At 72.1% G+C, this 57671-nt stretch carries 41 protein-coding genes, 2 tRNA genes and 2 pseudogenes (2 of these 45 only partly in view); 11 read left to right on the plus strand and 34 right to left on the minus strand.

The annotated features are described in order from the left end of the window. The 5 genes from ABZS42_RS00775 to ABZS42_RS00795 all read right to left on the minus strand — a co-directional run. Positions 1–8188 carry the 5' portion of a hypothetical protein gene (locus tag ABZS42_RS00775; protein WP_355141104.1) on the minus strand. Its footprint begins 3230 nt before the window's first position, so 8188 of the gene's 11418 nt are visible here — the first part of the coding sequence; the start codon lies at positions 8186–8188; the stop codon falls past the left edge of the window. A 45-nt stretch (positions 8189–8233) separates the two neighbouring features. Beyond that, entirely contained in the window at positions 8234–8608 is a 375-nt protein-coding gene (locus ABZS42_RS00780; protein ID WP_355141106.1) for a hypothetical protein, read from the minus strand. Beyond that, positions 8601–9002, minus strand: a complete 402-nt coding sequence (locus ABZS42_RS00785; RefSeq protein WP_355141108.1) for a YbaB/EbfC family nucleoid-associated protein — start codon at positions 9000–9002, stop codon at positions 8601–8603. Before ABZS42_RS00785 ends, ABZS42_RS00780 begins: the two co-directional genes overlap by 8 nt. Positions 9003–9135: 133 nt before the next feature. Then, on the minus strand, positions 9136–9426 hold the full coding sequence (locus ABZS42_RS00790) for a WXG100 family type VII secretion target (protein WP_355141110.1): 291 nt from the start codon (positions 9424–9426) through the stop codon (positions 9136–9138). A 33-nt stretch (positions 9427–9459) separates the two neighbouring features. Next, positions 9460–9819, minus strand: a complete 360-nt coding sequence (locus ABZS42_RS00795) for a WXG100 family type VII secretion target (RefSeq protein WP_245828329.1) — start codon at positions 9817–9819, stop codon at positions 9460–9462. Between the two features lie 248 nt (positions 9820–10067). Between ABZS42_RS00795 and ABZS42_RS00800 the strand changes: the two genes are divergently transcribed. After that, positions 10068–11111: a hypothetical protein gene (locus ABZS42_RS00800; protein WP_355141112.1), complete on the plus strand. Its 1044-nt coding sequence runs from the start codon at positions 10068–10070 to the stop codon at positions 11109–11111. Positions 11112–11130: 19 nt separating this feature from the next. Beyond that, the gene (locus ABZS42_RS00805; protein ID WP_355141114.1) at positions 11131–13116 is read left to right on the plus strand and encodes a hypothetical protein; all 1986 of its coding nucleotides are present in this window, start codon (positions 11131–11133) and stop codon (positions 13114–13116) included. A gap of 37 nt (positions 13117–13153) precedes the next feature. On the opposite strand, the gene ABZS42_RS00810 is transcribed toward ABZS42_RS00805, so the two are convergent. Beyond that, positions 13154–13987: a phosphoribosylaminoimidazolesuccinocarboxamide synthase gene (locus tag ABZS42_RS00810; protein ID WP_355141116.1), complete on the minus strand. Its 834-nt coding sequence runs from the start codon at positions 13985–13987 to the stop codon at positions 13154–13156. A gap of 168 nt (positions 13988–14155) precedes the next feature. On the opposite strand from ABZS42_RS00810, the gene ABZS42_RS00815 reads away from it, so the two are divergent. Next, complete coding sequence (locus tag ABZS42_RS00815) at positions 14156–15484, plus strand: ABC transporter substrate-binding protein (protein ID WP_355141118.1); 1329 nt, start codon at positions 14156–14158, stop codon at positions 15482–15484. Positions 15485–15525: 41 nt separating this feature from the next. Here ABZS42_RS00815 and ABZS42_RS00820 read toward each other — a convergent pair whose 3' ends face one another. From ABZS42_RS00820 to ABZS42_RS00875, 12 genes are all read right to left on the minus strand, one after another. Next, entirely contained in the window at positions 15526–15774 is a 249-nt protein-coding gene (locus tag ABZS42_RS00820) for a hypothetical protein (RefSeq protein ID WP_355141120.1), read from the minus strand. A gap of 92 nt (positions 15775–15866) precedes the next feature. After that, positions 15867–16430, minus strand: a complete 564-nt coding sequence (locus tag ABZS42_RS00825) for a hypothetical protein (RefSeq protein WP_355141122.1) — start codon at positions 16428–16430, stop codon at positions 15867–15869. A 120-nt stretch (positions 16431–16550) separates the two neighbouring features. Further along, positions 16551–16624, minus strand: a tRNA-Met gene (locus ABZS42_RS00830). Between the two features lie 191 nt (positions 16625–16815). Beyond that, a complete protein-coding gene (locus ABZS42_RS00835) occupies positions 16816–18120 on the minus strand; it encodes an SGNH/GDSL hydrolase family protein (protein ID WP_355141124.1) in 1305 nt (434 codons plus the stop codon). Further along, a complete protein-coding gene (locus ABZS42_RS00840) occupies positions 18117–20528 on the minus strand; it encodes a glycoside hydrolase N-terminal domain-containing protein (protein ID WP_355141126.1) in 2412 nt (803 codons plus the stop codon). The genes ABZS42_RS00835 and ABZS42_RS00840 overlap by 4 nt, the downstream gene beginning before the upstream one ends. 117 nt (positions 20529–20645) lie before the next feature. Next, positions 20646–22481, minus strand: coding sequence for a carbohydrate-binding protein (locus ABZS42_RS00845; protein ID WP_355141128.1), 1836 nt, complete (start codon positions 22479–22481; stop codon positions 20646–20648). 71 nt (positions 22482–22552) lie between these two features. Then, entirely contained in the window at positions 22553–23719 is a 1167-nt protein-coding gene (locus ABZS42_RS00850; RefSeq protein ID WP_355141130.1) for an ROK family protein, read from the minus strand. Positions 23720–23971: 252 nt separating this feature from the next. Next, positions 23972–24045, minus strand: a tRNA-Met gene (locus tag ABZS42_RS00855). 95 nt (positions 24046–24140) lie between these two features. Then, complete coding sequence (locus ABZS42_RS00860; RefSeq protein ID WP_355141132.1) at positions 24141–25058, minus strand: hypothetical protein; 918 nt, start codon at positions 25056–25058, stop codon at positions 24141–24143. A 1-nt stretch (position 25059) separates the two neighbouring features. Next, complete coding sequence (locus ABZS42_RS00865) at positions 25060–25566, minus strand: SigE family RNA polymerase sigma factor (RefSeq protein ID WP_355141134.1); 507 nt, start codon at positions 25564–25566, stop codon at positions 25060–25062. Between the two features lie 164 nt (positions 25567–25730). After that, a complete protein-coding gene (locus ABZS42_RS00870; protein WP_355141355.1) occupies positions 25731–28748 on the minus strand; it encodes a UPF0182 family protein in 3018 nt (1005 codons plus the stop codon). 175 nt (positions 28749–28923) lie between these two features. Further along, the gene (locus ABZS42_RS00875; RefSeq protein ID WP_355141136.1) at positions 28924–29937 is read right to left on the minus strand and encodes a PDZ domain-containing protein; all 1014 of its coding nucleotides are present in this window, start codon (positions 29935–29937) and stop codon (positions 28924–28926) included. Positions 29938–30050: 113 nt separating this feature from the next. On the opposite strand from ABZS42_RS00875, the gene ABZS42_RS00880 reads away from it, so the two are divergent. Continuing rightward, positions 30051–31349 (plus strand): zinc-dependent metalloprotease, encoded by a 1299-nt coding sequence (locus ABZS42_RS00880; protein ID WP_355141138.1) that lies wholly within the window; start codon positions 30051–30053, stop codon positions 31347–31349. Positions 31350–31433: 84 nt separating this feature from the next. On the opposite strand, the gene ABZS42_RS00885 is transcribed toward ABZS42_RS00880, so the two are convergent. Together ABZS42_RS00885 and ABZS42_RS00890 are read right to left on the minus strand one after the other, a co-directional pair. Continuing rightward, the gene (locus ABZS42_RS00885) at positions 31434–32042 is read right to left on the minus strand and encodes a hypothetical protein (protein ID WP_355141140.1); all 609 of its coding nucleotides are present in this window, start codon (positions 32040–32042) and stop codon (positions 31434–31436) included. Between the two features lie 221 nt (positions 32043–32263). Next, positions 32264–32791 (minus strand): M48 family metallopeptidase, encoded by a 528-nt coding sequence (locus ABZS42_RS00890; protein WP_355141142.1) that lies wholly within the window; start codon positions 32789–32791, stop codon positions 32264–32266. A 525-nt stretch (positions 32792–33316) separates the two neighbouring features. Between ABZS42_RS00890 and ABZS42_RS00895 the strand changes: the two genes are divergently transcribed. The 3 genes from ABZS42_RS00895 (at position 33317) to ABZS42_RS00905 (ending at position 36345) form a co-directional block, all read left to right on the plus strand. Beyond that, positions 33317–33484 (plus strand): DUF5679 domain-containing protein, encoded by a 168-nt coding sequence (locus ABZS42_RS00895; protein ID WP_007072829.1) that lies wholly within the window; start codon positions 33317–33319, stop codon positions 33482–33484. 238 nt (positions 33485–33722) lie between these two features. After that, complete coding sequence (locus ABZS42_RS00900; protein WP_355141144.1) at positions 33723–34775, plus strand: hypothetical protein; 1053 nt, start codon at positions 33723–33725, stop codon at positions 34773–34775. Between the two features lie 223 nt (positions 34776–34998). Then, the gene (locus tag ABZS42_RS00905) at positions 34999–36345 is read left to right on the plus strand and encodes an AarF/ABC1/UbiB kinase family protein (protein WP_355141146.1); all 1347 of its coding nucleotides are present in this window, start codon (positions 34999–35001) and stop codon (positions 36343–36345) included. 363 nt (positions 36346–36708) lie between these two features. Here ABZS42_RS00905 and ABZS42_RS00910 read toward each other — a convergent pair whose 3' ends face one another. The 3 genes from ABZS42_RS00910 to ABZS42_RS00920 form a co-directional block, all read right to left on the minus strand. Next, positions 36709–37074 (minus strand): WhiB family transcriptional regulator, encoded by a 366-nt coding sequence (locus ABZS42_RS00910; RefSeq protein WP_355141148.1) that lies wholly within the window; start codon positions 37072–37074, stop codon positions 36709–36711. A 132-nt stretch (positions 37075–37206) separates the two neighbouring features. Then, positions 37207–37461, minus strand: coding sequence for a hypothetical protein (locus ABZS42_RS00915; RefSeq protein WP_355141150.1), 255 nt, complete (start codon positions 37459–37461; stop codon positions 37207–37209). A 123-nt stretch (positions 37462–37584) separates the two neighbouring features. Further along, on the minus strand, positions 37585–39750 hold the full coding sequence (locus ABZS42_RS00920) for an ATP-dependent DNA helicase UvrD2 (RefSeq protein WP_355141152.1): 2166 nt from the start codon (positions 39748–39750) through the stop codon (positions 37585–37587). Between the two features lie 92 nt (positions 39751–39842). On the opposite strand from ABZS42_RS00920, the gene ABZS42_RS00925 reads away from it, so the two are divergent. Continuing rightward, a complete protein-coding gene (locus tag ABZS42_RS00925) occupies positions 39843–40088 on the plus strand; it encodes a mycoredoxin (RefSeq protein WP_355141357.1) in 246 nt (81 codons plus the stop codon). 55 nt (positions 40089–40143) lie between these two features. Here the strand turns inward: ABZS42_RS00925 and ABZS42_RS00930 are convergent, their stop codons facing one another. After that, positions 40144–41817 carry an MFS transporter gene (locus ABZS42_RS00930; protein WP_355141154.1) on the minus strand — a complete coding sequence of 558 codons (1674 nt, stop codon included), beginning with the start codon at positions 41815–41817 and terminating at the stop codon, positions 40144–40146. On the opposite strand from ABZS42_RS00930, the gene ABZS42_RS00935 reads away from it, so the two are divergent. From ABZS42_RS00935 to ABZS42_RS00945, 3 genes are all read left to right on the plus strand, one after another. Beyond that, positions 41717–42697: a helix-turn-helix transcriptional regulator gene (locus ABZS42_RS00935; RefSeq protein WP_355141156.1), complete on the plus strand. Its 981-nt coding sequence runs from the start codon at positions 41717–41719 to the stop codon at positions 42695–42697. The two genes, ABZS42_RS00930 and ABZS42_RS00935, sit on opposite strands and share 101 nt — an antisense overlap. A 72-nt stretch (positions 42698–42769) precedes the next feature. Beyond that, positions 42770–43009 carry a DUF397 domain-containing protein gene (locus ABZS42_RS00940; protein ID WP_355141158.1) on the plus strand — a complete coding sequence of 80 codons (240 nt, stop codon included), beginning with the start codon at positions 42770–42772 and terminating at the stop codon, positions 43007–43009. Positions 43010–43221: 212 nt separating this feature from the next. After that, positions 43222–43485, plus strand: coding sequence for a hypothetical protein (locus ABZS42_RS00945; protein ID WP_355141160.1), 264 nt, complete (start codon positions 43222–43224; stop codon positions 43483–43485). 147 nt (positions 43486–43632) lie between these two features. Here ABZS42_RS00945 and nudC read toward each other — a convergent pair whose 3' ends face one another. The 10 genes and pseudogenes from nudC to ABZS42_RS00995 form a co-directional block, all read right to left on the minus strand. Beyond that, on the minus strand, positions 43633–44595 hold the full coding sequence (gene nudC, locus ABZS42_RS00950) for an NAD(+) diphosphatase (RefSeq protein ID WP_355141162.1): 963 nt from the start codon (positions 44593–44595) through the stop codon (positions 43633–43635). A gap of 55 nt (positions 44596–44650) precedes the next feature. Next, positions 44651–45982: a pitrilysin family protein gene (locus tag ABZS42_RS00955; RefSeq protein ID WP_355141359.1), complete on the minus strand. Its 1332-nt coding sequence runs from the start codon at positions 45980–45982 to the stop codon at positions 44651–44653. Between the two features lie 142 nt (positions 45983–46124). Then, complete coding sequence (locus ABZS42_RS00960; protein ID WP_355141164.1) at positions 46125–47435, minus strand: pitrilysin family protein; 1311 nt, start codon at positions 47433–47435, stop codon at positions 46125–46127. Positions 47436–47610: 175 nt separating this feature from the next. Next, positions 47611–48939: a DEAD/DEAH box helicase gene (locus ABZS42_RS00965; RefSeq protein WP_355141166.1), complete on the minus strand. Its 1329-nt coding sequence runs from the start codon at positions 48937–48939 to the stop codon at positions 47611–47613. Between the two features lie 194 nt (positions 48940–49133). Then, positions 49134–49337 carry a cold-shock protein gene (locus ABZS42_RS00970; RefSeq protein ID WP_076466503.1) on the minus strand — a complete coding sequence of 68 codons (204 nt, stop codon included), beginning with the start codon at positions 49335–49337 and terminating at the stop codon, positions 49134–49136. 197 nt (positions 49338–49534) lie between these two features. Continuing rightward, positions 49535–50260 (minus strand): annotated as a pseudogene (locus tag ABZS42_RS00975) (PD-(D/E)XK nuclease family protein); the annotation flags it as partial. Between the two features lie 222 nt (positions 50261–50482). Next, positions 50483–53095, minus strand: a pseudogene (locus ABZS42_RS00980) (ATP-dependent helicase); the annotation flags it as partial. Between the two features lie 38 nt (positions 53096–53133). Next, complete coding sequence (locus ABZS42_RS00985; protein ID WP_355141361.1) at positions 53134–56730, minus strand: ATP-dependent DNA helicase; 3597 nt, start codon at positions 56728–56730, stop codon at positions 53134–53136. A gap of 163 nt (positions 56731–56893) precedes the next feature. Then, positions 56894–57439: a TIGR00730 family Rossman fold protein gene (locus tag ABZS42_RS00990; RefSeq protein WP_355141168.1), complete on the minus strand. Its 546-nt coding sequence runs from the start codon at positions 57437–57439 to the stop codon at positions 56894–56896. Between the two features lie 3 nt (positions 57440–57442). Continuing rightward, on the minus strand, positions 57443–57671 hold the end of the coding sequence (locus tag ABZS42_RS00995; RefSeq protein WP_355141170.1) for a TIGR00730 family Rossman fold protein. It continues 704 nt past the right edge of the window; only the last 229 of its 933 coding nucleotides appear in the window; the start codon falls outside the window, past its right edge; it ends in the stop codon at positions 57443–57445.

Genomic DNA, 57671 nt, shown 5'->3' on the forward strand with positions numbered 1-57671 from the left:
TGATCTCCTTGACGCCCTTCCAGTCCGCACCGAGCAGCGCGCGCTTGCCGACCCACGACGCTTCCCGGCCGTGGTGGTGATCGCCCCAGCCGGCCTGACTGATCTCGAACGGCGTCGGGTAGCGGGCGCTGCCGAACGAGCTGGTGCGGGCCCGTTCGAGGATCTGCTCGGCCGCCTCCCGCTGCCGTTGCACCTCCTGGGCCACCCGCTCCGGATCGGTGGTGCCGTAACGCTTGCGCAGCCCGTCGGCGTCAACGTCGGGGTCGTCCGCGGCCAGCCGCCGGGCCATGTCGACGTCGGCGTCGAGTCCACGCAGCTCGACCCGAAGCCGGTCGAGTACCGCGTCGGCCCGGTGCTCCGTGTTGGGCGCCCAGTCGTAGCCGTCGCGTGCCCACGCGTACCCGCCGACGGTCGACGCGGCGTGCACCTCGATCCGCTCGACACCGGAGTAGCGGTACCAGTCGATGAGGCTGTCGTTGAACTCCCGGGCGAAGCCGTTGCCCTGGACGCGATCGTCGAGCTTCAGCGAGACGTGCTCCACGAAGAGGCTGCCGTTGTGGTCGCGCTGGAAGGAGCGCACCACCCGACCGGCGTTCACACCGTTCGCGTCCTGCACATCCGCCCGGACCACGACCTCGTTGCGGTACACGCTGACGCTGTAGGGGTCCTCCAGGTCCACCCGGATCCGCAGCCCCGCGAACTCGCGCCCATCGAGCTGGTCGGCGAATTCCCGCCGTACCGAGTCGCCCCAGGCGGTCGCCTCCTCCTGAGAGCTGGGGATCAGCTCGTCGAGCGAGGGCCGCCGGTCCTCCTGCCGCCACGGCGGGTCGGACCAGATCTCGTCGTGCCGGGAGTGGTCCCGGCCGTCCGCTGCCGGAGCATCGGCGGCGGTGGGGACGTCCGCCTCCGGCACCCGTTCCAACTGGTGCACCGGGTAACCCCGCTGGGCCAGATCGGCGTCGATCCGCTGGATGTCCGCGCGAACCTGGGCCTGGTGCACCGGGTCCGTCGACGCGCGCAGCTCCTCCAGGGCGGCCTGGCGTTCGGAGAGCGCCAGGTTCGTCCGGCCGTCGGTGGAGATCGGCTCGCTGGACGTACGCTCCGGCCCGTGCGTCCATCCCGGACGGTCGGCGGCGGTCTCCGGCGCCGACCAGGCCGGCGTCGCCGGTTCCGGCGCCCGCTCGGGGGCACCCCAGGCGGGACTGTCCGTCGGTCGCACCTGCCCGGTGTACGGGTCGACGCCCGGCCGCCCCGGAGTTCCGGTACGCCCCGGGTCGGCCTCCGGCGGCCAGCCTCGGCCCGGGTACGGATCGTGGGCCGGCGGGAATGCCTCACCGGGCCGCCAACTCGGGGTCGCCTCACCCGGACGCTGACCCCACTGCTGAGGCTCCGCCTGATGCTGTCCCCACTGCTGGGGTTCGTTCGGACGCTGGCCCCACTGCTGAGGCTCCGCCGGACGCTGGCCCCATGGGCTCGCGTCGCCGTGAATCGGCTCGCCGGGCCGATGGCCCCACGACCCGAAGGTCGGCTCCGCCGGACGCTGGCCACCCCACTGTCCGAGGCCACCCTGACTCGGCTCACCCGGTCGCGGACCCCACGGCTGAGTCGCCGGCCCCGGTTCGGGCGCGCGCGGTGCCGGGTCGGCACCACCGAACAGACCGGTGATCCGGCGCAACGCCCGGGACAGCACGTTGGGCCGCCGCTCCGGCTCCGGGCGGGCCAACTGCCCGTCGTGGTGCGCGCCCGATCCTTGCGCTGGTGGAGAGGCGTGCCACGGAGGTGTGGCGTCGATTGCCGGGCCATCGGCCCGCCATGGTGGGGCCGTATAGGGCGACTGTTGCTCGGGCGACCAGTGCGGCTCACCGTCCCGGCCGGGTCCCCACTCGGCCAGCGGTAGCGAGTCGGAGCCGTTACTGAGTACGGAGGTCTCCGGCGTGGCAGCGCTCTGGTCCTCAAGCGGAGGCACTGCCCGGGCTGCCTGGTCCCGTCCGACCGCGTCGAGGTTGATGCCGTGCTGTTCGGCGACCTCCCGGGTCATCGGACCGTAGAAGGTGCCCTGCCGGCGGCCGTCGGCGATGGGGAAGTTTGCCTCGTCAATGGAGAGGCGGGCACGCTCAAGAATGCTCTCCGGGGTGAGCGCCATGAGCCGGTCGAGCAGGTGGTCCGGAATGTGCGCTCGGTCGGGAGTGTGGACGTACTGCTTGACTATGTGGTCCCGCATTTGTTGCGGAGTCCAGTCCGCCATCTCCTGATAGCTGTCGCTGCGGGGTAGGCGCGGGTCACCCGCGTGGTCGAGAGCCCGGAATCCGGCCAGTCCACGCAGGAACTGCTGCTGGACGGCAAACGCCTGAAACTCGCCTTCGAAGCGGAGCGGCGTGAGGACCTCACCGACGACGTCCATCCTCGGCGGGCCTTCGGGCGATAGCTGCTTGACATGTCGCGCTACCACGTCCGGGTTTGGCTGGAGACGATGCATACTTTCGTGCACCACTGTCGCGGCGACCGCGCTGATCGGTCGGTCCAACCCGCCTGCGTCCCGCGGGTCGACGTAGAGGATTTCGGTCACCGTATCGAAGCCACCACGCGCCGGTCCCTGGATCCACTCCTCCAGGTTCGGGTCGCGTAGTTGCTGTGGGATCAGAGCCTCGACGCTCTCCATGTCCTTCGGGATCAGCCGCTCGAACGTACGGGCCGCGTGGCCCTCGAACGCCGGGCCGAGCACGTCACCGATCTTGGCGATCGCGATCGCCTGGTCCAGCACATGGAACCGGTGGGTCTGCGGGTCGACGCTCACCACCCGGGTGGCCATCTCCACCGAGTTCAACGGGTCGACGCCGTCGAGGTCCCGCCAACCCGGGTCGGCGTAGTCGCCGCCGCGTTCGAAGTCACGCCAGTCGCGGTACTGGTCGGCGTACTCGTTTACGGCTCGGCTCAGGTCGCGGACACCCTGCACCACGTCGCCGAGACGGCCGCTCTCACGGGCCGCGTCGGCGGCCGTCTGCAACCGGTCGGCGATACCGCCGATGGCGTCCAGGTCGGCGATCCGGGCCGCCACCGCCGTCTCCGGGTACCGGGCGAGCAGGTTCTCCTTGGCCCGCTGCACCAGCTCGTGGACCTGTTCGGGCAGCTCGGCGCCGGTCCGCGTGCGGTGCGGCGGGAAGTTGTCGCTGGGTGCCAGCTCCTGGACGATCGGCAGCTCGCCCGCACGCGCCGTCTGTTCCGGGTGTGCGATGCCCTCCGGCGTCGCGTTCGGGTCGGCCGGTACGTGGGAGTCGACAACCGCCGCCGTCTCCTCGTGCAGCCGGGTCACCGCCGCGTCGATCTCGGCCTGCGAACGCGGCACGTACGAGCCGTCCTCCTGCCGTACGGAGAGGTGGTCGCGGGCCCACCCGCGTACCTGCTCCGGGGTACCGGCGTCGGCCAGCAGGCCACGGACGGTGTCCGGGGTGAGCGGCCGGGGTGGCGCGGGATCCGACGGCGTGGCGTCGCGGAGAGTGACCCGGTCGAGCACCGGCGGGTCCGGGTGCAGCGACCGTTCCAGCTCGACCAGCGACGGTTCGTCCGCCCGGCGCGGAACCTCCGGGCGCGGCGTCGTGGAGTCGCGTGCGCTCTCCGGTACTGCGTCGGCCCGGCCGTCATGCGCCGGCCGGACCGGCGCCGGATCGCTCGCATCCGGCCCACGCCTCGGCTCCGTCGGGGTGCCGTCACGGTCCGAGCGGGGGCCGGCGGCATCGTCCCGCTCCGCGCGAGGCCCGGCTGCGTCGTCCCGGTCCGAGCGCGGCCCGGCGGCATCGTCGCGAGGCCGCTCGGTCCGGGTCGCGCCGTCGTTCCGCGACGGGTCGGTCCGGGTCGGGTCGGTGGGCGTCCGATCAGTCCGCGGTCCTCCATCGGTGGGCGTCCGATCGGTACCCGGTCCGCTCTCGGTGCGCGAGGTGCCGGTCCGGGTCGTGCCGTCGCCGCGTGGCGACGGGGGCTCGACCGGCCGGTCGAGCACCTGGTGCAGCTCCCTGTGCAGGGTGCTCCAGGCGTCGCCGAGTTGCCGGTCGACGAAGGCCGCCCGGGTGTTCGGGTCGGTCGGCAGATGGTCGGGCAGCACCACACCGGCCGGTTCGCGCTGCACCCACTGCCCGTGCTCGACCTCCAGCCCCGGTCGCAGCACCACCGGCTGCCCCGGCGGCAGGGACGAGTTGACCTGCAACGCGACCCGTACGGTGACGCCGTCCGGGTACTCCACGGTCAGCAACCGCGTCGACTCGTCCCAGCTCGCCCGGTGCGGCTGGTCCACCGGGCCGGGATCGCGGCCCGCGAGCAGGTCGCCGATGTGCCCGTCGAAGGTCGACCGGACGGCTTCCGGCATCGGCACCGATGGCCCGACCGGACGGGGCTCGACCGGCACCAGCTCGAAGGGAACCCGCCCGTCCGCCGGCGCTACGCCGCGTAGCTGCCCTTCTGAGGCCAGTGGGCCTCGCTGCGGTGGAACCGCGTGATCTTCACGTAGACCGCCGCGTAGTCCGAGTCCTTCAGCCCGTCCGTCGGACTCCCCTCGCCCGTGGCCTTCTGGATGACCAGTCGACGATCCATCGTCGGGTACCCGAAGGTGTATTCCACCGTCTGGCTGTCTTCCCGGATCAGCTCGAAGTCCAGCAGTGCCGCCATCTGCACTCCTTGAGCTCGACGGTGTCTCCGGGGTTACGCCGCGTAGCTCCCCCCGGCCGGCCAGGTCGCCGCCTCGGCCTGCATCCGCAGGATCTTGCCGTACGCCTTCCGGTACTGCATGTCCTCCGCCCCGTCCAACGGCATCCCCTGCCGGGAGTCCTTCTGGATGACCAGTCGCCGATCCTTCTCCGGGAAGCCGAAGCTGTATTCGACCTCCCGACTGTCCTGTCGAATCAGTTCGAAGTCCACCAGAATCGCCATCGCCGGTTCCCCTCGGATACGCGCTGTCCAGGTCCTCGCCGGTACGGCCGGGCGCGACCCGCTCCCAATTGAACAGGCTCTGGGCGTGTGCGTGCGCGTCCGGGTACGTGGCGTCGGGGTGGACCCGCATGTAGCCCGACTCGGCCAGCTCGTGTTCCAGCAGCACCAGGTCGGGCTCGAGGTGCCGGCCCTCCCGCAGGCGGATCCAGGCCTCGGCGATGTCCTCGTCGGCGTCGAACCGCCGCCGCTCCCAACCGTCGGGGTAGTCGCGCAGAGTGTGCTCGTCGAACATGAGGTGCTGCTTGACCCGGGCGATCTCGGCGTGGCTGAAGCCGATGGTGCCGTTGGGGCGCTCCACGTCGGCGAGGTGCGTCGCGATCTCCGGCACGTCCCCCGGGTCGGCCCGGAACCGGTCGTACGCCTTGGCGGCCCACTCCTGGGCCCGCAGTTCGTCGCGCGGTCGGATGGACGCGCCGGTCTGCGACTCTGCGGCCGTCGGGTCGGTGTGCTGCTCGTCGGCGCGTACCGGCGCGGGTGGATCCTGGTGGCGGTTCGGCGGCGAGCCGTGTTCGTCCCGCACCGTTGGGGCCCCGTTGCGGTCGCCCGCACCGGTGGGCCGGTCCTGGACCGGATCGGTCGGGCCGCGCTGACCGTCCCGGATCGTGGTCGTGTCCGGCCGGCCCGTCGGCGTGGAGGAGTCGCGGGCCGGCGGCGGACCGTCCGGGCGTACCGACGAGGGCCCGTCGGCACGTGACGGCGTAGGACCATCCGCACGCGGCGGGACAGGGCCGTCGGTACGCGGCGACGCCCAGCCGTCCGTGCGGGGCGACATCGAGCCGTCCGTGCGGGGCGACATCGGGCCGTCCGTGCGGGGCGGGACAGGACTGTCGGTACGCGTCGGCGGGGTGTCGCCTCGGAGGGCGGGTGCGGTGTCCGCCCGGGCCGGCGGGGCGGTGTCGGCGCGTGCTCCGGAGAGCGGATCCGTCGGCAGCTCCGAATCCGTGCGCGGCGGCGGCACGTCGCCCGACCGCATCTGGTCGGAATGCGGCCGGGTCGGAGCGGTTTCGGTGGGGTGCGGCCCGGCGGTGTCGCGGGGCGACGCGGGCGGGTCCGAGCGGGTGCGCTCCGGTGGGGGTCCATCACCGGGCTCGCGCTGCTCCGGCCGGCTCGGGTCGTCACCGATCCGATCCGGCGCTGTCTCCCGGATGGCGGGGTGCTCGGGGCTGCGGTCCCCGGGCGGCCCGCCGTCACCGGGCGGTCGGTCGCCCGGCGGCACGGAGTCGGTCGTCGAGCGCTGTGGCGGCGGCGAGTCGGTGGGCGTGCGGTCGGCCACCGGCGCGCTGTGCTCCGTGGTCGGGCGGGTAAGCTCTCCGACCGGCCGCGACGGTTCCGTGGTCCGGATGCCGGCGTCCCCGCTACGGCCTCCGGACGTCGGGTGGGCGGGCTGGCGCGGGCCACCTCCGCCGCCACCGCCGTCCCCGCCGCTCGTCCCGCCGACCAGGTTCGTACGCTGCGGGACGTCGGTGCCGGGCAACTGCGCCAGCGGCGCCTGTGGGGCGGACGGTTCGGACCGGATGACGTCCCCGTCGACCACGTGCGGGCTGGGCGACTGACCGCCGTCCCGGAAGAGGACCGTCCCGTCGGCGCCGATGCTTCCACCGTCGATCCTGGTGCCGCTGCCGTCGACCTGTTGCCAGGAAGCGCCGTGTTCGCTGTACGTGACCTGCAGCCCGTCGGCCCGGTCGAACGCGCCGATGCCCTCGGGAAGCACCACCACGTCGTGGCCGATCCGCAGGGTGCTCCCGACGTTGACGGCCTCCATCTTGTTCTGCGCGCCGAAGATCGCGCCGGCCTTGGCACCCTCGGCGCCGCCGTGCAGGATCTCGGTGACGTTCTCCTGGGTGATGTTCGTGAAGTCGAGCTTGCCCTGCGCGGCGAGCGTCGCCGCCGACATGCCCGCGCCGACCACGCCGCCGCCGACGACGTGCCCGGTGATGCCGCCGAACATCGAGGCGCCGAAGACGCCGCCCTGGAGCGTGGACATACCCAGCTCCCCCAGGTCGAGGCTGGTCCGCTCGCCACCGGCGATCTGGTACATCTGGCCGAGCAGGTCACCGGCGCCCATGAAGCCGGCACCGAACGCCACCCTGGTGCCGACGTACTTGGCCAACTCCCGGCTGAAGGTGGTGGCCGCGATCTCGCGGGCCGCGTACTGACCCAGCGCCTCCCGGCTGACCTGCTCGAACACCTCGTTGCCGGCCATCCGGGTCAGCGAGGTGCCCGCCGCGCGGCCGGCGAGGTCGGTGCCGACCCGGGAGCCGAACTTACGGAGCAGCTGCTCCTCGATCTCCTTGGCCAGCTGGTTGCGGGCGGCGAGCAGACCACGTCCGGCGAGTCGCCGGGACTCCAACCCGGCCTCGCGGCCGAGCTGGCGGAGCAGCTCGCGGTTGGTGACGCTGCGCAGCCACTGCCCGGCCATCCGATCCGCCACGGAGCGGGCGATCACGTTGCGGGGCAGGACGCCCCGTGCGACGGTCGAGCCCCCCTGCCGGATCAGGGTTGGCAGGGTGTGCCGCAGAAGTTCGGGCAGCTCGTGCCGGATCAGGTTCGGTAGCTGGGTGGTGACCAGCCTGGGCAGTTGGGTACGGACCAGGTTGGGCAGCTGGGTACGGATCAGGGTGGGCAGCGCCCGGGTCACCAGCGCGGTCACCTCGGCGAGCGCCGCGCGTATCGAGATGCTGCCGATCGCGCGCATCGCGTTGCTGGCGGCGACGCTGATCGCCGTGCGGCAGGCGGCGAAGGCGCCGGGAATTCCGGCAGTGGAGAGGCCGAGCGACGGAATGGCCGCGGCGACCAGCATGAAGAGCGAAACCGCGAGCATGATCAGGCCGATCAGGGCCATGAACTTCATGAGCTCGATCTGCAGCCCGAAGCTCTGTACGGCCTGCTCCATGCTGGCGAGCGTGTCGACCGATCCAGCGAGTGACTCGATGTACTTGTACCACTCCTCGGCGAACACGGTGGACGCGCCGTCGCCGCTCCAGTTGTCCAGGATGCCGTCGGCCGCGTGCACGGCCTCCTCGTAGAACCTGCCGAGTGCCTGGGCGGCGTCGGCCCAGGTGTCGGCGAGATCGTAGACGGAGCCGATGTCCGACTCGGGGATCTTTCCGATCAGGATCTCACCGACGGTGGAACGGACCCCGGGGATCGCGGCTTCGAGGTCGGAGAACCATTCCAGGATCTCGGCGAGCGCGTGGTCACTGTCGCTCACGCGCAGTCCTCTCCCTCACCGCCGTGCTCCACGGCCGGCCCACGGTCAGCTGCGGCCACCAGCCCGGTTGATCTGGTTGCGGTTGTCGTCGTCGACGCCGGTGTAGCTCCACATGGCATCCGCGGCGTACTTGCCGAGCTGCGTCATCGCCTCGCCCAGCTTCGGCATGCTGGCCTTGACGGCCTCGTTCATCGGCTGCGCGCCACCGTCGGGCGCATCGATCGACTTGTGGTACGTCTTGAGGAACTCCTCGACGAACTCGTCCCCGCGCGGGAGCGTGCCGTGCGCGTTCTCCATCGCCGTGACCGCCGCGAGCTTGACCTGCATCGTCGATGAGATGGAGATCCCGCTGGAGCTGAGGTGGTTGGCGATGCCGATGATGTCGGCGACGCTGGACTTGATCTCGACGAAGCTACTCATCGTCGTTCCCCTTCACGAGCACGTCTGCGTCGTGGCTGTGCAGCATCTTCTGCAGCTGGTCTCCGCCTGGCGCGAGCCGCCGCAGGTCGGGGGCGAGACTGCCGTCGAGGATCTCCTTGGACTGCTCGGCGGCGTCTTCGACGGCCATCCGGACGGTGGCCACGATCGTCGCCGCGAGCGCCTTCGAGTTGGGGTGCCGGAAGACCCGCGGGTCGATCTCGAGCTCGAGCAGGTGACCACGGGGGCCGACGACCGCCTTGATGGTCTGGTCGTCGGACCAGGCCGTGCCGGTCACCTTGAGCATCCGGCTCTGCACCTCGTCCATCCCGGACCAGGCCTTCTTGAGGTCACCGATCATGGCGCTCAACGCGCCGAAGTTCGGTCGTTCCGCCATCGCCCCTCCCCCAAAGGTCGCCGACCGCAGCCTAACGAAAACCCCGCCGCGTGGCCGCCCCGCCGGCCCGGGCGTGAATCGACAGGCCGGTCGGGCCGCCTCCCTCGTGGACGGAGGCGGCCCGAGCCGTCCGTCACATGCCGGCGGCGATCGCCTGGTCGACCTGCTGCATCCGGTCGGCGGAGGCGCCGAGCTTCACTCCGACACGCATCAGCGCGTCCTTGATCTCGCTGGCGCCCTGGTTCCACTTCTGTCGGGCCTCGTCGCACGCCTGACCCGCCGCACCCTGCCAGTCCGCAGCGAAGAGCTGGGTGAACTGGGTGTACAGGTCCTGGAGGGCGCCGTCCATGTGGCCCTGGTAGGTGCCGATGGCGGTCGCCACGTCCGAGATCTGGCCGAAGTTGTAAGTGATGGGACTGGTCACTGGAATGTCACCTCTCGCTCGTCGCTTGCGGCCTCAGCCACGCAGGATGCTCATCACGCTGGTGTCGCCGGTCTCGGCAGCGGCGTTACGGATCTCGGTCGCCGCGTCCTCGTCGTTCACCCCGTACTGCGTCGCGGCGTTGGTCATCTTGCCGGACAGCTCGTCGAGCGCCGTGATGATCGTCCGCAGACCGTCGTTGAGCTGAACCGAGACGTCCTGCAGGGCGTTGTTCGCCGAGCCCCGCATGCCGCCGCCGCCCAGGGTCTGGATCCGCTCGATGAGCTGGGCCATGCCCTGGGCGAGACTCTCGCCGGTGTCGTTGCAACGCTGCGCCATCGCGTTGAGCTGTTCCTGGGTGGCGTGAACCTGACCCAGTCCTGGAGTATCGGTCAAGGTGGACTCACCCGCTCCTCTGCTCGCGCCCCCCGTTCAGGGAAGCGTCCCCTTGATGTGTGGCCGTGTCCGGCCGATGCTGACGGTAGCGTCCCGTGCCGAATCGGGCTACCTCGATCGGTCCGATGTGGTGCATGATGACAGGCTGCGACCGATCGCCGGTACCCACGGGTAGCCGGCAGAAGTTAGGCTGTGCATGGATCTGTGCACACTCGGGCGGGGGCCCGCCGCACCAGGGGGAGGGTCGGGTGTCGGAGGAGAATCCGTACCAGCGGGAGACTGATCTCAACACCCGCAAGGACTGGCTCGCCGACCAGAAGCCGGTCGACGTCGACATCGACGGCATGGTCGACTACGGCAAGAACATGGTCACCATCCGCGACAACCTGCAGAGCCACAGCGGCCAGTTGAATCTGCTGACCGAGTTGCCGGCCAGCGCCTGGGAGGGTGCGGTACTCCTCGAGGGGAAGTACATGAGGTCGCAGATGATGCAGAACTACGGCGAGCTGCGGCAATACATCACCTACCTGGGCACCGCGCTGACGAACACCGGCATGGCCGCGCAGACCATCGCCGACGCCTACTCCTCGACCGACGGCTGGTCGGCGGCTTCGCTGGACGCGGTGCGGTTCGCCTTCGGCGACGCGGACGCGCCGCGACCGCCGGGCCTGCCCCCCTTCGTCACCGGCAAGACCTTCTGGGACCAGTACTTCGAGAATCTGTCCGGTGAGGGCCAGGACGGAGCCGGGAACGAAGAGGGCGAGAAGAAGTTCACGGACACCGGCCAGCCGATCGTCAATCCCGACGGCAGCATCACCCACTCCTCCGTCGCCCCGGACGGCAGCGTCCAGCTGATGACCACGCAGATGCTGCCGGGCGGTGGAACGCTGGTCACGTACGTCACCAAGGACCCGTCCGGCAAGGTGATCAGCACCAGCAGCAGCAAGACCACCACGGTCGTGCGGGACAACTCAACGATCACCACGACCACCAACTACGACGCCCATGGCAAGCCGACCGGGGGCAGTCGGCAGACCGACACCTACGGCGGGGACGGAAGCCACAGTCAGACCGACGAGGAGTTGGGCGCCGACGGCAAGCCTTCCTCGAGGACCGTCGACCAGCAGAACGCTGACGGCACCCGGCAGGTCACCGAGACGGACGGCAAGGGCAAGGTCACCCAGGAGCTGCACACCGGGCAGGACACGCAGGGCGTGAGCACTTCCGATGCCCTCAACTCCCCGAGCAAGACCGCGCTTGAGGAGATCAAGCAGCACGACTACGGCATCTGAGCCAGGGAGGAAAGACGCCATGGCGGACTACTGGGGTGCCCGTGCGACCTACCCACTCGGTGGGCCCAGCGGGGAGGGCACCCGTTACGTCACTCCGCCACAGCAGACGGACCTGAAGTTCACCCCGCCCCCGTCCGACGAGGGCGGGGAGACGATCGAGGCCATCCGCGTACAGCTGATGGGACAGCACCCGGAGGACATCTCCGCGCTGGCCGACCAGTGGCAGAACGCCTACAACCTGCTGCACAGCATCCACCAGCAGCTGTTCAAGGCGAGCCAGGTCCTGCACGACGAGACCTGGAAGTCGCCGCAGGCGCGCGACGCCTTCCTGCAGGCCGGTCCGGGCAAGACCCTGGCCTACCTCGACGAGTGGATGGACGCCACGCTCAACAACGTCGCCGCGCTGCGGGCGATGGTGGGCATCGCCCACGACTCCCGCGCGGAGATGGACCGGCTCTGGACGGAATACCAGAACGCCATCAACGACGCCAAGAACGCCGACGGGTGGACACAGTTCTCCGAGGGCTTCAAGCAGGGCTTCACGCTGGGTCTCTACGACGGCGAGAAGGGGATCCAGGCGGCCGAGGCCGAGGCGGTCCAGGAGAAGCAGAAGGAGTACAACCGCAAGGCGCAGCAGTTGGCGCACCGGACGGCCAACGAGTACTTCGACACGATGAGCAAGGTGAGCGGCGGGCACGGCCCACCGTTCTTCCCGATGGACGCGGTGATCAACCCGGTGGGTCACCCGCCCTGGCGCGGCCCGACCGGGGTTCCGCCCACGGTGCGCCCGCCGGTCACGAAGCCACCGGTCACGAAGCCACCCGTCACGAAGCCACCGCAGGTCCGGGCGGTACCCAGGCCGACCGACCCGGCAGAGATCCAGAAGCAGATCCTGGAGAGGATGCAGCCACCACCGCCGGTGGTGACCCCGGCGCCGACGCCGAACGTGGCCCCACCACCGGTCGCGACGCCGCCCATGGTCGCGCATCCGCCGGGCGTGCCCCGGACCGGGCCGCCGGTGGCCAGTGGGCCCCGACCCAGCGTCGCGCGTCCACCGGGGCTCGACGGGTTGAACGCGGGCGAGCGGGGCGCAATGCGCAACGGGGTGATCCGCGGCGGTACGAATGCGCCGGTGGCGGAGCCGCCGCAGGCCTCGTTGCGGTCCCCCGGCGCAACCTCCGCCCCGCCGCCCGGTGGCGGCCGCGCGGCGCCGCCGAACGCGCTGCGCGGGCCGGGCGCCTCGGGAAAGGCCACCCCGCCGCCGGCCGGGGCCCGAGGCGGTCCCGCCCAGACTGGGGCTCCGCCGGCGTCGAGCACCCGTCGGCCGGGTGCGCCCGGCACGACGTCCGAGTCCACCACCGGCCGCACACCGGGCCGACCGGGGGCGCCCGGCGCCGAACAGTTCGCACCGCGCAACAACGCCACCACCCCACCCGTACTGCAGAACCGGCAGCCCACCAAGAGCCGGCCCGGGACGGCACGTCCGTCGGACGGGCTCGGCAGCTCGACGCCGACCCGCCCCGGCACGTCCCCATCGGTGCTGGGCAGCTCGGCCAAGGGCGGCAGCACGCCCCCGGCCACGCCGGCCCGGTCCCGGCGGGACCAGGACCGTACGGCCCGGCCGGTACAGGCCGGCGGCGAGTGGCTGGGTGACGGGCAGCCGGAAGGTGTCGCGCCGATCCTCGACGCGCCGCTCGCGCCGCCCAGCGGCGCGCGGGTGTCCCGACTGGAGGAGGTGCCGAGCAGCCTGCGAGGCCGCCCGGCGGCGAGCGCCCAGCCGCGACCGGCCCGCGGTGGCCGGGCCGTGCCCCCGGAGCTGGCGCCACGGCGAACCAGCAACGCCAACCCCGCGCCGGCACAGCAGCGCGACCAGGACGAGCAGACGATCGTCACGGACGAGCAGGCGTTCAGCGTGGAGACCCCGGGCGGCGGTGTCGTCGGCCGGCAGGCGGAGGACCGCTCGTACCGGGCGGAGCCGAAGACCGCGCTCGGCGGCGGCAACTGAGTGACGCGTTCCCGGCCGGTGCGCCGGCCGGGAACGCTCAGTCCCAGCTGTTACCCGTGAGCTTCTCGTAGACCTCGACGTAGCGGGCCCGGGTAGCCTCGACCACCTCGATCGGCACCTCCGGCGCGGGCGCCTGCTTGTTCCAGCCGCCGCTGGTGGCCCAGTCCCGCACGTACTGTTTGTCGTAGGAGAACTGCACCCGGCCCGGCTGGTACGACTCGGCCGGCCAGAACCGGGAGGAGTCCGAGGTGAGCAGCTCGTCGCCGAGGAGCAGGCTGCCGTCCGGCGCCCAGCCCAGCTCGAGCTTGGTGTCGGCGATGAGGATGCCTCGCTCGGCGGCGATCTCGGCGCCACGCCGGTAGACGTCGACAGTGATCTGGCGCAGCCGCTCGGCGACCGACTCGCCGACCTCGGCCACCACGTCCGCGTACGTGATCGGCTCGTCGTGCTCGCCGGCCGGCGCCTTCGTGGACGGCGTGAAGATCGGCTCGGGGAGGATCGAGGCTTCGACCAGGCCGCGGGGCAGCGGGACACCGGAGACCGCTCCGGTGCGCTCGTACTCCCTGAGCCCGCCGCCGGTGAGGTACCCGCGGGCGACGCACTCGACGGGCAGCATCTCCAGCCGCCGGCAGCGGATCGCCCGGCCGGCGAACTCGGCCGGCACGTCGGTGGCCGAGATGACGTGGTTCGGTACCAGATCCGACAGCTGCCCGAACCACCATAGCGAAAGCGCGGTGAGCAGCTTGCCCTTGTCGGGGATGGGCGTCGGCAGCACCACGTCGTAGATCGAGATCCGGTCGGAGGCGACCAGGATCAGGTCGTCGCCGTCGGCGTAGACGTCCCGAACCTTGCCCGAATGCAGAAGTTCCACGCGGCCAAGTACACCATGCGGCCCGCGTACGGCGGTGAGGGTGGCCGCGCGAATCGATGCGTACCCCCGTGGTTTGTGCGGGCTCTGCCCGGACGGCCGTTGACACCCCCGGACGGTCCCTGCGTGAATGGGCAGACCGTCCCCAGCAACTCGTCCCGGGAGTCCTGTGTGCCCGTTTTCCGACCGCCGCTACCCGTAGCCGACCCCGGCCGGCGTCGCATGCTCGCCGCGCTACTGGGTGCGCCGCTGCTCGCGGCCGGCGACCTCACGGGCTGTAGTTCCGGGCCGGCGACGGCACCGACCCGGGACGGGCCGGTCGAGTTGTCGGTCTTCTGGTGGGGCGGGCCGGAGCGCGCGAAGCTGACCGAGCAGGCGCTGCGCCTCTACAGCGAGCACAACCCACGGGTGAGTTTCCGGATCACCTGGCAGAGCCTGGACGGCTACTACGGGCGGCTGGCCACCCAGGCCGGCGGCGGCAACGTGCCCGACCTGATCCAGCTCGACGACAGCGTCCTGACCGAGTACGCCGAACGGGAGATCATCCTCGATCTCACCGACCACGTCGCGGACAACCGGCTCGATCTACGTAACCTCCCGGAGGGGTTGGCCCGGTACGGCCAGGTGGCAGGCCGGACGATGGCGGTTGCCGCCGGGCAGACGGCCGCGGCTGTGATCTTCAATCGGGACCTACTGCGCGAGCTGCGGATCCCCGAGCCGCGTGCGGGAATGATCTGGGAGGAGTACGTCGACTGGGCCGGGCAGGTCACGAAGTCGAGCGACGGCCGGGTGGCCGGCACCATGGACCCGTCCGGCGACTACCGGGCCCTGTGGCTGTGGCTACGGGGGCGGGGCGGGGAGTTCTACCGCGGCCGGCAGCTCGCCTTCGGTGTGGACGAGCTGGTCGGCTGGTTCGAGCTGTGGCGCCGGGCGCGCGCCGCGCGAGCCACCCCGAGCGCGGTACTGGTCGAGCAGGCCGACAGTGGTGAGCCGGCCCAACAGCTCGTCGTGTCCGGGCTGACCGCCGCGTCCTTCGCCTGGTCGCATCAGCTTCCCGAGTTGCAACGCCTCACCCGGGCCGAGCTGGGACTGACGGCCTTCCCCGGTTCGCTCACCAGCCAGTGGCCACGGGCCTCGATGTACTGGGCGGTCTTTCGCGGCAGCCGGGACCCCGAGACGGCGACAGACGTGATCAACTTTCTGACCACCGATGTCGCGGCCGGTGCCATCCTCGGGCACGAGCGCGGCCTCACCCCGAGCCAGACCGTCCGGCGGGCCATCGAAGGCAGCATCACCGATCCGGGGCAGCGGCGAGCCGCGGCCCTCGGTGACCTCCTGGGTGCCAGCCCCGGCTCCGCCCCGCCACCACCTCCGAGGGGGCATGCCCGGGTCCGTTCCCTCCTGGTCGCGGCCGCCGAGAGCGTCCGTTCCGGCGACAGCGGCGTCCGCGCGGCGGCGAGCCGCTTCCTGGCCCAGGCCAACGCCGCGTTGACCAGCTGACCCGGTGCGGCCGGGCCGTCGGCCGGGCCGCGACTTCACCGTCAACGCGGCGGGCCGCCGCGACGGTTGCGCGTCAGGCGCAGCAGCAGAAGGACGATCACCACGACGACCACGAGACAGCAGAGCAGGCTCACGAAGCCGAAGCCGCCCCGTGAACGCCGCCGCGCGGCCTCCACCACCAGCTCGCCCGTCCCGGTCGACGCCCACGCCGCCACCGGTACGAACACCGAGAGCACCACCGCACCGAGGACCGCGCCGAGGCGGCCCCACCACTTGCCGAAAGAAGACATGCTGACATCCTCGCCGAGGACCGCAACCACGGCAGATCAGACATCCGGCGAGGCCCCAGGTCGTGCCGGGGATTCGGGCCCGCACCCCACCGTCAGCGGCAGGAGAGGCCGTCGAAGTCCGCCTCGTCGGCGCGAGTCATCTCGAACGTCACCGGCGGCGAGTCGGACCCGGTGGCCGCGGCATCGCCGTTGAGCACGATCAGCGAGGTGTTGATCCGCACCAGGTCGCCGTCCCACTCCCCGTGGAGTTCGTTCAGGCGCGGGCCCGGGCCGTCGACTCCGGAGCGGGTGCGCAGGGCGAATCGGGTCCCGCGATAGTTGCGGGCGTCCCCCCACAGTTCGTAGGTCTCGATCTGCCCCGCGTCGCAGACCTTGGCGGCACCCTCCATGCCCGGACAGTCGCCGCAGCGGTCGGTGGCGCTCGGGCGGTCGTCGGTCAGGTGCAGCACGATCCTCCGGTCGTCGCTCGGACCGTACGGCACCGTCCCCTGCCAGTAGCCGGTGAGGGCCGGGCGGCCCGGCAGGGAGAGAGCCCACGGATTCGCGGCCCAGTGCAGCCCGTACACGACGCCGACACCGACGACGATCAGCGCGATGAACAGGGCGAGGAAGCGCGGCTTGTTGGCCTTGCGACGCCCCTGCGGTCGGGCTGCCATCCGGATCTCCCTGGGGTTGCCCACACGGTACGCGCGTCACCCTCGTCCCGCCGCCCCGCACGTGGCCCCGGATACGAACAACCCGGTGCCCCTGCCGGGACACCGGGTTGTTCGCTCTCGTAGCGGGGACAGGATTTGAACCTGCGACCTCTGGGTTATGAGCCCAGCGAGCTACCGAGCTGCTCCACCCCGCGTCGGCAAGAACAACTCTACCCCATCCTCCTTGGGCCTGTTCGGCGGGCCTGCGATTCGCTCGAAGGTCCACGGAAACAGCCCGCCACCTGCGAAAACAGCCCCGAGGGGTGGTTGACCCCTCCGTCGCGCCCACCCGTCAGATCGGCCTGGCCGTCGCGTCAGCCCGACCACCGTCCTCGCCGGCGGAGCTTCAACGGTCGCACCTCAGGGCGGCCAGGTCGACCGCATCCGCCATCGCCTGCATGCCCTTGTCGTTGGGGTGGAGGTGGTCCCCGCCGTCGAAGAACGGCAGCATCCGCTGCGGGTCGTACGGGCTGCGGGTGATCCTGTCGAAGTCGACGACCGCGTCGAATTCGCCGCCCCGCCGGATCCAGTCGTTGACGGCCTGGCGCACCGCCTCGCCCGCGTCGTCGTACTCGGACCAGCCCTTGAACGGCGTGACCGTCGCGCCGACGACGCACCTGCCCGACGCGTGCACCCGCTCGATGATCTCCCGGTAGCCGGCGATCAGGTCATCCGCCGTCACACCGGAGTGCGCCTTGATGTCGTTGATCCCCTCGAACAGGAACACCGTGCCGACCCCGGGATGCGAGAGCACGTCCCGGTCCAACCGGCGCAGGGCGGCCTCACCGGCGCCGTCCGCGAGCACCTTGTTGCCCGAGACACCCTCGTTGGCCACGCCCTTCACCGTGCTGTCCGGCGTTGCCCGGAGTCGCCGGGCGAGATGGTCGGGCCAGCGACGGTTCTCGTCCTGGGTGGAGGCCCAGCCGTCGGTGATGGAGTCGCCGAGGACCGCCACCGCGCTGATCTCGGCGGTGGTCTGCACGGTGACGGCGTCCAGCCAGTACCAGGAGCTGATCCGATCGGTCCAGTTGGTCGCCGCCTCCTCCGCGGTGTGGTCGCCCTCGGCCGCGTACGACGTCTGCATCGCCATGCCGTGCCCGGTCGTCGACCCCTGGGCACCCGTCACGTACAGGCTCACGACCAGGTCGGCCTGTGCGGCCAGTTTTCCGGGCAACGGATCGCTGTACACGGTCGCGCCCGCCGGCACGACGACGGAGGCCTGCCCACCGAACGTCAGTCGCCGATTGCTGCCCCGCACCAGCTCCGCGCCCTGCCGCCGCAGCCCCGCGTAGGCGCTCGTGAAGGTCACCGGGTGCTCACCGAAGGCGTTGGTCAGGCGGACGCGCGCGTTCGACCCGCCGACGCTGGTGCGTACGACCAGCCGGTAGCTGCGGTCGGCGGGTCCGGCGCCCTGCCGGTCGGCGCTGGCGCCCCACGTGATCACGGAGTGCCCGTCCGCCGGAGCGCTCGGCGCCCGGACCGGGGTGGCGACCGCTGCCGCCTGCGACGTGCCAGCCGGAGCCGGCGGCCGGGCCTGTGCCACGGGCGCGCTGGTGAGGGGTACGCAGACCAGGGCGAACACCGACGCGGCAGCCAGCGAACGGCGGCGTCGGCGACCCCGTCGGGGGTGGTGGCTCTCCCGGGCCGTCATTGGAAGCTCCGCAGCGTGACCGACTCGCCCGGCCGGAGCGTGACCTGTCGCGAGCGGCCACCCGCGAGCACCGTGGTGGCGCGACCGCCGACGCTGGTCACGGTCGCCCGGGTGACGATGCCGTTCTTCCAGCTGACGTCGACGACGAACCCACCACGTACGCCCACTCCGGAGACGGAACCGGAGGCCGCCCAGGCGGCGGGCAGCGCGGGCAGCAGCTCGACGTGGCCCGGTCGCGAGTAGACCAGCATCTCGACGATGGCGGCGGGGGTGCCGAGGTTCGCGTCGATCTGGAAGATCCCGCGTCCCGGGTTAGTCTCGTAGATGTCGAAGAGGTTCATCGCCGTGCCGTTGCTGCCGTTCCTCGACGGCTTCAAGTTGTTGACCAGCAGCTGGTACGCCTTCTCCGCGTCCTTCAGCCGGGCCCAGCACAGGCTCCGCCACGCGTTGGCCCAGCCGTAGCTGTTCACGCCGCGTGCGGTGAGCAGCGCCGTCGCTCCGCCGACGATCTCCGCCGGCGTGGAGTCGTCGGGGCGGATCCGGTCACCGGGAAATAGGCCGACGAGCGGGGACAGGTGCCGGTGGGTGGTCTCCCCGAGGTTGTCCGGTGACATCCACTCCTGGAGCCACCCCGTGGTCGGGCTGACCTCGGGCAGGTACAGGCGCCTGCGCAGAGCGTCGACGGTCTCACCGTGGCCGGTGTCCCGGCCGAGCAGCTGGGTCGCCGTGCGGTAGTTCCCGAACAGGTTCCACACCAGTTCCTGGGCGTAGGTATTGCCCCTGGTGTCCTGCGGACCGTGCTCGGGTGACCAGTCGCTGTCGGCGACCAGCACCTCCCGGGCGACACCCGCCGCGTCGGTGACGGTCACGGTGACGAGCCGGGTCTCCCAGAACTCGACGGCGCCCTTGAGCAGCGGGTAGATCTTCGCCAGGTAGACCCGGTCCTGGACGTACTCGTAGTGCTCGAAGAGGTTCTGGCAGAGCCAGGCGTTCCCGGCCGGATGCCACCACCATCCGCTGCCGCCGTAGGGGTTGGTGGAGAAGGCCACCGCCCAACCGGCGACCCTGCCGCTGGAGTTGCGGAACCGGTTGGTCGGGGTGTTGAAGAGCCGCCGGGTGACGTCCGTCCAGGCGGGCAGCTGCGCGACGCAGTAGTCGGCGAGGGCGTCGAAGCAGTCGGAGAGGCCGGCACGGTCGGCCAGCCAGTAGCTCATCTGGATGTTGATGTCGGTGTGGTAGTCGCCCATCCAGTCCGGGTCGTTGCCGTCCAGCCACGGTCCCTGCAGGCCCATCGGGAGGCCGCCCCGCGACCCGGAGATCGTCAGGTAGCGCCCGAACTGCAGGTACGCGGCCTCCAGCTCGGGGTCGGGAACGTTGTCCCGCCAGCGCGCCTCCAGCCGGCCCCACGTGTCCAGCTCGCGTTGCGCCGCCGTGGACCTACCGAGGTCGAGGTCGAACCGCTCGAAGAGCGGGCGGAAGTCGGCGACGTGGGTGTACAGCAGGTCGCGGACGGACTCGCGGACCGCGGCCAGGACCTTCGTCCGGGCGAGGCGCTCGGGATCGACCGACGGGTCGCGGAACCCGGCGGCCGCGTCCGGGACGTAGTTGGTGCCACCGCTGAAGACGACCGTCAGGTCCCGGCAGTTCGTGAAGGAGATCGAGGTGCCGTCGAGCGTGACCTTCCCGCTGCTGCTGTACGCGGTGACCGCGGCGCCGTACTTCAGCCCGTTCGCGAAGGAGGCGCCGAACGACGCGTACCGGCCGGCTGCGGTGGTCGCCTCGCCGTGGGTGCCGGCCAGCGAGACGGTGCCGGTGTAGCTGCCGTGTCCCTCCCGGGTGAAGTGCAGCACGATGACGTCGTCCGGGCGGCTGGCGAAGATCTGCCGCCGGTAGCTGACGCCGTCGATCTCGTACGTGCTGCCGATCAGACCCTGGGCCAGGTCGAGCGTACGGCGGTAGTTGTCGACGACGCCCAGGTCGTGCTCGGGGATGTCGACGGTGAGCGTTCCCAGCAGCGTCAACGAGCCGAAGTCGTCCCGACCGTAGGGGAACTGCCCGTCGCTCTGCAGCGTGTCGTTGAGGCCGCCCGTCCAGAGGGTAGCGTCGCTGATCGTCAGGAGTTCACGGGCGGGGCCGTTGCTCGCGAGCGCTCCGAGACGCCCGTTCCCGACCGGCAACCCCTGCTCGATCATTGAGTTGGCGGAGCCGGGCGCCAGCCACCAGAGCTGGTTGCGCGCCGCGTCCCTCGGGGAGAGCAGCGGAGATTCGGTGGGGCGCCGGGGCGCTGCCGAGGCGGCGAACGTCGGCAGGCCGCCCAGTGCGGTGGCCACTCCGGACGCGGCGGCCAGGGCCAGGAAGCCGCGACGGCTCGGACGGATGTCGCGCGACTGGTTGTTCCGGATATCCATGTCGGTACTCCAACTGGGCGATCGACGGATGCGCGGGTCAGGACGGGACGGCGGCAGGTGTCGCGGCCGAACGGGAGGCGGGGCCCGACCGTCGGCGATCGGGCCCCGCGTGCCGGCTCAAGGGGTCTGCGGCACCTCGATCCGGTCGATGTCCGGCGCGTACCAGTCGGCACTGTCGAAGGTGACCGTGTTGGTGCCCGCCTTCAGGGCGAGCTGGACGCTGACGGTCTCGACCGTGCCCCAGTCACCGGTGGAGGGGAACTTGAGGCTGGTGCCGTTGCCGTCGTTGGAGTAGACGGTCACCGAACGGGCGTCGCCGCTGACGTACGCCACGTTGATCGTGTAGATCCCCGCCCTCTTCACCGTGACGCCGTTGATCTGCACCTTGCCGCCGAGGTAGAGGTTGCCCACCTTCTGGCCGCCCGAGCAGCCGTCGCAACTGGCGACCGAGGCGTTGCCGCTCAGGGTGTTCGTCGACGCCTCGGCCTCGTAGCTCGTGGTGACCAGCTCGGCGCCACCGGGACGGACGGTGAACAGCCGCGAGCCGTGCGCGGGCAACGTCGCGGTGAGCCTGTTCCGGTACGTGCCGAGGTTTCTCCTGTTCCACAGGTCGCGTACGGAGGCATTGCCGGTGAACCCGAGGGACGCCCAGTCGGCGGTCACGGCCGCCGGCGCGTCGGCGAGGTTGAACAGGGCCACCGCCCAGCTGCCGTCGGGGTTGCGCGTACCCCAGACCTGCTGGTCGCCGGCCGGGGTGAGCGGACGGGCCGGCGGGCCGCCGTTCTGGTCGACCGCGATGACCTCGCGGTTGGTCAGCAGTGAGAGCCCGTACTCGTCGAGGCGGGTGAGGTCGTCGCCGGTGTAGAGGGGAGACTTCGAGATGGCCCACAAGGTCACGTACGTCTGCCGCTCGGCCTTGGTGAGGCCGTCCATGTCGCCGTTGCCGACGTTCAGCGAGTCGAGGTCGTTCCAGCCGCCGGGGCCGGCCTTCCGGCTCCAGGCCGGCGCGTCGTCGAACCGGTCGTCGACCGAGTTCTCCCAGGTGACCAGGGTGTTGCAATAGCACTCGACGTCGGTGTCGATACGCCAGCCGTTGGAGTAGCGCTGCCAGTCGGCGGCGTGGCCGATGTCCAGCGACCAGGAGAGTTCGAGGTGGATCGGGCGGCCGGTGGCGGCGATGGCCCGCTGCCAGGCGGCCACGTCGGCGACGTTGTCGTAGTTGTCGCCGGACTTGAACGAGCCCGGTCCGACACCGTCGAGCTTGAGGAAGTCGTACCCCCAGTCGGCGAACATCTGCGCTTGGGAGTCGATGTACCGCTCGGTGCAGGGGTTGGCGAAGTTCAGCTTGTAGGCGCTGTCCCAGCCGTTGGTGGTACGCAGGTCCGGGTAGACGATGTCGGCCGTGGTGCAGCCCGGCGCGTTCCAGATGGGCGCTGCGCCGTCGGCGTACGCCTCCTTTTCCAGGCCGACGGGCAGGTAGATGCCGGCCTTCAACCCCTTGGCGTGGATGTCGTCGGCGACTGCCTTCATGCCGCGCGGGAAGCGGGACGGTTCGGGCGTCTGCCGGGCGTACTCGTCGAACCTCGGCTTCCACGCGAAGTCACGCCACCAGCCGGCGTCGATGTTCACGTACTCGTAGCCGTACGGCTTCAGCTTGCGGGCCAGCGCGTCGGCCTGCTTCAGCACGTTCGACTCGGTCAGGTAGCTGTAGTCGCCGTCGGGGTTCAGGCCCGGGTACTTCGAGGACTGCATGCTCCAACTGGTCCACCCCAGGTAGGGGCGGGCCGCGACACCGGTGTGGACAGCGGTTGCCGCCACGCCACCGGACACCGCGGCCGGCTGCGCGTCAGGGGCGGCCTGTGCCGGGACGGCGCCCGCGCCGAGCGTCCCGGCCAGTGCCGCTGCCACGACGGCCACGCCGGCGCGGCGCCGGGCACCTCTGCTGGTTCTCATCATCAACCTCCTGGTGGCGGGTGGTGCCGGCGTCGGCGTGACCGGCCGGGGGCCGGACCGGCGCCGAGGGGTCAGGGAAGGACGAGGGACTGGATGCTCACCGCGGCCGCGCCGCGGGCCCACTCCTCGAAGGGCAGCGGACGGATGGTGAGCGGACAACGTGCGGCCGCGCCGAAGGCCTGGCGTTCGAAGCTCGTCCGGATGGGCGCGTCGAACAGGTCGTACGCGGCCAGCCCTTCACCGGACACGACGATCCGGGTCGGGCCCACGAGGTTCGCCACGGCAGCGATGCCGCAGCCGATAGCGTTGCCGGCCCGGGTGAAGACCTCGCGGAGCACCTCGTGGCCGCCGCGGGCCAGGCTGACCGCCTCGTCGAGGGTGAGGTCCGGATGGCCGGCCCGTTCCCGGGCCTGCGCCACGATGGCGTCCGTGCCGGCGATCGACTCGACGCAGCCGCGCCCTCCACAGTGGCAGTCGGGGCCGGTCGCGTCGACGACGACGTGGCCGATCTCGCCTGCCACGCCGTACGCGCCGGAGACCAGCCGCCCGTTGACCACCAGACCGCAGCCGATGCCGGTGCCGACGGTGACGAGGGCGAACGACTCGGCGCCAACCCCTTCGCCGAACCAGTGCTCGGCGGCGGTGAGCGCCTTCACGTCGTTCTCGACGGTGACGGTGAGACCGGTGAGCCGGGCCGCGCGTTCGCCCAGCGGCACGTCCCGCCAGTGCAGGAACGGTGAGTAGCGGACCAGGCCGGTGGTGTGGTCCACGTCGCCGGAGACGGACAGCCCGAGCCGACGGATGCGGCGGTGGTGCTCGGGCAGCGTGTCGAGCAGTCCGTCGACCAGCCGGCCGACCTCGGCGAGCACCGAGTCGACGTCCGGGTCGGTTAGCGGCCGGCGGGCGGTGGCCCGCACCTGGGCGCAGAGGTCACAGATCACGCCGATCAGCTCGTCAGCAGTGATCTTGACACCGACGAAGAACTCGCGGTCGGCCCGGACGGCCAGTGGGCTGGCCGGACGTCCGGCACCGGGACCGGTGCGCTCCGTCGCGGCCAACTCGTGCAGGTAACCCAGTTCGATGAGCGGACGGGCCGCCTTGGTCACGGCGGCGGAGGAGAGCCCGAGCCGGCGGGCGAGGCCGACCCTGCTGACGGGGCCCTCGGTCAGCACCGTCGTGAAGACCGCCGTCGCCGCCGGCGGCCCCGCGGGCGATCCCGTGTCGCTGCCAGGAAACATGCCCGAAAGCCTAGGCAAATATTTAACTTCTTCAAGTATTGAATCTGGCGGGTGGCCGCCCTACAGTTCGCAGCGCCTGTGGACGCCGGGAGGCCACGGCCGATCGAGTCCCGGGCCGAGGCCGGCGTCGTGGTCGCACCCCGGGACACAGCGCCGCCCGCCAAATGCGCCGCCCGCCCAACGCGCGGCCCGCCAAATGCAGTCGAGCCCGCCCCCGAGAACAGGGACGGGCTCGATCTGATGTTTCTCTCGTAGCGGGGACAGGATTTGAACCTGCGACCTCTGGGTTATGAGCCCAGCGAGCTACCGAGCTGCTCCACCCCGCGTCGGCTCGATAACCGTAGCGCACGCCCCCCGTCCACCGCAAAACGACGCGGTCGAGCCGGAGGGCCGGTGCCGAAGCACCGGCCCTCCGGACTGGTCAGTCCAGCCAGGTCAAGATGGCCCGTTCCGCACGCCGGCTGTAGTCGTCCACCTGCCGCCGGTCGCTGGACATACCCTCCCAGCCCGTCTCCCAGAGCACCGTCACCACGTCGCCGATCCGGATCACCCGGATCAGCCGCCGGTACTCGGCCTCCGCCGGCCCGCCCTCCTCCCAGGCCGGTTCGCGCACCTCGATGAGGGCCGCCTCGTCGCCGAAGTCGCCGCCGGGGAGCAGCCGGTGCCGGTTGGACCGGCCCGGTACGACTTCCTGCTCCGGGCACTCCCGCACCGCCCGGCGCAGGTCGGCCATCCAGTCATCGGCACGTCCGGATCGGTGAATGGAGATGGAGTTCCGGTAGGCGCCGTACGGCGCCGCCCCCTCCGGAAAATCCGGGGTCAGGTGATAAGTGAGCACGCGACTGCGGGTCTGCACCGCCCGACCATCGAGGTCCGCCTTGCAGAAGTCCGGCAGAACCTCGCCTCCCTTCTCGAAGAAGGGCGGTGCCGCCATGGTCGACTCGGGCTGGGTGAAGAAGGCCCGGTCCGGGATCGAGGTCGGCGTACGCGGGTCCCCCGTGCCGCTGCTCGTCGCGGGCGGCCGGCCGGTCGGCGTCGCCCCCGACGACGGAGTGGCCGGCGACGGGGCTGCCGGCGACGAGGTGACCGCCGACGGCGACGGGCTTGGCGCGATCACCGTCGGCACCGGCGGGCCGCCCGGTGGGCCGACCGTGCTCCGATCGGCTGCCAGAACCAGCCGGGTGCCGGTGGCCGCGCCGGCGACCAGCACGGCCACCAGGAACAATCCCCCGGCCGCCCGCACCCGGGCCCGCCGGTCGGTTCGCCGGCGCAACTCGCCCGGCCCGTCCAGCGGACGGCCATCGGCGTCCGCGGCGAGCGATCGATAGAAATCGGACACGTCACGCCACATCATTGGCCTCCAGTTCCTCGGATACGCCGGGCAACAGCGCGGCCAGGCGCACCCGCCCCCGGGACAGCCAGGACTTCACGGTGCCGACCGGCACCTGCATCTCCCGAGCGATCTCCTCCACCGACAGGTCGACGAGGTAGTGCAGCGCGAGCGCCTGCCGCTGCGCGGCCGGCAGCTGACGCAGCGCGTCGAGCAGCAGTACGCCGTCCTCGCCGGGTGGTTGCACCACCTCCGGTGGGCCGCTGCGGATGAGCGCGGCCCGCCAGCCGTGGAGCCGGCGCCAGCGGTCCGTGGCCAGCCGCGCGACGACCAGCCGCAGCCACGCCTCCGGCGCCGGGTGGACCGACATCTGCCCCCACTGCCGCCAGGCCCGGGCGTACGCCTCCTGCACCAGGTCCTGCGCCTCGGTGTAGTCACCCGCGACCGCGTAGCCGTACCGGAGCATCCGCCGCGACGTGCCTCGATAGAAGTCGTCGAAACTGTCCGCGTCCCTCATCTCGCCACCACGCTCCCCCCACATTCACGCCCCGTATGCAGACAGGACGATCGGGGGGTGCAGACGGTTGCAGTCAGTGATGGGTCGGAGAGACGACAGAGCCCCCGGACACCGGGACCGGAGTAGGTCCGCGGGCCGGGGGCCGGGTTGTCGTGCCGCGCGGGTCAGCCGCCCGAGGGCGCGCTGCCGTTCGGTGACGGTGGCGGGCTGCTGCCGCCAGGCGTCGGGGTTCCGCTCGGCGTCGGAGTGGCAGCCGGCGTACCAGCCGTCTGCGTGGTCTGCGCCTGAGCCGCCTCGAACGCCTTCATCGCGTCGTCCAGCGCCTTGAGCGCCCGCCCGTACCGCTCGAAGTCACCGGACGTCTGGGCGGCGCGAACCTCGGCGATGGCCGTCTGCACCCGGTCCGCCGCAGCGGCGAGCTCACCGGTGAGCGGCGGCGTGTCGCCGCCGGTGGGCGGTGGCACGGACGGGTTGTCTCCGGTGGGCGGAGTGGGCGTGTCCTCCGCGGCCCGCTTGCCCTGCTCGACGAGCTGCTTGATGCCGTCGGACAGGCTGTTCGCCAGCGCCACGAACGAACTGCCGTCACCGTAGGAGACGAGCACCCGCTGCAACTGCGGGAAGGCGTCCTGGTTGTTGCTCTTCACGTAGACCGGCTCGACGTACAGCATCCCGTTGCCGAACGGGAGGGAGAGCAGGTTGCCGTACAACACCTGGGCCTGACCCGAGGCGGCGAGCAGGTTGAGCTGCTGCCGGATGTCACCGTTGTTGGTCATCTGCTGATGCACCTGCACCGGCCCGGAGATCCGGGTCTGGTCCGGCAGCTCCAGCACCTCCAGCCGGGGCTCGCCGTCGACGTACGACCCGGAGATCAACGCGGCGAGGTTCTCCCGCTTGTTCGGGGTGACCGCCGAGGTGAGCTGGAATCGGGTCCCCTCCTGCCCGGGGAACTGGGTGAAGAGGTAGTACGGCGGCTGCTTCTGCCCGCTGTCCGGAGCGTCCGGCACGTTCGGCACCTGCCAGAAGTCCTGCGCGGAGTAGAAGTCGCCCGGGTTGGTGACGTGGAACTTGGTGAGCAGATTGCGCTGCACTTTGAACATGTCCACCGGGTAGCGGAAGTGCTCGGCCAGCTCGACCGGGATGTCCTTCTTCGGCAGCACCAGGTCACCGCCGAACGCCTTGTTCCAGGCCTTGAGCACCGGGTCGTTCTCGTCGAACTCGTAGAGCCGGACGGTGCCGTCGTACGCGTCCACCGTCGCCTTGACCGAGTTGCGGATGTAGTTGACGTTCTCCCGGGCCAGCTGGAAGGTGCCCCGACCGGTCAGCTCGTCGGTGGTCTCCTCGCGCAGGTTGACCCGCTGGGAGTACGGGTAGCTCGCCGACGTGGTGTAGCCGTCGACGATCCACTGGACCCGGCCGTCCACCACCGCCGGGTACGGGTCACCGTCGATCGTCAGGAACGGGGCGACCTTCTCGACCCGATCCCGCGGATTGCGGACGTAGAGCAGCTTCGAGCCGTCGTTGACCGCGCCGGAGAGCAGGAAGTTCGACTCCTGCTCCTTGATCGCGTAGAGCAGCCGCCGGGCGAACGAACCGATTTCCACGCCGCCGGTGCCGGTGTACGTGTAGAACTCACCGCCGCCCTCGCCGACCGGCCGATCGAACTCGGCCTTCTTGCTCGGGTCGGTCTGGCCGACGATCGCGTAGTCGTCCTCGCCCATCCGCTCGCCGTAGTAGATCCGCGGCTGGTCGGCCGGGATCTGCTCGGTTTGCGAGGCGCACCCCTGCCCGGCCTTGTCGCCGAGGAACCCGGAGACGAAGAACGGCTGGCCGCTGCACACCTGGTTGGCCGGCGCGGCCACCAGCCCGTAGCCGTGCGTGTACACGGTGTGCCGGTTGATCCAGGTGTTCTGCTGGTCGGTCAGCTCGCCATAGTTGATCTCCCGGACGCCGACCACGTAGTCCGAGGTCTTGCCGTTGACCCCATACCTGTCGATGTCCAGCTTCGGACCGAAGTCGTAGAAGCCGCGCACCTGCTGGAGCTGGGTGTACGTCTCGCTGACCAGCTGCGGGTCGAGCAGCCGGATGTTCGGCACCACCGAGGTGTCGGTGGCCAGGCTGGCCGGCGGGGTGAGATTGTTCGCCGCGTACGCCGTGGTCTTGGTGTCCCCGAGGTCGAACGCGGTCCGGGTCGCCTGGATGCCGCGCTCGATGTACGGCGCCTCCTTCTCCTTGGCGCTCGGCTTCACCTCGAACGTCTGCACCGCCCACGGGTAGATGCCGCCGATGGCGACCGCGGACACGCCGAGCAGGGCGAGCGAGATGCCCGGCCAGACCAGGTTCCGCATCCAGGCGTTGGAGAAGATGATGATCGCGATGGCCACCACGATCGAGATGTAGGCCAGGATCTCCTTCGCCGGCAGCAGCGCGTTGACGTCGGCGTAGCCGGCACCGTAGAGCTTGGCGCCCTCGTTGTACTCGAGCAGCATCGCCCGCCGGTCCAGCACGTACGCGATCGCCTTGAGCGCCACGAAGATCGCGACCAGCGTGCTCAGGTGGGCGCGGGCGGCGTTGGTCATCCGGTCACCCACGCCCTGCAACCGGACGCCGCCGAAGATGTAGTGCATGGCGAGCGCGCCGACCACGGACAGCACCACCGCGGTGAAGCCGACACCGAGCAGGTAGCGGTAGAACGGCAGCTGGAAGACGTAGAACCCGACGTCGATGCCGAACTCCGGGTCCTTGACGCCGAAGTCGCCGCCGTTGCGGAAGAGCATCCACTGGTTCCACCGGCCCTGCGCGGAGAGACCGGCGAAGAGGCCGACGATCACGGCGATGATCGCGATCCAGGTGCCGAGCCGCGGGGTGAGCGCCATCCGGTAGCGCTCCAGCGTCGCCTGCTCGACCGAGTGCGGGCGTAGCCGGGGACGCAGCCGGTAGGCCAGCCAGAGGTTGCTGCCGATGACCAACGCCATGGCGAGGCCGATCACCAGGAAGAGCAGCAGCCGCGTGACGAGCACACCGGTGAAGACCTCGGTGTAGTTGACCTCGTCGAACCACAACCAGTCCGTCCAGGCCCGCACGCCCCAGCCGAGCAGGGTGAAGAGCGCGAACACCCCGACCAGGACGGCGATCGTGACGCGACCGCGCCGACTCATCCTCGGCAGAGGGCTGCCGCTTCGCATGACCACTGTTGGCTCCGCACGCTCGATTGATCGGCTCCGACCAGGCACCCAGAGTACGGGGTGTTCCTGAACGCGGCGCCCCATGGTCGCGTCGTGCCGGTCGCGGCGCCCGCGCGACCCGCCGCGGACGCCGAGCGAGGCCCGGGTCGGCGGCGGCGCTGCCGACCCGGGACGGTCAGCAGCGGGTCGGCTGACCGCCGGCGCGCAACGTCTCGAGCGCGGTGAGCGCCTCGTCCAACGACCCCACCCTGATCAGCGGCAGGTCGGGTTGCGGATTCCGGACCGCCTCGGCGCAGTTGTCGGCCGGCACCAGGAAGACCTTGGCCCCCGCGTGCTTCGCGCCGACCAGCTTCTGCGCGATCCCGCCGATCGGGCCGACCTTCCCCTCGTCGTCGATGGTGCCGGTGCCCGCGATCACGATGCCGCCGGTCAGGTCGGCCGGAGTCAGCTTGTCCACGATGCCGAGGGCGAACATCAGGCCGGCACTCGGCCCGCCGATGTCCTCCAGGTCGATGCTGAGGCTGAACGGATGCGGCTGCTTCTGCTCGATCTCGACGCCGATCCGTGGGCTGCCGTCCTGCTCACGGCTCGTGATCCGCGCGGTGGCCGGCACGCCGTCGCGGGTGTAGCCGATGGTCAGCGTGCTGCCCGCCGGCTTGGCACGGATCAGCTCGGTGAGCCGGACGGCGACCGGCACCGGCTGACCGTCGACCGAGGTCAGCACGTCACCGGGCTTGAGCATGCCGGCGGACGGGCCACCGCCGGTCACCGCCTTCACCACCACCTGCACCGGGAAGCCCAGTTCCCGCAGCGCGGCGGTCTCGGCGCTGGTCTGCGAGGCCTCGAAGTCCTCGGCGTTGCGCTGCTCGACCTGCTGCTGCGACTCCCCCGGCGGGTAGATCAGCTCCCGCGGCACCACCGCCTCGTCCTTGGAGAACCAGCCGGCGATGGCCGAGCGGAGCTTCACCGACGGCTGGACGCCGACCGTGGTGAGCCGCAGCTGCCCGGCCGAGGTGGAGGTCGCCCGGCCGGAGACCTGGATGACCTCCTTGCCGTTCTCCGCGCCGAGCGTGTTGACCGTCGGTCCGGGGCCGAGCACCACGTACGGGATCGGCGCGCCGAGCACCCCGATGCTGAGCAGGGCGGTGAGCAGGGCACCGAGCAGGACGGTCAGGCCGCGACGTCTCATGCGGCAGAGCGTACCGACCGCTCCGGGCCGACCCGGCGCTGCGCGGGCGACTTCGCCCTCAGCGCAACGCCAGCGGCGCTACCTGGGGGCGCGGCGCGCGTACCGTAGACGTCGTGCCTGATATTCCGTTCGGTTTCGCGCTACCGGGTGGGCAACCACCAGACCCCAACGACCCCGCGCAGATGCAGCAGTTCATGTCGCAGTTGCAGCACCTGCTCTCCACGTCGGGCAGCGGGCCGGTCAACTGGGACCTCGCCCGGCAGGTGGCCGCCAGCCAGCTCGCCGCCGCTGGCGACCCGGCGGTCTCGCCGTACGAGCGCAACGCCGTGGAGGAGGCCCTGCGCCTGGCCGACCTCTGGCTCGAGCCCGCCTCGGCCTTGCCCTCCGGCATCCAGACCTCGATGGCCTGGAACCGCAACGAGTGGATCTACAAGACCCTGGACGTGTGGCGGAAGCTCTGCGACCCGGTGGCCAGCCGAATGGTCGGCGCGATGGGTGACCTGGTGCCGCCGGAGGCCCGCGCCCAGCTCGGCCCGATGCAGTCGATGGTCGCCACCCTCGGTGGCGCCCTCTTCGGGGGCCAGTTGGGTCAGGCGCTCGGCTCGCTCGCGGCCGAGGTGCTCTCCGCCGGCGACATCGGGCTGCCGCTCGGCCCGGCCGGCACCGCCGCGCTCATTCCCGCCAACATCAAGGCGTACGGCGAGGGCCTGGAGCTGCCGGAGGATGAGGTACGCCTCTACGTGGCCCTGCGCGAGGCCGCCCACCAGCGGCTCTTCCAGCACGTCCCGTGGCTGCGCGGGCACGTGCTCAACGCCGTCGAGACGTACGCCGCAGGCATCCGGGTCAACCGGGAGGCGATCGAGGAGGCGATGGGTCGGGTCGACCCGACCGACCCGGAGTCGATGCAGGCGATCGCCCTGGAGGGCATCTTCACTCCGGAGGACAGCCCGGCGCAGAAGGCGTCGCTGGCTCGGCTGGAGACCGCGCTGGCCCTGGTCGAGGGTTGGGTGTGCCATGTGGTGGACAGCGCCGCCGGTGGCCGGCTGCCGGACGTCGTACGCCTCGCCGAGGCGTTCCGCCGTCGCCGCGCTGCCGGGGGGCCCGCCGAGCAGACGTTCGCGGCTCTGGTCGGCCTGGAACTGCGCCCGCGCCGGCTGCGTGAGGCGGCAGCGCTCTGGGCGGCACTCACCGAGCATCGCGGCATCGCCGGGCGGGACGCCCTCTGGGGCCACCCCGACCTGCTCCCCTCCGAGGACGACTTCGCCGACCCGGTGGCGTTCGCGATGGCCGAGTTCGACGTCATCGGCGAGCTGGAGAACTTCGACTTCACCGCTCCCGGCGGGCCGCACGAGGAGACGCCCGGCGAGTCGCAGCGGCGCGACGACGAGGGCGACGACGACACCCGTTCCTGACCCTCCCGTCAGCCGGCTACCGACGCGAGCGTGATCAAGAGCTTTGCGTCATCCGGATGCGGCTCGGTGACCCAAAGCTCTTGATCACGCGGGCAGCCCTGGGGTGGGGGAGAGCAGGGCGCGGGTGGCTTCCCAGCCCTCGACGGCCGGGTCGAGGGCGGCCAGGTCGGCGGGCCCGCGCAGCCGGCGCCAGGCCGGCGTCACCGCGAGGTCGCCGGGCCGGGGTGCGGCCGCGCGCACGGCTGACGGCGGCGTCTCGTCCAGGTCCACGGGGGGCAACCACGAGGGTACGGGCAGCCGCGCGGCGACCCCGAGCAGACCTGGGCCACCCTCGGCGGGGGCGACCGCGACCGGGCGACTGGTCAACGGGCGAAGCAGCTTTCCGATGGTCAGCCCGGGCAGGTCGGGGGCGTCGGCGGCGATCACGGCCGCCTGGTCGTAGCCGGACAGTGCCGCGAACACCGCGCTCGGCGTCGGCTCCGGCACCTCGTACACGGCCGTGTCCGGCCAGGTCACGGCGTCGGCGACCGCCCGGTCGGCGGGGGTGACCGCGACGGCGGTGTCCACCTCGGTCAGCATGGCGAGCAGGTCGACGGTGTCCTCGGCGAGCGCCGTGCGCCACCGCACCGGGTCGACGCCCGGCGGCGCCCACGTCACGGGCCCGAGCAGGGCCACCACCAGCCGCCGTACCATTCCCCGACCCTAACGCCGCACCCCGTCGACGCCCACCCGGGCCGCGCCTGCAGAACCCGCCGGACGCTGCTTTCCGGGAGCAAGAGTCGCGCAACTTCAACGAAGTAGTGGCTTCAACGTCCGCCCGAGGCCACTACTTCCGGGATGGTGCGCGATCTTGGCGTGCGAAGGTGGGCAAGGAACGGGGGACGGGACGGTTGGGCGGTTCCCGGCGAGGGCGGTCAGTCGGTCAGCGCGGGCACGGCGGCGGCGATGCCCTCGAGGTAGCCGCGGGCCCGCTCCGACTTCGGGTAGCGGGCGACCAACGCCCAGAAGGCGGCGTTGTGGCTCGGCACGATGAGGTGCGCCAGCTCGTGCAACAAGACGTAGTCGATCACCCAGTCCGGCATCTCCTGCACCCGGTGGGAGATGCGGATCGTCCGGTCAGCGGGAGTGCAGGAGCCCCAGCGGCCGTTCTGGTTGGTCACCCACCGGACACTGGCCGGGACGGCCCGCGTGCCGTAGTCGGAGAGGTAGGCGTCCATCAGCCGGGTGGCCCGGGCGATCAGCTCGGCATCGGATCGGGCCAGTCGCCCCTCACGGGCGGCGAGTCGGGCGAGCATGCGGTCGACCCACTCGCTCTCCTCGGCCCGGGAGAACTGGTCGGGAATCAGGACGACGACCCGCTCACCGTCGCGGTACGCGGACACCGTACGTCGTCGGCGCTGGCTGCGCCGTACCTCGACGACCGGCTTGCGCGCCCCTGCCATCACAGACCCGCGCAGCCTCGATTTGCTGCCACGAAGGAAAGCTACTGCCTAGTGACCAGGGGTACGCAAGGGTCAACCCCTCGACACGCGTCCAGAAGATGGTGATTGGTCGCCAGGAGTCCTGAAAAATTTCTGGTCGGCGTGTCGAGACACACCCCGTAACCCTTCGTGGCGAAGCCCGGCCCCGCCACCTGGGAAGAGCGCCGGCCACGCCCACGGTAAGTGATCAAGCGGCTCGCCCACCCCACGGGGGCGCCCCGAAGGGGCGTCTGTGGCGGTTCGGTCGGCGTGTCCCCGCCAAACTGACTTATCCGACGTTATTCGCCGTGCACACTCTCGTGGTCGGCTTCCTCACAGTGTCGACGCGCAGCTGACATGGAACTGCCCAGACCTGGGTAGGGTCCGCGGACCAGCGGCCACGTGGGTGGCCGCTGGAGTTAGACCCAGCGCGGCGCCTCTCACGGCCCGCCGCCGGGAACCCCGCCGGAACCGGTAGCGGCCGGCGGACGAGACGAGGAGGGCACCGTGGCCGACCAGGCCCAGACCTACAACGGTTACTGCGTCAAGTGCAAGGAGAAGCGGGACTTCGAGGGACACATCGAGGTCTCGAAGACCGGGATGAACATGGCCAAGGGCAAGTGTCCGGTGTGCGGCACAACAGTGAACCGCATCCTGGGCAAGGCCAAGGTCTGACCGGTTCGGCAACGGGCGGGGCGCGACTCTGATGGTCGCGCCCCGCCCGTCTCTGCCGGGCAGGACCCGGCCGGCGGGAGTACCGAGCCGCCCGGTGGAACGCCGTGTCGGGTGGCCGACAGCACGCCACCACGCCTGTGGATAACTCAGGACCTCCTGTGGACAGCCCTGGACAGGGCGCTCCGCACCTGTGGACAACGATCGACGTAGCGCATGGATGCGGTCACGATTCGTTGCCATGAGTCGCGTCCCCCTCCCCCGTCCCACGCTGCTTCCCGGCCTAACCAGGCTGTGGCGCGACCGGCACACCCTCCAGCTCGGGGTCGGGCCGGAGCGCGCCGTCCTGCTCGAGATCGCCGACCCGCGGGCCGCCCGACTGCTCGACCTGCTCGACGGCACGCGCAGCGAGCGCGGCGTGCTGAGCCACCCGCTCACCACCGACGTCGGCGCCGAACCGGCCCGTACCCTCATCGAAGCCCTGCGCGCCGCCGGTCTGCTCGTACCGGGACACACCCTGCTGCCGCGCGACCTGGCCGGACCGACGCGGGCCCGGCTCGGCGCGGAGGCCGGTGCGCTCGCGCTCGCCGCCGCCCGGCTACCGGCCACTCCGGCCCAGGTGCTCCGCCGCCGACTGGCCGCCCGGGTGCTGGTGACCGGGACCGGCCCGCTCGGCGCCGCGGTGGCCGTGGCGCTCGCCCAGGCCGGCGTCGGACAGGTCACCGCGGAGCTCAGCGGCCCGGTGCGCCCGGCCGACCTGGCCGGCGCCGGCATCCCCGCCGCGGACCTCGGGCGGCCGCTCGCCGCCGCCGTACGGGAGGCGTTCGCCCGGGCCGCCCCCGGTTCCGCCGGCTCCACCGGCCGGCGCGGCCGAGCAGACCTGGTGGTGCAGCTCGGCATCGACCGCCCGGCCGCTCTGCTCGCCGCCGGATACGCCCAGCGCCGCCAACCGCACCTGCTGATCACCCTCCAGGAGGGCGTGCCGGTGATCGGGCCGCTGGTGCGTCCGCCGGCCGGCCCGTGCCTGAACTGTGTCGACCTGCACCGCACCGACCGGGATCCGGACTGGCCTCGGCTCGCCGCCCAGCTCGCCGGCGCGGAATCGCTCCCCGCGGGCGCCACCGCGACCCTGCTCGTCGCGGCCGGGTTCGCCACCGCGGAGGCGCTGGCCCAGCTCGACGGGGGCACGCCGGAGACGGTGGGCGCGGCGGTGGAGGTCACCGCCGCCGGCCGGTTGCGGCGGCGGGGCTGGCCACCCCACCCCTCCTGCCGATGCTCACGGGGCGGCCGTTGAGAGATCGCCGGCGAGCCCGGGGTGAGCGATGCGGAGTCCGGGTGGCGATCCGGCGAGGCGTCGTCCGCCGGCCTCGCCGCAGCCGCCGCGGGGCATCGCGGCACTCTCTCAGGCCCGCTGACATGCCCACTGATGCCCCATGTCCGACCTGACGTCCGGAACGAACGACGGGTGACGAGGCGCTCAGCAGCCGCGCGCCCGCTGAGTCGGTAACAATGACCGGGTGACCGACATCCCGCGCCGGGCCGTGTCCCGGACCGCCAAGCTCGCCGCACTGCCGCTCGGCTTCGCCGGCCGGACCGTCCTCGGCATGGGAAAGCGCGTCACCGGCCTCGCCTCCGACGTGATCTCCGCAGAGATCCAGCAGCGCACCGCCGAGCAGCTCTTCAGCGTCCTTGGCCAGCTCAAGGGCGGCGCGATGAAGTTCGGACAGGCGCTGTCCGTCTTCGAGGCGGCGCTGCCGGAGGAGATCGCCGCCCCGTACCGGCAGGCATTGACCAAGCTCCAGGAGGCGGCGCCGCCGCTGCCCGTCGCCAGCGTGCACAAGGTGCTGACCGAGCAGCTCGGCCCGGACTGGCGGGACCGCTTCGTCGAGTTCAACGACACTCCGGCCGCGGCGGCGAGCATCGGGCAGGTACACCGCGCGGTCTGGCGGGACCCGGGGTACGACCCGGCCGGTGCCCCGAAGCACCGCGACGTCGCCGTCAAGATCCAGTATCCGGGCGCCGGTGACGCGCTGCTCGCCGACCTCAAGCAGCTCTCCCGTCTCGGCGGAATGTTCCGGGCGATCCAGCCTGGGCTCGACGTCAAGCCGCTACTGGTCGAGCTACGGGAGCGGATCACCGAGGAGCTCGACTACGAACTCGAGGCCGAGTCGCAGCGCGCCTTCGCGACCGCGTACGCCGACGACCCGGGCATCTACATCCCCGCCGTGGTCTCGGCCTCGCCGCGGGTGCTCGTCACCGAGTGGGTCGAGGGCACCCCACTCGCCGAGATCATCCGCAACGGCACCGAGGAACAGCGGGACGAGGCGGGCCGGCTGATGGCCGAACTGCATCTCTCCGCGCCGATGCGGGCCGGACTGCTGCACGCCGACCCGCACCCGGGTAACTTCCGGCTGCTGCCCGACGGCCGCCTCGGCGTGATCGACTTCGGCGCGGTGGCCCGGATGCCCGACGGCACCCCGGAGCCGATCGGCCGCCTCGCCAGCATGGCGCTACGGGGCGAGGCGGACGCGGTCGTGGAGGGCCTGCGTACGGAGGGCTTCGTCAGCGAGACCGAGGAGATCGACGCGCAGGCGGTACTGGAGTACCTGCGGCCGATGCTGGAGCCGGTGGCCGCCGACGAGTTCCGGTTCACCCGGGCCTGGTTGCGCGGCGAGGCCGCTCGGCTGGCCAGCCCGCGCTCGCCCGCGTACCAGCTAGGCCGTCAGCTCAACCTGCCCCCGTCGTACCTGCTCATCCACCGGGTCACCCTCGGGTCGATCGGGGTGCTGTGCCAGTTGGAGGCCAAGGCGCCGTACCGCCGCATCCTCGAACGCTGGCTGCCCGGCTTCGCACCGGTCGGCTGAGTCACGCACCCCGCACGCCCCTGCGCGTGCGGGGCGCCCCGTCGACCGGCTCCTTCCGCCGTCGACGGCCACAGCTACGCCGAGGGGCGGGTGGCCGGATTCCGGCCGCCCGCCCCTCGAATCAGTGGGTGTCAGCGAAGGCCCAGGTCGCGTGCCGCCTGCCGGCGGCCGTTCATCGCGACGGTCAGGGCGGAACGGGTTGCCTCAGTGCTCGTGGTGTTGCCGGCCTGAGGCCGACGCATTCGGGCCCGGGTCAACGCTTCGTGAAGTAGTTGCATCTCAACTCCGTTGGGTACGTGCAGCATGCTGTTTCCAGTCATCGCCGGCGTGGTGCCGGCGTAGTTGGTTCGGATCGGGTTCATGTCAGGCCGCCAGCCGGACCGCGTTACGCCCCCGGGACAGCCCACTGGCCGCCAGGCGCGCCTCGGCCTCGACCCGAAGCGCGGCGTCGCGGGCGACGTCCTCCTTGCGCGGACGGCCACGGGGCCGCTTGCGCGGGACGACCGCGCCACGCTCGAAGATCTCGCCGCCCCAGACGCCCCAGGGCTCGGCCCGCTCGACCGCGCCGGCGAGGCACTCGACGCGCAGCGGGCAGTCCCCGCAGAGCGACTTGGCCAGCTCGAGCTCGGTGGGCGAGTCGGAGAACCACAGGTCGGGGTCGAACTTCCGGCAGGGGAGGTTCGCCTCGAGCTCGACGTCCACGTCGAGCGAGGCCAACGCCAGACTCATCACCCGGTCACCTCTCTCTCACTTCGATCTTGTGGATCGCTACTTCCGACTACATGGGCGGAACAAAAAACTGAGGCCGCGGATCCCGGTTTACGGGTTCCGCGGCCTCGAGGTGAGCCGGTCGGTCTGTGATCAGACCGGTCTACCTCGAGGTGGAACGCCGCGGACATCGGTGCGCTTCTCGACGCCATCGATGCCCATGCCCGTGAAGCCACTGGTCCCGCGGAGTCCGTTCGGCGCGGCGGCGAGGATCAGCTCGGCCTGAGCCTCGACCTGGTGCACCTGCGGAACCGACGGTCGCGTGACCGCGAGGGCCACCCGGACAGCCGACAGCGGAGCGCAGGCAGCTGGCATCGCCGCCAGACGCTCATAGGTGAAGATCTTCACGGGTGCCACCTCCCTCACGTTCCTCGAATCGACTAGGTCAACCCCTCGTGAGCAGCCCGAACAGCGCCGCTCGCGAGGTGCGCACTGAGGCTATTCCTCGCCCGAGGGCGAGGGCAAACGAATTTACGGGTCGATTTCGAAAGTTTTCTCGGGGCAGATTTCGTCGACCGCCGCGCCACCCACGAGCGCCAGTACCGATTCGCCGTAGAGGCCCAGTTTGCGTGGGCCGATCCCGGCGATGGCGATCAGGTCCTCGGGACGGCTCGGCCGCCGCTCGGCCAGCGCCGTCAGGGTGGCGTCGGTGAACACCACATAGGCGGGTACCCGCTGGTCACCGGCGACCCTCCGCCGCCACTCACGCAGCCGCTCGTGCAGCTCCTCGTCGATGTCCGACGGGCAGGTCGCGCAGCGTCCCAGCTTCCGCTCCGGGCCGGCGAGCAGTGTCGCGCCGCAGATCCGGCAGGAGACGATCTGCGTCCGGCGCCGCTCCGGCCGGGGCGTCGCGCCGGTGCCGCGGGCCCGCTCACCGCTGCCGCCCGAGCGGTCGAGCTGCGGCAGGAAACGCGACGGTCGACGCGCCCGCCCACCCGGCGAGCGGGCCACCGCGTACGACAGCCACAGCCACTCGCGGGCGCGGGTGACCCCCACGTAGAGCAGCCGGCGCTCCTCCTCCACCTGCTCGGCCGTCTTCGCGTACGTGGTGGGGAGGGTGCCCTCGGAGAGCCCGACGAGGAAGACCGCGTCCCACTCCAGCCCCTTCGCCGAGTGCAGCGAGGCCAGGGTCACCCCGTCCAGGGTCGGCGCGTGCTGCTGGCTGGCCCGGCGGTGCAGCTCGTCGGTGAACTCGGCCAGGGTCACCGGCCGCTCGACCGTCGCCGCCTCGCCGATCGGCAGGACGGCCGGCGTGGCCGCGTACTCCTCGGCGAGCTGGACCAGCGCGGCGAGCGCCTCCCAGCGCTCCCGGGCGGCGCCACCGGCCGGGGGCGTGTCCGGCGCCCAGCCCACGGCGGCGAGCGCCTCGACCACGGCCGTCGGCAGCGGGGTCTCCCCCGGGATCGAGCGGGTGGCGGCGCGCAGCGCGACCATGGCCTGCCGCACCTCGGCCCGCTCGAAGAACCGCTCCGCCCCCCGCACCACGTACGGCACCTCGGCCTCGGTGAGCGCCTTCTCGTACGCCTCGGACTGCGCGTTGGTGCGGAACAGCACGGCGATCTCCCGGGCCGGGGTGCCCGCGTCGATGAGCGCCCGGGCACGCGCCGCCACCGCGTTCGCCTCGGCCGGCTCGTCGGTGAAAATCCGCAGTTCCGGTTCGGGGCCGGACGGACGCTGTCCACGCAGCTCCAGCCGCAACCGGGCCTCGGTGCCGCGAGCCTGGGAGATCACGGCGTTGGCCAGCCCCACGACCTGCGGTGTGGAGCGGTAGTCCCGCACGAGCCGGACCACCACGGCGTTGCGGTGCCGGCGCGGGAAGTCGACCAGGTACGACGAGGTCGCCCCGGTGAAGGAGTAGATCGTCTGGCTGGCGTCGCCGACCACGGTCAGGTCGTCCCGCCCGCCGAGCCAGGTATCCAGCAGGCGCTGCTGGAGCGGGTTGACGTCCTGGTACTCGTCGACCACGAAGTGCCGGTACTGCGCCCGCACCTGCTCGGCGACGTCCGCGTGCTCCTCGATCCCCCAGACCGCCGCGCGCAGCATGTCCTCGAAGTCAATCACGCCGTTGCCACGCTTGATCTTCTCGTACGCCGCGAAGACCTCGGCGACCTTCGCCGGTTCGTGCGGGGTGTCCCGCAGGGCCTTGGCGGCCGCCACGACGTACTCGGCCGGCTCGACGAGCGAGGACTTGGCCCACTCGATCTCACCGGCCAGGTCCCGGGCGGCGGCCCGGTCGGTACGCAGACCGACCCGGGCGGCGGCGAGCGTGACCAGCCGGACCTTGCTGTCGAGCAGCTCGGGCATGGCCCGCCCGTCGAGCAGCCTGGGCGCGAAGTAGCGCACCTGGCGCAGGGCCGCCGCGTGGAACGTACGTGCCTGCACACCCGGTACGCCGAGCGCGGTGAGGCGGCTGCGCATCTCGGCGGCGGCCCGGGCGGTGAACGTGACGGCGAGCACGTGCCGGGCGGAGATCTCCCCGGTGAGCGCCCGGTGCGCGATCCGCGAGGTGATCGCCCTGGTCTTCCCGGTGCCGGCGCCGGCCAGGATGCAGACCGGTCCGGCCGGTGCGGTGACCGCGCCGCGCTGCTCCGGATCCAGCCCGGCGAGCACCCGTTCCGCCCCAGAATGATCCGCCACAGCCAGGAATTCTCTCAGCTACCTCGAGTGTTGCAGCAGACAGCCTCGGCTTGATCGGCAAGCCGCCGGCGGAGCAGTGGGAGGAACTGACCATGCTGACCATGTACTCCACCTCGTGGTGCGGCTACTGCCACCGACTGAAGTCGCAGCTGGACCGGGAGGGCATCGGGTACGAGGTGGTCGACATCGAGCGGGAGCCGAAGGCCGCGGAGTTCGTGATGAGCGTCAACGGCGGCAACCAGACCGTCCCGACGCTGCGCTTCGCCGATGGCAGCGCGCTCACCAACCCGTCCATCACCCAGGTCAAGAAGCACCTGGCAAGCATCAAGACCGCCTGACTCCCAACCTGTCCCCGCCCCGCCTCGGTCCCGCTCCACCCCGATGATCATGAATTTACCGATTGCGGCGTCGGCGTGTCGCGCCGATAACTTTCTGATCGACAGATCGGGGCGAGCCGGGCCGGGGCGAGTCGGGTCGGGGCGACGCCGGGCGGCGCGGGGACGGGATCCGGGAGGCTCGGTGCGGGGCCGCCCCGGAGCCGGACCGGCGGATCGGGGCGGGCGGGGTCAGGTGCCGGGCACGCCACAGGTAGCCGCCGGCGAGCAGCGTGACCACGCCCGTCAGCAGGAAGAGCAACCGGTAGTCGAGTGCGCCGACCAGTAACGCGCCCGCGCCGATCGAGACGGCCTGCGGCCCGCTGACCACCGCCTCCGAGGCGGCCGTGACCCGGCCGAGCAGCCGCGGCGGCGTACGGCGCTGGATGAGCGTGTTCAAGCCGACCATGGTCAGCGGAAGCGAGACACCGGCCAGCAGCACCGCCGCGACACCGAGCCGGAGATCGGGGTACGCCAGCGCCAGCGCCGCCGGCCCGAAGAACGCCACCCCGGTCGCGAGGGTGCCCACCTCGCCGAGGCGGCGTACCGCGCCGGGCGAGCAGAGCCCGCCGACCAGCCCGCCGATGCCCTGCACGGTGACCAGCACCCCGACGAACGCGGCATCCCGGCGCAGCCCCTGGTCGACGTACGCGAAGATGAGCGACTCGGTGAAGCCCATCACCAGCGATCCGAGCCCGTAGCCGAGCAGCGCCCGACGCAACGCGGGCTCGCCGGACAGGTGCCGCAGGCCGGCGCTCACCTCGGCCGGCCAGCGCGGCCCCGGGCCGGTGGGCCTCTCCTCCCGGGTACGCAGCATGCCCACCACCGCGGCCGCCGTGACGAACCCGAGCACGCCGACTCCGGCCAGTGCCGGGCCACCGATCGTGGCGTAGAGGCCGGCGCCGACGAGCGGGCCGATCAACCGCAGCCCCTGGCGCACCGTCTGGAGCGCGCCGTTCGCCTCGGCCAACAGGTCGACCGGGACCAGTTGCCGGATCAGCCCGCTGAGCGCGGCGCTCAGTGTCAGGTAGGAGAGCCCGTACAGGGCGGCCACCGCGTACACGATCCACACGTCGTCCCGGTCCCGCACGAGGAAGAGCGGGCTCAGCAGCACCGCGGTGACCAGGTTCGCCACCACGAAGAACGGTCGTCGCGGGTAGCGGTCGACGAACCAGCCGACCAGCGGCGCCAGCACCATCGGCGCGATGACCGCGAAGATCGTGGCACCGGCCAGGCCGTCCGACCCGGTCAGGTCCTTGACCCAGATGGCGAGCGCGAGCAGCAGGATGGACTCCGCACTCATGCTGGCCAGCAGCCCGCAGAAGAGCAGGCGGAACTCGGGTCGGCGCAGGACGTGGCGCATGGATCCTCCGGCTGGTGGTGGCGTGCCCGTGGTGGGCACGATCTCGGGGGTGGCGGGACCGGTTCGGACGCCGTCATCAGGCGGTCGCACGTTCCACGGTCCTCTTTTCTGCGAGACACGCCCCCGCCGGAACCTCCGACGCCGGTCGCGACGTCCATACTGACCGTGGGGGGCGAACTTCATACAGTTACCGTCGCGTCTGCGGCGGTCGATGGGAAAGAGGACACCCTTGCCTCCTGCCTCACCCAGCCCGATCCTGCGTCGTCGCAGGTTGGGCACCGAGCTGCGCCGACTGCGCGAGACCGCGGGTCTCACCGGAGACCAGGTCATCGAGCGGATCGGCTGGGCATCCGCGTCCAAACTGTCCCGTCTGGAGAACGGCCGCAGCCGGCCGGACCCGGAGGACGTCCGAACCCTGCTCGACCTCTACGGGGCGGACGAGTCACTGCGCGACGAGTTGCTCGGCATCACCCTGGAGGCCGGCGACATGCGCGGCTGGCTGAAGAACTTCCCGGTCATGACCCAGCAGCAGCGGAGCTTCGCCGAACTGGAGGCGGGCTGCGCCGAGATCTCGGAGTACAACCCCGTACTCGTTCCCGGGCTGCTCCAGACGGCCGGTTACGCGGGCGTCCGGATCGTCTCGGCCCGGCAGGTCGGCAACCACGCCGGCGATCCCGAGCCCACGGAGGATCCGGAGACCGAGGTGCAGGCCCGGCTCGCCCGGCAGTCGCTGCTCGTGCGGGAGTACGACGCGCCCCGCTACACGGCGGTCATCGAGGAGGCGGCGCTCGGCCACCGGGCCGGACCGCCCGACGTGCTCCACGAGCAACTGGTCCAGCTCTGCGAGCTGGCCATGCTGCCGAACGTCACCCTGCACGTGCTGCTCCGCGAGGCCCGGGTCGGCGACTGGTACCTCCCGCCTACCGCGTTCTCCCTCTACCGGTTCGCCGATCCGCTCGATCCGGAGACGGTCGCCATCGAAGGTGGCTTCACCGACGTCATGTCGACCGACGCAAAAACCCTGAATCGCTATAAAGTAGTTTTCGAGTGGCTATGCACGGCGGCGCTTCCCGCCTCGGACACCCTCTCCTGGTTGATCGAGGCGACGGGACGGCTGACCGGGACGGCATCCCCGTCCACAGTGGCGTACGGGTCGGCAACGGCGCCGGTCCAACGCCGCCGGCAACCGGGGCGGCTGACGGACAGGTGATCCACGGGGGACCCTCCGTCGGTGCGTGCGGCACCACTCGTCCCATCGGAGCGGTTCGAATGGAGCAGAACCATGAACGAGATCCGCAACAACCTGTCCGCCCCCGCCCGACAGCTGGCGGACGCCCCGTGGCGCAAGAGCACCCGTAGCCAGACCTCCAACTGCGTGGAGGTCGCCCCGGTGGGCAGCGGCCCGGCTGCCATCGCCCTGCGGGACAGCAAGGACCCGCACGGTCCCGTACTGCTGTTCAACCGTGCCGGTTGGCTCGGCTTCATCGCGGGCGCGAAGGAGGGCCAGTTCGATCTGAACTGATCTGGCGCATCAAGCGGGGCCGCCGGCAGGACGCCGGCGGCCCCGTCGCGTTACCGCCCGACCCGCCGCTGACCAGGCATCCCCTGATCGGACGACACTCCGGACCAATCGTCGAGTTTCACTTGCTGAGACGAACGCGCGGCGTAGCATGACGACTGAGTGACGTGGAACTTCCACACCGGCTCACCAGTCGCGGTTCATCGGAGACCCCCATGCGGTTCCTGATCGTTCGCACCGACATCCGTACCGTCGTCGACGGGGACATCGCCGCCGCCTGGGCCGGCGGCCACCGGTTGCGGGACGAGACGACCGCGCCCGAGCCACGCCGGCAGGTCGTCCACGCCGAGGACCGCGAGGCAGCCCTGCACCTGGCCCGCGCCCTGGCCTCGGTAGGGGCGGTCCGCGCCGGCAGGCAACGAATCAAGGTACTGCCGCTCTCCGACTACCGACCCGCCTACCGAGTCCGGCAAACCTGAAGCGTCCGTCGTGGCCGGACCGGCTCCCCCGCCGCGTTCATCGCCCACCGACCACGACGGCCCGTGTTCCCGGCCCGTGACCGCCGCGGCAACGACGGTCACGGGCCGGGGCCGCATCCGCCGCCACCGGGACGACAGCTCCAACGGTCAACGCGGCTCGACCCCCACCCAGCCGTCCAACCAGCGATGGATCAGGAACAGCGCGATCGACGCGGGAGGCGGCAGCACCAGCTGCACTCCCCCGCCCACGTCCACCGCCCGGCCGGCCAGCGCCGCGCCGATCTCCGCCCGGGTGAACCAGCGGGCGTACGCGATCTCGGTGGGGTCGACCCGCACCGGGTGCTCCGGGTCGGCGGTAGCCAGGAAGCCGAGCATCAACGAGCCGGGGAACGGCCATGACTGGCTGCCGACGTACATGATGTCGTCGACCCCGACGCCGACCTCCTCGCGAACCTCGCGCAGCACGGCGGCCTCGGCCGACTCCCCCGGCTCGATGTAACCGGCGAGGCAGGAGAAGCGCCGCTGCCCGGGCATGCTCGGCCAGGCCGCGTTGTTGCCCAGCAGACACCGCCCCTCCAGGCCCGGCACCCCGTCGTGCACCAGCACGATCATCGCCGGGTCGGTACGCGGCCAGACCCGATCGCCGTCCCGGTCGATCCGGGACCAACCCGCCTCGTCCATCTCGGTCGGCGCGCCGCTCACCGACGAGTAGATGTGCCGGATGTGCCAGTTGAGCAGCGCCAAGGCGGTGGTGTACAACCCGGCGTCCCGGTCGTCGAGCAGATGACCGACGTCGCGCAGACCGACCACCCGGGTGCCGGCCAGCTCCGGCAGCGGGACGTCCACCGCGAAGATCGGCACGTCGTCCTCCTCGACCCCGAGGAACATCGCACCCGCCTCGCTGCCCGCAGGAAGCTCGTCGGCGGCGAACAGGGCGAGCGCCGGCGGGTTGGCGTCCGTACGCACCAGCGTCCGGCCCTCCGCCGTCGAGTCCAGCACCAGCACCCGGCCACGCAGCCACGCCTCGGCCAGCCAGACCCGGTCGGTACGTCGGTGCGCCGCCCGATCCAGCGTGGAGCGGGCGAGCGGTGGTGCGGCCTCCCCACTCATGCTGTCGGCTCCCCTCGGTCGGCACCGGCCCGGGGCTGCCCCGCGCTGCGCTCGTTCATGCCGTCTCGACCGAGGTCAGCGCGGCCAGCGACGGAGCGATCCGCTCGGCGTCACCGAGCACCACGGTCACCGCGTTCGCCGGGGCGAGGTAGCGGGCCGCCGCCTCGGCCACGTCCCCCACAGTGGCCTTCGCCAGCCGGGCGGCGTGCTCGGCCAGGAAGTCCAGCCGCAGGTCGTTGCCGGCGTACGCGCTCACGAGGGCGGCCAGGCCGGCCTGAGTGGACATGCCGAGCTGGAGCGTGCCGAGAGCGTACTGGCGGGCCTGCTCCAGCTCCTCCTCCTTCGGCGGCAGCGAGGCGAGCCGGCCCAACTCGTACCTCGTCTCGAGCAGGGCCGGGCCGGTCACCTCGGTGGCCACCTCGGCGGCAGCGACCAGCACCGACCCGGCCACCGAATGCTCGACCAGCGAGTGCGGACCGTAGGTGTAGCCCTTGTCCTCGCGGATGTTCTCGACCCAACGCGAGGAGAAGTAGCCGCCGAAGATCAGGTTTGCGAGCTGCAGCGCCGCGTGGTCCGGGTGGGTGCGGGGCACCGCCGGCAAGGCGATCCGCAGCGACGACTGCACCGACCCCGGCCGGTCGACCAGAAGCAGCGGGCCCGGCTCGAGCGCCGGAGCGGGCGGCAGCTCGGCCGGCTGCCCGTCGCCCTTCCAGCCGGACAGCGCCTGATCGGCGGCGTCCAGCGCACGGTCGGGATGCACGTCACCGACCAGCACCAGCACCGCGCCGGCCGGATGCACCCGCTCGGCGTGCAGCCGGCGCAGGACGGGCGGGCGGACGGCACGGACCTGGTCCGGCTCCGGCGTCTGCACCGCGTACGGGTGCCGGCCGTAGATCCGCTTGAGCAGCGCGGTCCGGGCCAGATGGGCGGGCTGGCTCTGAGCGACCTGGATCCGGTCGACCAGCCGGTCCCGCTCGGTCTCCACCCAGTCACCCGGGTAGGTGGCTCCGGTGAGCACGTCGGCCAGCAACTCCAGCATCCGGTCCAGGCCGGAGACCAGACTCGCCCCGGACAACATGAGCCGGTCCGGGTCGACTCCGGCGGCGAGCCCCCCGCCGACCTTCTGCAACTCCGCGGCGATCTGCGTCGCCGTGTGGGTCTCCGTACCGGAGAGGACGGTCTGCGCGAGCATCGCCCCACGGGCCAGGTGGGTACGCCCGAAGGGCACCCAGAGCCGCAGCTCGACCAGGGGCACCGCCGGCCGGCGTACGGCGATCACGGTGAGGCCGTTGGCCAGCGTGCGCTCCGCCTGCTTCGGCAGCTTGAGCTTGCGCGTCGGACCGAGCGGCGGCAGGGTCCGCTGCGCGGGCTCGACAGTTGCCGTCACCGCGTTCTCCTCACTCCTCGCGCTCACCGAGCTCTTCTTCGTTCGCGACTGCGGGGCTCGCAAACCCGGCTCACTCCTCGCGCTCACCGGGCCTCCTTCGTTCGCGACTGCGGGGCTCGCAAACCCGGCTCACTCCTCGCGCTCACCGGGCACCGCCGGCGATTACCTCGATCGAGGCGCGGCGCCCCGGCCGCAGGGTGGCGGCGGCGGCGCGTACCTGCTCGTCGGTGACCTCGCCGACCAGCCGGGGCAGGTCGTTGAGCAGGCCCGGCTCACCGCGCTGCTGCTCCAGCACCGCCATCCGCAGCGCCCGGCCGAGCACCGCGTCGGTGTCCCGCAGCAGGTGGGTGGCCATGCGGGCCTGGGTACGGGCCAACTCCCCCTCGGTCAACCCGTCGGTGGCCAACCGGTCCAGCTCCTCGTCCACGGTGCGCAGCACCTTCTCCACGTCGCCGCCCGGAGGCAGGTGGGCCTGGAGCAGCAGCGCCGTCGGGTCGCGTACGTCGAAGGGGTCGCCCATGAAGCCGAGATAGCCGCCGACGCTGGTGACCGCCCGGTCCCGCTGCACCAGCCGCTCGACCAGCCGGGAGGCGTCACCGTCGGTGAGCACCTCGGCCAGCACCACGTACGGCAGGTAGCCGAGGAAGTCGGTGAGCGGGTCGGGTACCCGCCAGGCGCTGGCGATCGCCGGCAACGGGGCGAGCTTGTCGGTGTACGAGGTGCGCCGCTCGGCGGTCAGATCGGGCTCGTTGAAGTCGGGGCGCTCCGGTGCCGGTCGGCCCGGCACGTCGCCGAAGTGCCGCTCGATGAGCCTGGTCGCCTCGGCCACGTCGATGTCGCCGCTGACGGCCAGCACCGCGTTGCCGCTGGCGTAGTAGCGCCGGAAGAAGTCCGCCGCGTCGGCGACGGTGGCCGACTCCAGGTCGTCGAAGGAGCCGTAGCCGTCGTGCGCGTTCGGGAACGTGTCGAACATGACCGGCGGCAGGGTCAGCCAGGGAAACCCGCCGTACGGCCGGTTGAGCACATTGACCCGGATCTCCTCCTTGACCACGTCCACCTGGTTGCGGAGGTTCTCCTCGGTCAGCCGGGGGCCGCGCATCCGGTCGGCTTCCAGGAAGAGCGCGCGCTCGAGCGCGTTGCTCGGCAGAGTCTCGAAGTAGTCGGTGTAGTCGAGATGTGTGGAGCCGTTGAAGGTGCCACCCGCGCCCTGGACGTGCCGGAAGTGAGCCAGCTTCTCCAGGTTCTCCGAGCCCTGGAACATGAGGTGCTCGAAGAGGTGGGCGAAGCCGGTGCGCCCCTCCGGTTCGGAGCGGATGCCGACGTCGTAGACGACGGCGACCCCGATGACCGGGGCGCTCCGGTCCGGGGTGAGGACCACCCGCAGGCCGTTGTCGAGGTTGAACCGCTCGACTGGATATTTGGTCGCTGGAATTCTCGATCTCCGCGCCGCCACGTGACCGACCCTAGCGCGTCGACACCTCCGCCACCTGTGACCTTCGACAGCCACCGCCACCGGGGTATTTCACCGTGCCGTCGAGGTTCCGACGGAACTGTGGCCCGGCTGGCAAGTGGACGTGGCGGCGGTGCCGGCGAGGCCGGCGGAGCCGAACGCGAGGGCCCGCGCGGTGTCAGGCTCCGCGTGGACGGCGCGGGCGACGCGAGCGCCCCGACGCGCGGTGCGCGGACCGGCCCGGCCGACCACCCTCGTCGCTCGCCCCGGCCGTGCCCCGGCCGGCGGAACGGTTGGCCGGCACGGGTGCCGGCGGCGCGATCGTCACCGGCACGCCGGACGGTTCCCGCGCCCCGGTCAGCCGGTCCAGCGCGTCGTCGCCGGGGCGTACCTGGACGGACTCGGGACGGATGCCGGCCGTGGCCATGAGACGGGAGACGTCGCGGCGCTGTTCCGGCACGACCAGGGTCACCACTCGGCCGGACTGTCCGGCGCGGGCGGTACGACCACCCCGGTGCAGGTAGTCCTTCGCCTCGGTGGGCGGGTCCACGTTGACCACCAGGTCCAGCCCGTCGACGTGGATGCCGCGGGCCGCCACGTCCGTGGCGACCAGGGCGCTCACCTGACCGGTGCGGAACTGCTCCAGGATCCGGGTCCGTTGGGGCTGCGACTTGCCGCCGTGCAGCGCCGCCGCGCGTACCCCCCTGGACAGCAACTGACGGGCGAGCCGGTCGGCCCGGTGCTTGGTGCCGAGGAACAGGATGGTGCGCCCTTCACGGGCGGCGATCCGGGTGACCGCGGCCGTCTTCTCCGCCGCGTCGACGTGCAACACGTGGTGGGTCATCGCGGTGACCGTGGCGGTCCCCGGGTCGACCGAGTGCGACACCGGGTCGGTCAGGAAACGGCGGACCAGCCGGTCCACGCCACCGTCCAGCGTGGCGGAGAAGAGCATCCGTTGCCCGTCCGGCGCGACCTGCTCCAGCAGCTTCGTGACCTGCGGGAGGAAGCCCATGTCGGCCATCTGGTCGGCCTCGTCGAGCACGGTGACCCGGACCTGGTCCAGCCGGGCGTCACCGCGGTTGATCAGGTCGTGCAGCCGGCCGGGCGTGGCCACCAGCACCTCCGCCCCGGCGCGCAGCGTGTCCGCCTGCCGCTGCAACGACAGGCCCCCGACCACGGTCGCGCAGCGCAGACCGACGGCGCGGGCGTACGGGACGAGCGCCGTGGTGACCTGCTGGGCGAGCTCGCGGGTCGGCACCAGCACCAGCGCCAGCGGACGGCCCGGACGGGCCCGGTGGCCGGCGGTCCGGTGCAGCAGCGCGAGCCCGAAGGCGAGGGTCTTGCCGGAGCCGGTACGGCCCCGGCCGAGCACGTCGCGGCCGGCGAGCGAGTCGGGCAGAGTGGCCGACTGGATGGGGAACGGCTCGGCGATGCCCTGTGCCGACAGTGCGGCGAGCAGGGCCGGAGCCAGGCCGGTACCGGCGAACGACGGAATGACGGCAGTCAAAAGGAAGCCTTCCTCGAGGCGGCACGTGTCGAGGAAGGCGCCTGGACGGCGCTGTCGCCGGTGCGGCAGAGCCGCCGGCGGTCGCAAGCACGAACCGAATGGGGTACGGAGCCGGCCCGCCGCGCACGGCGGCGGGCCGGTCACCGTCACCGTGCCCCGATGGGCGCGGTGGATGGTGCGGTGTTACTCGACGATCAGAGCGGGCGGATGTTGGCCGCCTGCGGGCCCTTCTGGCCCTGCGTCACCTCGAACTCGACCCGCTGGTTCTCGTCCAGGCTCCGGTAGCCGGAGGACTGGATCGCCGAGAAGTGCGCGAAGACGTCGGCGCCGCCGTCGTCCGGGGTGATGAACCCAAAGCCCTTGTCAGCGTTGAACCACTTGACCGTGCCAATTGCCATGTTTCGTCTCCTTGACGGAACGTCGGACCCGCACCTGCTGCGGGCCCGGAGGAGCGCTCCACGCCGAATCGCGTCGAACGCCTGTCGCTGCTGGTCGCCCCGCCCGGAGAACTCCGGACACAACAAAGTGCGCCTGGGGCCACAATCCACCAGGCGCACACAGAGTCTCTGGTAACCAAAACTGCAACAGATCCAACCTACCACGGACGGGCGTGCGGCGAAACGCCTTCCGCAACCTCGGGCACGGCGGCGATCAGCGCCGTCAACCCGGCCACGTCGAGCAGGTCCGCGGGACGGGCCGTCACCCCGCCCCGTACGTAGTGGAACGCCGCGCCCACCCGGTCGACCGGCACCCCGGCCAGCTCCGCCCAGGCCAACCGGTAGACGGCCAGCTGCACGGCCGCCGCCTCCGCCGCCGCACCCGTGGGCCGCGCGCCGGTCTTCCAGTCCACCACGTCGTACCGCCCACCCGGGCGGCTGAAGACCGCGTCCATCCGCCCCCGGACCACCACCCCGGCGATCACCGTGGCGAACGGCACCTCCACCTCGACCGGCACCCGATCGGCCCACTCACTCGCCAGGAAGCGCTCCTGAAGCTCGGTGAGCGCCTCGTCCGGGGCGGCGTCCGCGTCGGCCGCGCCCGGCAGTTCGTCCAGGTCGAGCAGCCGGTCCGCGCCGAACCGCTGCTCCAGCCAGGTGTGGAAGGCGGTGCCCCGGCGGGCGTACGGGTTCGGTTCGCTGGGTGTCGGGCGGCGCAGCGTACGGGCCAGCCCGGCCGGGTCACGGCGCAGCGCCACCAGTTGGGTGACGGTCAGGTGACCGGGCAGCGCCACCTCGACCACGCCCGTGGTCCGCGTCAGCTCGGCCCGCTCCGCCAGCAGCAGATCGACCTCGCGCCGCCAGCGCGCCACCTCCGGATCGTCCGCCATCGGATCCGGCGCGGCGTCACCTCCGGCCGCCCCCTCCCGCACCTCGACCGGCGCTTCGTCGTGCGCGCCCCGGGCACGGGTCGGCGCACCGTCGTGCGCGTCGGTCGGCGTGCCGTCGCGCGCGTCCCAGGCACGGGGCAGCGGGTCGTCGTGCGCGGCGGCGACGCGGGCCGACAAGGCATCGCGCGGATGGTCCGCTCCCGCGTCGACCTGCGACCCCTCGGTCAGGAACCGCCGGACCATCGCGGCGGCCTCGGCCAGCGCCGGCCGGCGCGCACCCAACGGGTCGGCCGGCCACTCCGCCCGGAGCACCACCTCGGTGGTGGGGTTCACCGCATCCGGCGCCGGCTCGGAGGCCCAGACGTCGACCAGGTGGCCCGGACCGCCGTCCAAACAGGCATCGTGCACCTCGCGCAGGAAGACCGACGGGCCGCGGGCCCGCTTGGTCCCCTCCCCCCACCAGTAGCCCGAGCAGAGCAGCAGACGCCGGGGACGGGTCACGGCGACGTACGCCAGCCGCCGTTCCTCACGCTCGTCGTGCGCCCGCCAGTCGTCGGTGAAGTCGGTCAACGCCCGGGCCACGCCACGCTGGTCGGTCACCTCGGTGAGGTCCAGCCGGGGCAGGCCGTCGGCGTCACCACGCAGCGGGAACGGCAGTACGCCCAGCCCACCGAGCCAGTGGTCGGAGTTGCGGACCAGACCTGGCCAGACACCACGGGTGAGGCCGGCGACCGCCACCACGTCCCACTCCAGACCCTTGGCCGCGTGCGCGGTGAGCACCTGCACCGCACCCTCGACAACCTCGACCTCGCCCGGGCTGAGGCCACGCTCCTCGTCCTCCGCGGCGGCCAGGTACGCCAGGAACGCCGAGAGCGTCGCCCCCGGCGTCTCGCCGCTGAACCGGGCGGCCACGTCGCCGAGCGCGTCCAGGTGACCACGGGCCAGGCCGGCGTCGCCGGTGCCGTCCCGACCGGCCCGGACCGCCACCTCCACGTCCAGGCCGATGGTCCGCTCGACGTCCGCGATCAGATCCGGCAGCGACTGGTCGAGCCGGTAGCGGAGCAGCGCCAGCTCCCGGCCGTACGCGCGCAGCCGGGCGTAGCCCTCCGCCGAGTACGCCTGCGCCGGTCCGAGGTCGGCCAGTGCCTCGACGAGCGTCGCCTCGTCCAGCTGGTCCGGCGTGATCTCGGGCGTACCGTCCGCGGCGAGTTGACGCCGCGCCCCCGCGATGGCGCGGGCCCGGCGGTGCAGCGCCACCAGGTCACGCGGCCCGATCCGCCAGCGTGCGCCGGTGAGCAGCCGCAGCAGCGCCGCACCGTCGGTGGGGTCGGCCAGCACCCGCAGAGTGCAGACCACGTCCCGCACCTCCGGGGTGTCCAGCAGCCCACCCAGACCCACCACCTCGACGGGCAGGCCCCGTTCACGCAGCGCCGACTCGATCGCCGGGATCTGGCTGCGTACCCGGACCAGCACGGCGGTCGTCGGCCGCTGCGGCACCGGAATGTGCTCGGGCAGCGCTTCGGGCATCCGGGCCGCACCCCGCCAGGCCGCCAGCACGCTGTCGGCGATCCACGCCGCCTCGTCGGCGTAGGTCTCGAGCAGCGCGCAGTGCACGGTGCCGCCGGCCGCGCCGCGGGGGCTGCGGTGCGGAATCGGGTCGCGTACGGTGTGCGCGGCGTGCAGCTCCGGCACCCGCGCGCCCGCGGCCCGCAGCGGCGTGGCCAGCGCGTTCGCCACCCCGAGGATCTCCGGGCGGTTGCGCCAACTGGTGGTGAGGCTGAGCGCGGGAGCGGGCGTACCGTCACGGCGCGCGAACTCGGTGGGGAACCGGTCCAGCGTGCCCGCCGACGCTCCCCGCCAGCCGTAGATCGACTGGCACGGGTCACCGACTGCCGTCACCGGATGCCCGCCACCGAACAGCGCGGTGAGCAACACCACCTGGGCATGGCTCGTGTCCTGGTACTCGTCGAGCAGCACCACCCGGTACCGGTCCCGCTCGATCACCCCGACCGCCGGGTGGTCCCGCGCCACCCGGGCGGCCCGAGCCAACTGGTCGGCGAAATCCATCGCCTCGAAGTCGTCCTTGCGCCGGGCGTACGCGCGGACCAGCGGAAGCAGCTTGAGACGCGTCTGCTGGAGTTGGAGCGCCTTGCGCACGTCGGCGTAGACCCGGCCGGGGCGGGTCTGTATCTCCGCGAAGAACCGGCCGGTCCAGGCGGCCAGTTCATCCGGGTCGACCAGGTGTTCGTCCAGCTCACCGGCGAGCGCCAGCACCGCGTCGGTGATGGTGCTCGGCATCCTGTCCACCGCGGACATGTCGCCGTCGAAGTTGCGCACCAGCAGGTCCACCAACTGCCAACGGGACGCCTCGGTGAGCAGCCGGGTGGACGGCTCGTAACCGGCGCGCAGCCCGTGCTCGGTGACGATCCGCCCGGCGTACGAGTGGTAGGTGGAGATCGTCGGCTCGCCGGCGAGCGGGTCGTCCAGCGGATCTCGCTGCCGCCGCCCGAGACGCCGGATCAGCTGGTCGAGCCGGGTACGGACGCGGTGTGCCAGCTCCCCGGCGGCCTTACGGGTGAACGTCAGCCCGAGCACCTGCTCGGGGCGGACGTACGAGTTGGCCACCAGCCAGACCACCCGGGCGGCCATCGTCTCCGTCTTGCCGGACCCGGCGCCCGCGACCACCAGCAGCGGCTCCACCGGTGCGGAGATGATCGCCGCCTGTTCCCGGGTGGGTGCCGGCAGCCGCAGCAGCCGGGCCAGCTCGACCGGGGTGTAGCGGGGGCCGGCGTCGGCCACCCGGGGCGCCGGGGTAGCGGTGCCGAACAGGGCGGTCTGGCCCTCGTTCGCGACTGCGGGGCTCAAGCTCACTCCCCACGTTCCGGTTTCCCCTGGCGACGGACGGCCGGCGGTTCGACGACCTGGCGTCCCTGCCCCGAGACCGGACAGCTGGTACGCACCGGGCAGACCCGGCACTTCGAGTTGGCCACCGCGGCGAAGGTGGCGGCAGCCATCGTATCGGCGGTACGTCGCACCAGCGCGGTCGCCCAGCCGGCCTCCGGTCCCTGCGCGGCCGGCGGCTGGCTCTGCTCCTTGGCGTCCTTCGCCGTCGTGCCCAACTGCACCAGGGCGGCACCGCCGGACTCGTCACCGAAGTCGGTGAACGCCCCGGCCTCGACCGCCGCCTGGTACGCGCCCAACTGCGGATGCTCGGCCAGGTCGCTGCCGGTCACCGCCGTGGACTTGCCGGTCTTCAGATCGACCACCACGAGCCGCCCGTCGGCGTCGACCTCCAGCCGGTCCACCCGGCCGACCAGGTCGACCGGGTGGTGCGGGTCGTCCAGGCGCACGGCGAACTCGTGCTCGATGGCGAGCAGCCGGCGCGGGTTGCCGGCCAGCCAGCGCAGCAGCTTGTCGACCATCGCCTCGGCACGCGACCGCTCCGGCCCGGCCATCCAGCGGGCGGCCAGTTCGATCGCGTCGAATCTGGCGGCCACGTAGTCGAGCAGCGCGCCTCGGTCCGCGCTGGCGTCCTCGGCGAGCATCGCGGCGGCGTGCACCAGGTTGCCCACTCCCTGCGCGGTACTGGCCGGCGCGCTGCCGCCGTGCCGCTCCAGCAGCCAGCGCAGGCTGCACCGCAGCGCGCTCTCCATCGCCGAGGGGGTCACCCGGACCGGTTCGCCCTCGTCCACCAGCGGCCGGTCGTCGGAGAGCCCGCGAAGCCCCCACCAGTCGTCCGGGTGCGCGCCGGACACCCCGGCGGCCGCCAGCCGGGCCAGCTCGGCCGCCGCAGCGCGCCGCCGGGCGTACGGGGCCGCCGGGTCGACCACCACCGTACGCAGTTCGGCGACGAGAGCCGGCAACGTGAGCGCCCGGGGAGGCCGGGTGACGGGCAACTCCGCGGGTCGCACGCCGGCCGCGGCACGGACACGATCGTCCCGGTCCTCGCCCGGCGCGCGATCGTCCTGGTCCTCGCCCGGCGCGCCACGATCCTTCGGGCCGTCCTCGGGCGTGGGTCGCGGGCCGGGCGGAGCCGGCTCGTCACCGGGCGGGGTCGCGCCGTCGCCCGGCGGGGTCGCGCCGTCGCCCGGCGGGTCGACCGGACCGAGCTCGTACAGGAAGCGGCTCGGCTGTTCCTCGTGGTCGTCCCCGCCCACCGCCGCCGAGGCGACCGCGCTGACCAGTAGTCGGCGTCGGGCGCGGCTCACCGCCACATGGAAGAGCCGCCGCTCCTCGTCGAGCAGGGCCGAGGTCTGCCCGACCACGGTGGCCAGGTTGCCCCCGTCGACGGCGCGGCCGGCGAGCACGTCGACCAGCCGCTCGGAGCCGAGCAGGCTGCCCCGCAACCGCAGGTCGGGCCAGACCCCCTCCTGCACACCGGCGACCGCGACAAGATCCCACTCCAGGCCCTTGGCCGCGTGTGCGGTGAGCAACCGGACGGCGTCGCCCCGGTCGGCGGTCGGGGCAAGGGTGTCGGCCGGCAACTCCTGGCCGAGCACGTGGTCGAGGAACACCTCCGTACGCGCGCCGGGCAACCGGTCGGTGAACCGGGCCGCCGCGTCGAAGAGCACCATCACCGCGTCGAGGTCCCGGTCGGCGGCCTCGGCGCGGCGCCGCCGGGCGACGTCCCCCTCGCCTGGCACCGGTCGTCCCCGGGTGATCGCGCCGGCCCACCGCTCGGCCAGCCCGCTGGCCTGCCAGACCGCCCAGAGCACGTCCTCAACCGTCGCGCCGGGGCGCTCGGCCGCCTCCCGTGCGCCGGCCAGCAGCCCTGCCACGGTCTGGGCCGGTTCGGCCCAGCGCCGGTCGATACCGGCCAGCTCCGCCGGATCCCGCAGCGCATCGACGAGCAGCTCGCCGGAGGGACGTCGGTCACCGGCGGCCAGCGCCAGGGCGCGCAGGCCCTGCCGCAGCCGACGCTCGGCCAGCGGATCGGCCCCACCGAGCGGCGCGTGCAGCAGCGCGACCGCCGCCTCCTCGTCGAGCCGTTTTGGCTCGAGCGCGCAGCGCAGCAGCAGGAGCAGCGGCGCGACCGCCGGTTGCAGGTGCAGCGGCAGGTCCTCGCCGTGCACGACGGTCGGCACCCCGGCGGCGTGCAGCGCCCGTCGCAGGGTGGGCAACTGCAGCGCGGTCGACCGGAGCAGCACCGCCATCTCCGACCAGGGAACCCCGTCGAGCAGATGCGCCGCACGCAACGTGTGGGCCAGCCAGGACGCCTCGCTGGTCGCCGAGCGGAACGTGTGCACCTCCACCGCCCCGGGCGGCGCCTCGGGCAGCGGCCTCAACCTGCGGTGCGCGGCCGGGCCACGCAGCCGGCGGGCAACCCGACCGGCCGCGGCCAGCAGCCGGGAACCGGCCCGGTAGGAGGTGTCGAGCAGCACCTGTGCCGCCGGCGCTCCGGACACCGTCCGGAACCGGTGCGGGAAGGTGGTCACCCCGGCCGGGTCGGCGCCGCGGAAGGCGTACGTGGACGAATCCGGGTCGGCGAAGGCGATCAGGGACTTGCCACCGCCGGCGACCACGGCGAGCAGGTCCAGCTGGGCGGGGTCGGTGTCAGCCAGCTCGTCGACGTAGACGTACGCCAGCCGGCGCCGCTCGGCCGCGAGCAGCTCCTCGTCGTCGCGCAGCAGCCCGGTGGCGGCCCGGACCAGCTCCGCCGGGTCGTACGCGATCGAGCCGCGGTTGCTCACGTCGCGCAGCGCCAGCACGGCCACGTACTCCCGCAGGAACCGCGCGGCGGCCGGCCAGTCGGCGCGGCCGAGCTTCTCGCCGAGGCGGGCCAGCTCGACCGGACCCACCCCGCGTTCCGCGGCGCGCATCAGCAGGTCCCGCAACTGGGCGGCGAAGGCCCGCGTGCGCAGCGCCGATCGTAGGTCCTCCGGCCAGCCGACCGGGTCGTCCTCCGGCTCCGCACCGACCACGTCCAGCAGTTCGCGGATGATGAGATCCTGCTCTGGACCGGTGAGCAGCCGGGGTGACGGCTCGCCCCGCTCGGCCGCGGCCCGGCGGAGCAACCCGAACGCGTACGCCGGGAACGTGCGGACCAGCGGCTCACGGAGCACCCGGTGGCCGTCGCGGGCCACCCGGGCCTCGATCCGGTGGCGCAGGGTGGTAGCCCCCCGGCGACTGAAGGTGAGCACCAGGATGCGCTCGGGGTCGACCCCATCCGCCACCCGCGCGGCTACCGCTTCGACGAGCGTGCTGGTCTTGCCGGTGCCCGGACCACCCAGCACCAGCATCGGCCCGTCGGTGTGCGCGATCACCTCCGCCTGCACCGGGTCGGCCCGCCACGCCGACCCGCCGCCCGGATGCCACCGCCGGCCATCCGAGCGCTCATCCGCGGCCGACCCGGGATGCGCCGTATCACCTTCACCGGGCAGGGTGGCCCCATCAGCCGACCCACCGGGCCGGCTGAGCCCGTCGGTCGGCCCTGCGGACCGACGCACCAACCGGTACGCCTGCATCAGCTCATCCCACCACGCCCCTACGACACCACCCACCCCGCCACCCCGCGCCCCGACCCCACTGCCCGGTGCTCGTGAAGTTGTTGCGCGACACGCCGATGCCACGGGCGACAACTTCATGATCGACAGGCCTGGTGCCGGCGGGGCCGGGAGAGGGTGGGGGTCAGGTCAGGTGGGACTCCAGGACGTCCAGGGCGGCGGGGACGGAGTCGACGACGGTGAGCAGGTCGAGACCGGCCGGCTTGAGGAAATGCTGATCGGTGAGGTCGGCGAGCCAGGCCAGCAGTGGCTGGTAGAAGCGGTCGGCGTCCACGAGCACCATCGGCTTGACGTGCATGGTGAGGGTGGCGGTCGTCCAGACCTCGAAGAGCTCGTCCAACGTGCCGAGCCCACCGGGCAGCGCCAGGAACGCGTCCGACTTGTCGATCATCAAGGTCTTGCGGCTGGCCATCGAGTCCGTGACCAGCAACTCGTCCGATCGCAGGTCGGCGACCTCCAGGTCGACCAGCGCCTGCGGTATCACCCCGACGGTCGGCCCGCCGGCCGCCCGCGCGCCGTCGGCGACCGCGCCCATCATCCCGACGCAGCCACCACCGCTGACCAGGGTGTGCCCGCGCCGGGCGATCTCCGCGCCGGTGTCGGTGGCGAGGTCGAGCCAGCGCTGGTCGAGCGTCCGTGAGGAGGCGCAGAAGACACAGATCGCAGCCACTGCTCAGCTCTCCCCCGCCCCGCGGGGCTCGTCGAGTCGGCCGGCGGCCCGCGCCGCGTCACCCTGGTCGGCGGCCACCGCCGCGTCACGCTCGTCGGCGGCCGCGGCCGCGTCCAGCTGGTCGGCGGCGACCCGGGCCACCGCCTCCTCCCGGACCGCCTCCTGCTCGGCGGAGAGCGCCGCCTCGGCCTCGACGATGTGCCGGACCGCCGCGTCGACGGAGTCGGTGAGG

Source organism: Micromonospora sp. NPDC005367, from assembly GCF_040606825.1.
Lineage (GTDB): Bacteria > Actinomycetota > Actinomycetes > Mycobacteriales > Micromonosporaceae > Micromonospora.

What these genes read in the sequence shown, in the direction of transcription:
- ABZS42_RS00940 (WP_355141158.1), top strand. Translation starts at nt 42,770, where the DNA reads ATGAACGAGATCCGCAACAACCTGTCCGCCCCCGCCCGACAGCTGGCG.
- ABZS42_RS00825 (WP_355141122.1), bottom strand. Translation starts at nt 16,430, where the DNA reads ATGGCAGCCCGACCGCAGGGGCGTCGCAAGGCCAACAAGCCGCGCTTC.
- ABZS42_RS00870 (WP_355141355.1), bottom strand. Translation starts at nt 28,748, where the DNA reads ATGCGAAGCGGCAGCCCTCTGCCGAGGATGAGTCGGCGCGGTCGCGTC.
- ABZS42_RS00780 (WP_355141106.1), bottom strand. Translation starts at nt 8,608, where the DNA reads ATGAGTAGCTTCGTCGAGATCAAGTCCAGCGTCGCCGACATCATCGGC.
- ABZS42_RS00845 (WP_355141128.1), bottom strand. Translation starts at nt 22,481, where the DNA reads ATGAGAACCAGCAGAGGTGCCCGGCGCCGCGCCGGCGTGGCCGTCGTG.
- ABZS42_RS00850 (WP_355141130.1), bottom strand. Translation starts at nt 23,719, where the DNA reads ATGTTTCCTGGCAGCGACACGGGATCGCCCGCGGGGCCGCCGGCGGCG.
- ABZS42_RS00885 (WP_355141140.1), bottom strand. Translation starts at nt 32,042, where the DNA reads ATGGTACGGCGGCTGGTGGTGGCCCTGCTCGGGCCCGTGACGTGGGCG.
- ABZS42_RS00785 (WP_355141108.1), bottom strand. Translation starts at nt 9,002, where the DNA reads ATGGCGGAACGACCGAACTTCGGCGCGTTGAGCGCCATGATCGGTGAC.
- ABZS42_RS00900 (WP_355141144.1), top strand. Translation starts at nt 33,723, where the DNA reads ATGAGTCGCGTCCCCCTCCCCCGTCCCACGCTGCTTCCCGGCCTAACC.
- ABZS42_RS00925 (WP_355141357.1), top strand. Translation starts at nt 39,843, where the DNA reads ATGCTGACCATGTACTCCACCTCGTGGTGCGGCTACTGCCACCGACTG.
- ABZS42_RS00840 (WP_355141126.1), bottom strand. Translation starts at nt 20,528, where the DNA reads ATGGATATCCGGAACAACCAGTCGCGCGACATCCGTCCGAGCCGTCGC.
- ABZS42_RS00970 (WP_076466503.1), bottom strand. Translation starts at nt 49,337, where the DNA reads ATGGCAATTGGCACGGTCAAGTGGTTCAACGCTGACAAGGGCTTTGGG.
- ABZS42_RS00820 (WP_355141120.1), bottom strand. Translation starts at nt 15,774, where the DNA reads ATGTCTTCTTTCGGCAAGTGGTGGGGCCGCCTCGGCGCGGTCCTCGGT.
- ABZS42_RS00910 (WP_355141148.1), bottom strand. Translation starts at nt 37,074, where the DNA reads ATGAGTCTGGCGTTGGCCTCGCTCGACGTGGACGTCGAGCTCGAGGCG.
- ABZS42_RS00805 (WP_355141114.1), top strand. Translation starts at nt 11,131, where the DNA reads ATGGCGGACTACTGGGGTGCCCGTGCGACCTACCCACTCGGTGGGCCC.
- ABZS42_RS00835 (WP_355141124.1), bottom strand. Translation starts at nt 18,120, where the DNA reads ATGACGGCCCGGGAGAGCCACCACCCCCGACGGGGTCGCCGACGCCGC.
- nudC (WP_355141162.1), bottom strand. Translation starts at nt 44,595, where the DNA reads ATGAGTGGGGAGGCCGCACCACCGCTCGCCCGCTCCACGCTGGATCGG.
- ABZS42_RS00945 (WP_355141160.1), top strand. Translation starts at nt 43,222, where the DNA reads ATGCGGTTCCTGATCGTTCGCACCGACATCCGTACCGTCGTCGACGGG.
- ABZS42_RS00930 (WP_355141154.1), bottom strand. Translation starts at nt 41,817, where the DNA reads ATGACCTGGTCTCCGGTGAGACCCGCGGTCTCGCGCAGTCGGCGCAGC.
- ABZS42_RS00890 (WP_355141142.1), bottom strand. Translation starts at nt 32,791, where the DNA reads ATGGCAGGGGCGCGCAAGCCGGTCGTCGAGGTACGGCGCAGCCAGCGC.
- ABZS42_RS00985 (WP_355141361.1), bottom strand. Translation starts at nt 56,730, where the DNA reads ATGCAGGCGTACCGGTTGGTGCGTCGGTCCGCAGGGCCGACCGACGGG.
- ABZS42_RS00865 (WP_355141134.1), bottom strand. Translation starts at nt 25,566, where the DNA reads ATGAGGGACGCGGACAGTTTCGACGACTTCTATCGAGGCACGTCGCGG.
- ABZS42_RS00875 (WP_355141136.1), bottom strand. Translation starts at nt 29,937, where the DNA reads ATGAGACGTCGCGGCCTGACCGTCCTGCTCGGTGCCCTGCTCACCGCC.